44 protein-coding genes and 1 tRNA gene (2 of these 45 running past the window's edge) are annotated in these 57,671 nt (G+C 59.9%); 35 read left to right on the forward strand and 10 right to left on the reverse strand.

Going from position 1 to position 57,671, the window contains the following annotated elements; translation table 11 throughout:
- On the forward strand, positions 1 to 1,782 hold the 3' portion of the coding sequence (locus tag CQR48_RS04335; RefSeq protein ID WP_244898935.1) for a DEAD/DEAH box helicase. 642 nt of this gene lie to the left of the window's left edge; only the last 1,782 of its 2,424 coding nucleotides appear in the window; its start codon lies beyond the left edge, outside the window; its stop codon occupies positions 1,780 to 1,782.
- A 94-nt stretch (positions 1,783 to 1,876) separates the two neighbouring features.
- Here CQR48_RS04335 and CQR48_RS04340 read toward each other — a convergent pair whose 3' ends face one another.
- The 3 genes from CQR48_RS04340 to CQR48_RS04350 form a co-directional block, all read right to left on the reverse strand.
- Entirely contained in the window at positions 1,877 to 3,358 is a 1,482-nt protein-coding gene (locus CQR48_RS04340) for an ATP-binding protein (RefSeq protein WP_101452116.1), read from the reverse strand.
- A gap of 165 nt (positions 3,359 to 3,523) precedes the next feature.
- Positions 3,524 to 5,065 carry a nucleobase:cation symporter-2 family protein gene (locus CQR48_RS04345; RefSeq protein WP_425513410.1) on the reverse strand — a complete coding sequence of 514 codons (1,542 nt, stop codon included), beginning with the start codon at positions 5,063 to 5,065 and terminating at the stop codon, positions 3,524 to 3,526.
- A 53-nt stretch (positions 5,066 to 5,118) separates the two neighbouring features.
- Positions 5,119 to 5,703 (reverse strand): xanthine phosphoribosyltransferase, encoded by a 585-nt coding sequence (locus CQR48_RS04350; RefSeq protein WP_101452117.1) that lies wholly within the window; start codon positions 5,701 to 5,703, stop codon positions 5,119 to 5,121.
- Positions 5,704 to 5,938: 235 nt separating this feature from the next.
- On the opposite strand from CQR48_RS04350, the gene CQR48_RS04355 reads away from it, so the two are divergent.
- Both CQR48_RS04355 and rpsD read left to right on the forward strand, forming a co-directional pair.
- The gene (locus tag CQR48_RS04355; protein ID WP_101452118.1) at positions 5,939 to 8,647 is read left to right on the forward strand and encodes a UvrD-helicase domain-containing protein; all 2,709 of its coding nucleotides are present in this window, start codon (positions 5,939 to 5,941) and stop codon (positions 8,645 to 8,647) included.
- Positions 8,648 to 8,924: 277 nt separating this feature from the next.
- The gene (gene rpsD / locus CQR48_RS04360) at positions 8,925 to 9,551 is read left to right on the forward strand and encodes a 30S ribosomal protein S4 (RefSeq protein WP_101452119.1); all 627 of its coding nucleotides are present in this window, start codon (positions 8,925 to 8,927) and stop codon (positions 9,549 to 9,551) included.
- A 230-nt stretch (positions 9,552 to 9,781) separates the two neighbouring features.
- Here the strand turns inward: rpsD and CQR48_RS04365 are convergent, their stop codons facing one another.
- Entirely contained in the window at positions 9,782 to 10,147 is a 366-nt protein-coding gene (locus CQR48_RS04365; protein WP_101452120.1) for a phage holin family protein, read from the reverse strand.
- Between the two features lie 47 nt (positions 10,148 to 10,194).
- Positions 10,195 to 12,459, reverse strand: a complete 2,265-nt coding sequence (locus CQR48_RS04370; RefSeq protein ID WP_244898936.1) for an acyltransferase family protein — start codon at positions 12,457 to 12,459, stop codon at positions 10,195 to 10,197.
- A gap of 119 nt (positions 12,460 to 12,578) precedes the next feature.
- Here CQR48_RS04370 and CQR48_RS04375 point away from each other — a divergent pair, with 119 nt between their 5' ends.
- The 18 genes from CQR48_RS04375 to CQR48_RS04460 all read left to right on the forward strand — a co-directional run bounded on the left by CQR48_RS04375 (position 12,579) and on the right by CQR48_RS04460 (position 37,859).
- Positions 12,579 to 13,253, forward strand: coding sequence for a histidine phosphatase family protein (locus CQR48_RS04375; RefSeq protein ID WP_015450484.1), 675 nt, complete (start codon positions 12,579 to 12,581; stop codon positions 13,251 to 13,253).
- A 110-nt stretch (positions 13,254 to 13,363) separates the two neighbouring features.
- Positions 13,364 to 13,789 carry a DUF948 domain-containing protein gene (locus tag CQR48_RS04380; RefSeq protein ID WP_015450485.1) on the forward strand — a complete coding sequence of 142 codons (426 nt, stop codon included), beginning with the start codon at positions 13,364 to 13,366 and terminating at the stop codon, positions 13,787 to 13,789.
- Positions 13,790 to 13,810: 21 nt separating this feature from the next.
- Positions 13,811 to 14,047, forward strand: a complete 237-nt coding sequence (locus CQR48_RS04385) for a hypothetical protein (RefSeq protein WP_026650494.1) — start codon at positions 13,811 to 13,813, stop codon at positions 14,045 to 14,047.
- An 84-nt stretch (positions 14,048 to 14,131) separates the two neighbouring features.
- On the forward strand, positions 14,132 to 16,807 hold the full coding sequence (gene alaS, locus CQR48_RS04390; protein WP_101452122.1) for an alanine--tRNA ligase: 2,676 nt from the start codon (positions 14,132 to 14,134) through the stop codon (positions 16,805 to 16,807).
- Between the two features lie 7 nt (positions 16,808 to 16,814).
- The gene (gene ruvX / locus CQR48_RS04395; RefSeq protein WP_015450488.1) at positions 16,815 to 17,297 is read left to right on the forward strand and encodes a Holliday junction resolvase RuvX; all 483 of its coding nucleotides are present in this window, start codon (positions 16,815 to 16,817) and stop codon (positions 17,295 to 17,297) included.
- 25 nt (positions 17,298 to 17,322) lie between these two features.
- Positions 17,323 to 18,534, forward strand: coding sequence for an endolytic transglycosylase MltG (gene mltG, locus CQR48_RS04400; protein WP_015450489.1), 1,212 nt, complete (start codon positions 17,323 to 17,325; stop codon positions 18,532 to 18,534).
- A 195-nt stretch (positions 18,535 to 18,729) separates the two neighbouring features.
- Positions 18,730 to 19,917, forward strand: coding sequence for a chorismate synthase (gene aroC / locus CQR48_RS04405; protein WP_033492686.1), 1,188 nt, complete (start codon positions 18,730 to 18,732; stop codon positions 19,915 to 19,917).
- Positions 19,918 to 19,982: 65 nt separating this feature from the next.
- Entirely contained in the window at positions 19,983 to 21,695 is a 1,713-nt protein-coding gene (locus CQR48_RS04410) for a bifunctional shikimate kinase/3-dehydroquinate synthase (protein ID WP_371836379.1), read from the forward strand.
- 48 nt (positions 21,696 to 21,743) lie between these two features.
- Positions 21,744 to 22,199 carry a type II 3-dehydroquinate dehydratase gene (locus CQR48_RS04415; protein ID WP_044091998.1) on the forward strand — a complete coding sequence of 152 codons (456 nt, stop codon included), beginning with the start codon at positions 21,744 to 21,746 and terminating at the stop codon, positions 22,197 to 22,199.
- A gap of 433 nt (positions 22,200 to 22,632) precedes the next feature.
- Positions 22,633 to 27,825, forward strand: a complete 5,193-nt coding sequence (gene pulA / locus CQR48_RS04420; RefSeq protein ID WP_101452123.1) for a type I pullulanase — start codon at positions 22,633 to 22,635, stop codon at positions 27,823 to 27,825.
- A gap of 205 nt (positions 27,826 to 28,030) precedes the next feature.
- Positions 28,031 to 29,560, forward strand: coding sequence for an alpha-amylase (locus tag CQR48_RS04425; protein WP_101452124.1), 1,530 nt, complete (start codon positions 28,031 to 28,033; stop codon positions 29,558 to 29,560).
- A gap of 141 nt (positions 29,561 to 29,701) precedes the next feature.
- The gene (gene pyrG, locus CQR48_RS04430; RefSeq protein ID WP_015450495.1) at positions 29,702 to 31,369 is read left to right on the forward strand and encodes a CTP synthase; all 1,668 of its coding nucleotides are present in this window, start codon (positions 29,702 to 29,704) and stop codon (positions 31,367 to 31,369) included.
- Positions 31,370 to 31,621: 252 nt separating this feature from the next.
- On the forward strand, positions 31,622 to 33,076 hold the full coding sequence (gene sufB / locus CQR48_RS04435) for a Fe-S cluster assembly protein SufB (RefSeq protein WP_044086142.1): 1,455 nt from the start codon (positions 31,622 to 31,624) through the stop codon (positions 33,074 to 33,076).
- Between the two features lie 27 nt (positions 33,077 to 33,103).
- Positions 33,104 to 34,363: a Fe-S cluster assembly protein SufD gene (gene sufD, locus CQR48_RS04440; protein ID WP_101452219.1), complete on the forward strand. Its 1,260-nt coding sequence runs from the start codon at positions 33,104 to 33,106 to the stop codon at positions 34,361 to 34,363.
- A gap of 1 nt (position 34,364) precedes the next feature.
- Positions 34,365 to 35,144, forward strand: a complete 780-nt coding sequence (sufC, locus tag CQR48_RS04445; protein ID WP_015450498.1) for a Fe-S cluster assembly ATPase SufC — start codon at positions 34,365 to 34,367, stop codon at positions 35,142 to 35,144.
- A 24-nt stretch (positions 35,145 to 35,168) separates the two neighbouring features.
- Complete coding sequence (locus CQR48_RS04450; RefSeq protein ID WP_101452125.1) at positions 35,169 to 36,446, forward strand: cysteine desulfurase; 1,278 nt, start codon at positions 35,169 to 35,171, stop codon at positions 36,444 to 36,446.
- A gap of 179 nt (positions 36,447 to 36,625) precedes the next feature.
- Positions 36,626 to 37,225, forward strand: coding sequence for a Fe-S cluster assembly sulfur transfer protein SufU (gene sufU / locus CQR48_RS04455; protein WP_015450500.1), 600 nt, complete (start codon positions 36,626 to 36,628; stop codon positions 37,223 to 37,225).
- Positions 37,226 to 37,241: 16 nt separating this feature from the next.
- Positions 37,242 to 37,859 (forward strand): metal-sulfur cluster assembly factor, encoded by a 618-nt coding sequence (locus CQR48_RS04460; RefSeq protein WP_101452126.1) that lies wholly within the window; start codon positions 37,242 to 37,244, stop codon positions 37,857 to 37,859.
- A gap of 113 nt (positions 37,860 to 37,972) precedes the next feature.
- Here CQR48_RS04460 and CQR48_RS04465 read toward each other — a convergent pair whose 3' ends face one another.
- Together CQR48_RS04465 and CQR48_RS04470 are read right to left on the reverse strand one after the other, a co-directional pair.
- The gene (locus CQR48_RS04465; RefSeq protein ID WP_015450502.1) at positions 37,973 to 38,842 is read right to left on the reverse strand and encodes a TrmH family RNA methyltransferase; all 870 of its coding nucleotides are present in this window, start codon (positions 38,840 to 38,842) and stop codon (positions 37,973 to 37,975) included.
- Positions 38,843 to 38,973: 131 nt separating this feature from the next.
- Positions 38,974 to 39,771 carry a 16S rRNA (uracil(1498)-N(3))-methyltransferase gene (locus CQR48_RS04470; protein WP_015450503.1) on the reverse strand — a complete coding sequence of 266 codons (798 nt, stop codon included), beginning with the start codon at positions 39,769 to 39,771 and terminating at the stop codon, positions 38,974 to 38,976.
- 191 nt (positions 39,772 to 39,962) lie between these two features.
- On the opposite strand from CQR48_RS04470, the gene CQR48_RS04475 reads away from it, so the two are divergent.
- The 6 genes from CQR48_RS04475 (at position 39,963) to era (ending at position 44,878) form a co-directional block, all read left to right on the forward strand.
- Positions 39,963 to 40,050: transfer RNA gene (locus CQR48_RS04475), tRNA-Leu, on the forward strand.
- 129 nt (positions 40,051 to 40,179) lie between these two features.
- The gene (locus CQR48_RS04480; RefSeq protein WP_015450504.1) at positions 40,180 to 40,518 is read left to right on the forward strand and encodes a histidine triad nucleotide-binding protein; all 339 of its coding nucleotides are present in this window, start codon (positions 40,180 to 40,182) and stop codon (positions 40,516 to 40,518) included.
- Between the two features lie 10 nt (positions 40,519 to 40,528).
- Positions 40,529 to 41,770, forward strand: coding sequence for a PhoH family protein (locus CQR48_RS04485; RefSeq protein WP_101452127.1), 1,242 nt, complete (start codon positions 40,529 to 40,531; stop codon positions 41,768 to 41,770).
- Positions 41,767 to 42,333, forward strand: a complete 567-nt coding sequence (gene ybeY / locus CQR48_RS04490; RefSeq protein ID WP_015450506.1) for an rRNA maturation RNase YbeY — start codon at positions 41,767 to 41,769, stop codon at positions 42,331 to 42,333. The genes CQR48_RS04485 and ybeY overlap by 4 nt, the downstream gene beginning before the upstream one ends.
- Positions 42,334 to 42,407: 74 nt before the next feature.
- Positions 42,408 to 43,883, forward strand: a complete 1,476-nt coding sequence (locus CQR48_RS04495) for a hemolysin family protein (protein WP_244898937.1) — start codon at positions 42,408 to 42,410, stop codon at positions 43,881 to 43,883.
- Entirely contained in the window at positions 43,880 to 44,878 is a 999-nt protein-coding gene (gene era / locus CQR48_RS04500) for a GTPase Era (RefSeq protein WP_033505532.1), read from the forward strand. Before CQR48_RS04495 ends, era begins: the two co-directional genes overlap by 4 nt.
- 172 nt (positions 44,879 to 45,050) lie before the next feature.
- On the opposite strand, the gene CQR48_RS04505 is transcribed toward era, so the two are convergent.
- Entirely contained in the window at positions 45,051 to 47,060 is a 2,010-nt protein-coding gene (locus CQR48_RS04505) for an AMP-dependent synthetase/ligase (RefSeq protein WP_371836380.1), read from the reverse strand.
- A gap of 231 nt (positions 47,061 to 47,291) precedes the next feature.
- On the opposite strand from CQR48_RS04505, the gene CQR48_RS04510 reads away from it, so the two are divergent.
- From CQR48_RS04510 to CQR48_RS04520, 3 genes are read left to right on the forward strand one after another with little or no spacing between them, the layout of a single operon-like run.
- The gene (locus CQR48_RS04510; RefSeq protein WP_101452129.1) at positions 47,292 to 48,449 is read left to right on the forward strand and encodes an NAD(P) transhydrogenase subunit alpha; all 1,158 of its coding nucleotides are present in this window, start codon (positions 47,292 to 47,294) and stop codon (positions 48,447 to 48,449) included.
- A gap of 3 nt (positions 48,450 to 48,452) precedes the next feature.
- A complete protein-coding gene (locus CQR48_RS04515; protein WP_015450511.1) occupies positions 48,453 to 48,782 on the forward strand; it encodes an NAD(P) transhydrogenase subunit alpha part 2 in 330 nt (109 codons plus the stop codon).
- Positions 48,779 to 50,188 carry an NAD(P)(+) transhydrogenase (Re/Si-specific) subunit beta gene (locus tag CQR48_RS04520; RefSeq protein ID WP_101452130.1) on the forward strand — a complete coding sequence of 470 codons (1,410 nt, stop codon included), beginning with the start codon at positions 48,779 to 48,781 and terminating at the stop codon, positions 50,186 to 50,188. Before CQR48_RS04515 ends, CQR48_RS04520 begins: the two co-directional genes overlap by 4 nt.
- Positions 50,189 to 50,616: 428 nt before the next feature.
- Here the strand turns inward: CQR48_RS04520 and CQR48_RS04525 are convergent, their stop codons facing one another.
- Positions 50,617 to 51,633, reverse strand: coding sequence for an alpha/beta hydrolase (locus tag CQR48_RS04525; RefSeq protein WP_101452131.1), 1,017 nt, complete (start codon positions 51,631 to 51,633; stop codon positions 50,617 to 50,619).
- A gap of 321 nt (positions 51,634 to 51,954) precedes the next feature.
- Here CQR48_RS04525 and CQR48_RS04530 point away from each other — a divergent pair, with 321 nt between their 5' ends.
- From CQR48_RS04530 to CQR48_RS04540, 3 genes are all read left to right on the forward strand, one after another.
- The gene (locus CQR48_RS04530) at positions 51,955 to 52,599 is read left to right on the forward strand and encodes a 50S ribosomal protein L25/general stress protein Ctc (protein WP_033505547.1); all 645 of its coding nucleotides are present in this window, start codon (positions 51,955 to 51,957) and stop codon (positions 52,597 to 52,599) included.
- Positions 52,600 to 52,822: 223 nt separating this feature from the next.
- A complete protein-coding gene (locus CQR48_RS04535; protein ID WP_033505550.1) occupies positions 52,823 to 53,950 on the forward strand; it encodes a branched-chain amino acid aminotransferase in 1,128 nt (375 codons plus the stop codon).
- A gap of 169 nt (positions 53,951 to 54,119) precedes the next feature.
- Positions 54,120 to 54,857 (forward strand): trimeric intracellular cation channel family protein, encoded by a 738-nt coding sequence (locus tag CQR48_RS04540; protein ID WP_044098469.1) that lies wholly within the window; start codon positions 54,120 to 54,122, stop codon positions 54,855 to 54,857.
- Positions 54,858 to 55,075: 218 nt separating this feature from the next.
- On the opposite strand, the gene rpsT is transcribed toward CQR48_RS04540, so the two are convergent.
- Positions 55,076 to 55,336, reverse strand: a complete 261-nt coding sequence (gene rpsT, locus CQR48_RS04545; protein ID WP_015450517.1) for a 30S ribosomal protein S20 — start codon at positions 55,334 to 55,336, stop codon at positions 55,076 to 55,078.
- A 230-nt stretch (positions 55,337 to 55,566) separates the two neighbouring features.
- On the opposite strand from rpsT, the gene lepA reads away from it, so the two are divergent.
- Positions 55,567 to 57,447, forward strand: coding sequence for a translation elongation factor 4 (lepA, locus tag CQR48_RS04550; RefSeq protein ID WP_026650500.1), 1,881 nt, complete (start codon positions 55,567 to 55,569; stop codon positions 57,445 to 57,447).
- 101 nt (positions 57,448 to 57,548) lie between these two features.
- Positions 57,549 to 57,671: the 5' end (the start) of a radical SAM family heme chaperone HemW gene (hemW, locus tag CQR48_RS04555; protein WP_101452132.1), read on the forward strand. The gene runs 1,221 nt beyond the window's last position; only the first 123 of its 1,344 coding nucleotides appear in the window; its start codon is at positions 57,549 to 57,551; the stop codon falls past the right edge of the window.

Genomic DNA, 57,671 nt, shown 5'->3' on the forward strand with positions numbered 1-57,671 from the left:
GGCAAGGGCACGGTTGTTCCGAATATCGGCGCCAGTGGTCAGACCTGGCGGCTGTCCATGGAGCATTTCTTCAATAGCGGCCCGCAAGCTTCGCAGCGGGGACTACGCATGCCGGCATTTGCACGAAACCCGCACGCGGTTGACGGCGAAACCCGACCATTGTTGGAACAGACGGAAGCAACGCTTACCGGTGAAACCCAACTCAAATCCTCGATGGAATCCCCGTTTGAATCACCGTTTGAACGGCAAGACAAGCCACTTACCGGCCCGCTCGCCCAATCCGAACCCGCCTCGGACACCGCCCCGCAGGCCGCTGACCCTGGCATCGGCTACATCTTCGAACACACGCGTGGCCGCAAATGCCTCGTATTCTGCAATTCCCGCGAGGAAGCCGAAGCCGTGACCACCACCTTGCGCCAGTACTGCGAGGTACGGCATGAGGCGGACCGCTTCCTCATCCACCACGGCAACCTTTCGGCGCCCATCAGGCAGAGCGCTGAAGAGGAGATGAAGGACGAGAACAGCTGCATGACCACCGTCACGACGGCGACCCTCGAACTGGGCATTGATATCGGCCGGCTCGAACGCGCGTTCCAAATCGACGCGCCATTCACCGTCTCCTCGTTCCTCCAACGCATGGGACGCACCGGCAGACGCGACCAGCCGCAGGAAATGTGGTTCGTCATGCGTGAGGACCCGCCACAATCACGTGAAATGGCGCCGGATATCATCCCGTGGAAACTCATCCAAGGCATCGCGCTCATCCAGCTGTATGTGGAAAGCCGCTGGGTGGAACCACCCCGGCTTGATGGCCTGCCCTACAGTCTCCTGTACCACCAGACCATGAGCACGCTCGCGTCAGGAGGTGAGATGACGCCTGCGCAACTGGCGTCCCAAGTGCTTTCGCTCGCCGTGTTCAAACGCGTTACGCAGGACGATTACCGGATCCTCTTACGTCACCTGATCGGCATCGACCATATCGAGACCACTGAACGCGGCGGCCTGATTGTCGGCGTGGCAGGGGAGCGCATCACCAGCAACTTCAAGTTCTACGCGGTATTCCAAGAGAACGAGGAGTACAGCGTACGCAGCGAATCGCAGGAGATCGGCACGCTGGTGGCCCCGCCTCCCGCCGGCGAGAAAATCGCCATTGCCGGCCACGTGTGGGTGGTCGACGAGGTGGACCGCAAACGGCATATCGTCTACTGCACCATGGTCAAAGGCAAAGTGCCCGCATATTTCGGCGACGTGCCCGGGGACATCAACACGGTGATCCTCGAACGCATGCGACAAGTGCTTCTGGAGCCGCCGGAGGCCACCTACCCGTATCTCATGCGCAATGCCGCGGCCAGATTGCAACAGGCGCGCGTTGACGCGGCGGTTATGGGGCTTGCCGACCAGCCGTTGCGCCATCTGGGCGGCAACATGTGGGCGCTGTTCCCTTGGCTCGGCACATACGCGTTCCTCGCGCTCAAACGCCTGTTGCTTCTGCGGTGCGCTCCGGGGCTTGGGCTCAAGGGCTTGGAGGCGTGCTCGCCCTACTACATGACCTTCACCATGGACGCCAACGCGCAGGCGTTTTACGCGGCGGTCACGCAGGCAGCCCGCGAACTTGCCGATCCGCTGACGCTCATGTACCCCGACGAGATCCCGGATTTCAACAAGTACGACCGCTTCCTGCCGCCGCAACTGGTGCGCAAGGGCTTCGCATGCGGCGTGCTCGACCTTAACGGCATGCGGGTGCGCGTACGTCAGTGGGAGCGATTCGTCCGCAAGCCTTGATGCTTTGCACACGGTTGCAGTCGATGCCAAACGTGCTTACTACGCTGTCTTTCCAAGCCCGTTGCAGTCTATTCGTCAATTCGGCAATGCCTTCTCACCGCCCGCGCAGCCGGTAGCGTTTGGTCCCGTCCTCGGCCGCCGGATGCGCCTGCGCGACCTCCCCGGCGCGCACGAGCTCGCGCAACCCGGATGCCACGGCGAGCGGCGTCAGATGCAGTTCGCGGATGATTTCCTTCGCGCTCATCGCCGAATGGCGTTCCAACAGGTCCAGAATCGCCCGGGAAACCTCGGATGGCGAGTCAACGGTATGGAGCTTGCGTTTCGTGAATGTCATCGTGAACATGCCATGCTCGTTGCGTGCCGCCGCCGGTTCGATACCCGCCTCACGCAACTGGGAGAAGATCTGACGGAATCCGTCGCCTTCGGAGGCCACGACCATGCCGCCGCGCGGTGACGGCGTGAGTTCGAGCAGCGTGAACAGGAACTGGTTACGCGTGGATGTCATCGTAGGCCCGTCGTCCTGGGGACGTTTGGAAAGCACCTCCTGCGTGACGGTGCCGTACAATCCGCCGGGATTCGTGATGGTGATGCGGTCGGTGAACACGTTGACATGCACGGGCGTGCCTTGCGCGTCGGGGGAGTAGTCGCGGTGGATGAGCGCGTTCGTAATCGCCTCGCGCAGGGCGTCCGGCGGGTATTCGGGTTTGCGCGCGCCGATCCAGCGCATCAGCGATTCCGTGGTGTCCTCAATCATCACCGGAATGGAGCCGACCACATGCTGTGTCGCAATCAGCGATTCGTCGCCGCGGAACACGTCATCGGCGTTCGTGCCAGGGAACACCGCCACGGATACGCCAAGCCGCGGATAGTATTTCTGCGGGTACCGGCCGAGCGCGAGCAGACCGGCAAGCGTGGGGCGCAGCACACCGCCGACTTGGGACGCATCACTGTCGTCATGGCGAAGCGCCTGCAAATCGCACAGCACCTGTTCGTCACTGCGGCCGGCGAACACATGCGGGTGCCGTTCGCGCGCATTGCCGGTCACCGCTTGGACCAAGGCCGGATCGAGGTCATCGATAGTCGCTCGCGGAACAAGATCGAGATCATACGTGGGCTGGTTGTGCTCCTCGATAAGCCGGTCGACCTCATAGGCGGTCATATGCCGGTCCCCGTCACCTGTACGGATGAACGACCCGTCATGCGGGCCGAGCGCGGTGATGAAACACGGTTTGAGTCGCGGCTGCATCTCATCTACCCGCGCGAACACCAAGTTGGTTCCCTCGAACGGGCATGTGACGATTACCGGGCGCACCACCGGGGTGAGCCGCTCACACGCCTGGCTGAGCGCCTCCTGCATGGCGCGCGCGTTGAACCCCTCGACCGGTGTGAACCCGTTCTTCTCTGACAAGCCGAGAATGATCCAGCCGCCGGAACCGTTGGAGAACGCGGACAGCGTCTCGGTGATGGTCGAGGACATCTTGCGCTTGCATTCCTTGACCTCGCACTGCTGGGTGTCATTGCCGATGATGCGCATCAGACCGATGAGCTCGGTCATCGTGCTCGTGTAACGGTCCATAAGGCTTCCCTTCGCCGCCGGGTGTACCCAGGTACCATCATTGTCTCACAAATCCAGGTGATTCGGTATTACAGACGGGAAATACGCTAACGAAAACGGCGACACCGGGAGAGACAGTTTCTTCCGGTGTCGCCGCTTTGGAACGTCTATGAACGTCTATGAGATTCAGCGCTTTTCGTTGACTTCGCCGTTCGACGCGAGGAAATGCTCTTCGCTCGGCAGCACCGCGTTGAGGATGACCGCGACCACGAAGGCCAGCGCGATGCAGTTGCTCGCGAAAATCGACTGGAACAGTGACGGGAACTGGGAGAATATGCCCTGCACCTGCGTGAAGCCGATGCCGATGGTCAAGCTGAGAGCCGCGATGGCGATATTGCGCTGTGTGAAGCCTGCCTCGGCGATCATCTGGAAGCCGGAGAGCACGATTGTGCCGAACATCATGATGGTGCAGCCGCCCAGCACCGCCTGTGGCAATGAGTTGAACACCGCAGCGATGCCGGGGACGAAGCTTGCGAGCACCAGGATCAGGCCGCCGGAGAGAATCACCTTGCGGTTGACGACCTTGGTCATCGCCACAAGCCCGATATTCTGTGCAAACGATGTCAGCGGCAGGCAGCCGAACAGGCCGGAGACGCTGGAAATCAGGCCGTCACCGGCGATTGCGCCGGCGGTTTCACGCTCGGAAGGCGCGCGGTTGAGACCGACCTTCGCCAAGGCGGCGGTGTCGCCAAGCACTTCGACCGAGGACACCACGTACAGCAGGGCGAAGGAGATGATCGCGCCCGCGTCGAACTGCACCTTGAACGGCATGACATGCGGAGCACTGAGCACTGCCAGGTTCTGGAACCCCGAGAAATCGACCTTGCCCATGAACAAGGCCACCACGTAACCCACCACGAGGCCGAAGAGCACTGACAGCTGTTTGGCGGTGCCCTTCATCAGCAGCTGGAACGCCAGACAGGCAACCAGGGAGACCAGACCGAGGGTCAGATTCTGCCAGCTGCCGAAATCCTTGGCGCCCGAGCCGCCGCCGAATGATGTCGCGCCGACGCTGAGCAGCGAGAAACCGATCGAGGTGACCACGATTGCCGAGACGATCGGCGGGACGAAACGGCGCCAGAACCGTGCGGTCAGGCCCAGCACGAGTTCAAGCAGACCGCCGACCATCACTGCGCCGACAACCGCGCCATACCCTTTGTCGCTGACCACGGCGATGGCCGCCGCCACATAAGTGAAGGAAATACCGGTGACCATGGGCAGACGGCTGCCGATACGCCACAACGGGTACAGCTGAAGGCACGTGCCGAGGCCGGCGACCAGCAGGCCGTTCTGGATGATCATCGCGGACTGTTCCGGGCTCATCTTCGCGGCCGCCGTCACCAGGAAAATTGGGGCGAGATTCGCCACGAACATCGCCATCACGTGCTGCAGACCGAAGGGGATGCCTTTCCAGAAGGAGATTTTGCCGTCAAGCTCGGTCAGCGGGTTGGATGTTGCGGCTTTCTCCGTTTCGGCTGATGCGGCGGCGGCCGTGGTTTCCGGCGTGTTCTTCTTCGTGGCGGTGTCTTGCATGGTGTTGCCTTGTACAGGTTTGCCTTGCGTCGCGTTGTCCTGAGTTGTTGTTGCCGTTTTCTGTGCCGTCGTTGTCACGTTCTGGTCGGCTGCCGTCTTGTCATGCTCCGACGGCATTTCGATGGGGTTGCCCATATGTCTCCTGCCTGTCTTTTTCCTGGTCTCTGTGCTGTTTGCGTATTTGCCCGTCAGGCTTCGCGGAACGTGATTTCACCGGTGTCCGGATTCATCGAGTCCACAATTGCCAACGATTGCAGGTCATAGCCGGCCTCGCGCAGCTTCGCGCCGCCGTCCTGGAAGCCCTTCTCGATGGCGATGCCGATGCCTTCGACCACCACGCCGGCTTCGTGGCACAGCTCGATCAGCCCCTCCATCGCCTTGCCATTGGCGAGGAAATCATCAATGAGCAGCACATGCTCGCCGGGGTTCAGGAAGCGCTTGGACACGATGACCGGGAATTCGCGCTGCTTGGTGAACGAGTACACCTTCGTGACATACTGGTCGCCGTCAAGATTGATGGACTGCGCTTTCTTGGCGAACACGACCGGCACGTCGCCGAAATGACGCGCCACGACACAGGCGATGCCGATGCCTGAAGCCTCAATGGTCAAGATCTTGTCGATCTGCTTGCCGGCGAACAGCATCGCCCATTCTCGGCCCATCTGGTCGAACAACTTGACATCGCATTGATGGTTCAGAAATGCGTCCACTTTGAGGACGTTCCCCGGCTTGACGATACCGTCACGACGGATGCGCTCTTCGAGTTCTTTCATTGACCTGCCTCGTGTTCTCTTGTGGAGCCTTGACCCCGGCTTGTCTGGCCACCCTCGCGGCCATGCGTTTGATATGGTACGTGGGTGCATGACGACATGCGCGACGAGCCTGGCCGGGAAGGGTGTAATGGAGCGAGCATACCGCGAGCGCCGCACATCCGCCCGGCAGTAGGCGCGCGTCGTGCTGACCTGTGGCTGTGGTAGAAATTATGGGCGCCGTACAGTCGGCGATGGCATGATTCGGAGGGTGACAGTGTTCGACAATGATTCCCCAGTTCTCGCTCGTAGCGCACAGGAGCTGCTTGGCGGGCTCAATCCGCAGCAGGCGCAGGCGGTCCAGTATCAGGGGCCGGCACTGCTGATTGGCGCGGGCGCCGGTTCCGGCAAGACGCGTGTGCTTACCCGTCGTATCGCGTGGATCCTCACCCAGTTCAACGCCTGGCCGAGCCAGATCCTCGCCATCACCTTCACCAACAAGGCTGCAGCCGAAATGCGCGAGCGGCTGACCACGCTGATTGGCCCGGTCGCCCAGCGTATGTGGGTGTCCACCTTCCATTCGGCATGCGTGCGTATCCTTCGCCGTGACGGGCAGGCCATCGGATTGAACTCCGGTTTCTCCATCTACGACACCCAGGACTGCCAGCGGCTGGTCAAGCTCATCGCCACCGACTTGAACATCGACATCAAGCGCTATACCCCGCGCGCGATGCTCGCCAGGATTTCGGATTACAAGAACAATCTGCAAACGTGGCAGGGGCAGCTCAAGCAGTTCGCCCCGGATTACCGTCCCGGCCAGCGCGGCTACCAGCTGGGCCGGTACGGCAATGAGGAACAGCTGTATGCCGTGGTCTACGCGGAATATCAGCATCGTCTCGCCGCGGCGAACGCCGTCGATTTCGACGACCTGATCATGCGTACCGTCGAACTGCTGCGTACCCAGCCGGATGTCGCCGATTACTACCGGCATAAGTTCCGCTATATTCTCGTCGACGAGTACCAGGACACCAACCACGCGCAATACGTGCTGATCCGCGAGCTTGCAGGCATCGACGCCAATGAGCAGCCTGATCCCTCGACGATTGGCGCTGGCAGAGTAGGCCCGGCGTGGGTGACGGTCGTCGGCGATTCCGACCAGTCGATTTACGCGTTCCGTGGCGCGGATATCAGCAATATCCAGGATTTCGAGAAGGATTTCCCGGACGCGAAGACCATCATGCTCGAGCAGAACTACCGTTCGACGCAGACGATTCTCGACGCGGCCAACGCGGTCATCTCTCACAACGAAGGGCGCAAACCCAAGAAGCTGTGGACCGCCGCAGGCAAGGGCGCGCCGATTACAGGCTACGCGGCGGACAACGCGCAGCAGGAAGCCTTGTGGATCGCCACCGAAATCGCCCGTCTCGTCGCCGAAGACGGCTACAAGTACTCCGATGTCTCCATCATGTACCGGGCGAACGCCCAGTCGCGCTCCCTTGAAGAGGCCTTGATCAACGCGGGTATCCCGTACCAGCTCATCGGCGGCACCAAGTTCTATGAGCGCAAGGAAATCAAAGACGCCATCGCCTATCTTCAGGCGATTGTCAACCCGGCAGACAGCGTGAATATGCGGCGCATCCTCAACGTGCCCAAGCGTGGTCTCGGGGCGCGTGCCGAAGCGATTGTCGCCTCGTATGCCGATGCGCATGCCGTACCGTTCTGGCAAGGAATAGCCAATATGGAACAAATCGAGGGTCTGCCCACGCGCACCGCGAAATTGCTCGGCGCATTCCGCGACACCATGCAGCATCTTGCCGCCTTCGCGCGCGACCATGCGAACCAGCCGTCAGACATCGTCGCTGAAGTGCTTGACAAGTCCGGTCTGCTCGAGGAACTGCAACGCTCCGAAGACCCGCAGGACGCCTCCCGTGTGGAGAACCTCTCGCAGTTGCAATCGGTTGCAGCCGAATTTGAGCAGAATACGCCCGACGCGACCCTCGAAAGCTTCCTCGAAACGACCGCGCTCGTTGCGGATTCCGACCAGCTGCCAGGCGAGAACGAGGACAGTGGCAAGGTCACGCTTATGACCCTGCACACCGCCAAAGGCCTCGAGTACCCGGTTGTGTTCCTCACCGGCATGGAACAGGGCACGTTCCCGCATTCCCGCTCGCTCGAAGACACCAGCGAACTGGCAGAGGAACGCCGGCTCGCCTACGTGGGCATCACCCGCGCCAAGCAGCGCCTGTACCTGACGCGCGCCGCAGTCCGCTCGCAGTGGGGGCGTGCCGACGACATGATGCCCAGCCAGTTCCTCGACGAGATCCCCGACGCGTTGATCGACTGGAAGCGTCGTGAGGCCAGTACCGAGCGCATGGGCGGCGGCTGGAAGTCCGGTGGTCTCGATGACGATGAATTCGGCGGCTGGGGCGATGACGACGATTTCGGCTCGACCAGCTTCGGCGGCTCGACCTTCGGGTCATATGGCTCACGCAGCTCGTATGGTTCGTATGGTTCGGGACGCTCCTCATCGTCCCGGCGTTCCGGCGGCTCGGCATACGGCTCCTCCTACGGCGGGTCTTCGTATGGCGGCTCATCCTACGGATCGCGGTCCGGTTCGTCCTCGTCGCGCGGCTACGGGTCGCGTTCGGGCTCCTCGTATAGTTCCCGCGGCTCGTACGGTTATGGTTCGTCATCAGGTTCGGGGCGTTCCGGGAAAGTGACCACTCGGCACACCTCAGCCGTTTCACACAAGAAGAGCGCGGCATCCGGCACATCGCAGGTGGGCAAGGACAACGGCCTCAATATCGCCGATTTCAACGTCGGCGACAAGATCACCCACGACAAATACGGTCTCGGCACGGTCTTGGAAACCCAGGACAAGGGCCGCAACTCCGTGATCACCGTGGACTTCGGATCCGACGGCGTCAAGCGGCTCATGCTCCGCGCGGCACCGATCGAGAAACTCTGAGCGCATGCGTTGCTGATACCAACCGCCGCCTTGCACGGCGCTCCAGGCACGCCGTCACAGGGGAGTCGGGAGTGAGGTCGCAGGTGTGGTGTATGTTAGTGAATCGTGTGTGCAACCGCACGCACTATCTGGAGTCTTAGCCCGTCAGTGGGTCGGCGGCTGGCCGCGTCAAGCGGTCTTCCGTTCGTGCATGGCACGATGAAGCACTGGAGAGGCTGGCTCAGCGCGAGGGAATGTCCTTCGCGTTCCGTTCAGATAACGACAGAAAAGGAACAATATGACTAACGCTCAGCGTTCCCGCCGTCAGGTGCGTCTTTCGCGCGCCCTCGGCATTGCACTGACCCCGAAGGCCCAGCGCCTGTTCGAAAAGCGCCCGTACGCTCCTGGCGAGCACGGCCGCACTCGTCGTCGCACCGAATCCGATTACGCGGTGCGTCTGCGTGAGAAGCAGCGTCTGCGCGCCCAGTACGGCATCTCCGAGAAGCAGCTTCGCGCTGTGTACGTGAAGGGCACCCGCACCGCCGGCCAGACCGGTGCCGCTATGCTCACCGATCTCGAGTCCCGTCTCGACGCCCTCGTGCTGCGTGCCGGCTTCGCCCGCACGACCGCTCAGGCTCGTCAGTTCGTGGTGCACCGTCACATCATGGTTGACGGCAACATCGTCGATCGCCCGTCCTACCGCGTCAAGCCGGGCCAGACCATCCAGGTCAAGCCGAAGAGCCAGACCATGGTTCCGTTCCAGGCTGCGGCTGAAGGCGTTCATCGCGACGTGCTTCCTGCCGTTCCGCCGTACCTCGACGTCAACCTCGCTTCCCTGAAGGCGACCCTGACCCGCAAGCCTGTTCCGGAAGAGATCCCGGTGCAGGTGAACATCCAGTACGTCGTCGAGTTCTACGCTCGCTGACCTGGATCCATTTCATTTTTCAAGGACATACAGCACAAGGCCCCGCTTTTGGCGGGGTCTTCTGCTATCTGCAACTCGTCTCTGAACAGACGCTGCATGGAACAGACATTGCATGGGATCTGTCGCCGCAGGATTCACAAAACTTCGATATTCTTCAACGGCAACCGGAGCCTGTACGGTCCGCGGGTCAATGAAGATCCGCGGACACCTGCGGGGGGGGGGGAGTCAGCTTACTTGCCGAACACCCCTGAAACAATCGACGACACGATGGACATGATGAGCGAGCCGAGCACCGACCACCAGAACCCGTCGATGACCACGCCCACGTCGAAGAACGAGAAGGCGAGCCACGAGGCGAGCTCCATGAACAGCCAGTTGATCACCAGCGCGACGAATCCGAAACTCAGCAGCGAGAAGGGGAGTGCCAGCAGGTGCACGACCGGTTTGATCGACGCGTTAATCAAAGCCATGAACAGAGAGAACGCGGCGATACCGAGAATCGGCGGTTCGCCTTTCGCCTGCATGCCGGGCAACAACGCGACCATGACTCCGACGGCGATGGTCATAATCAGCCAGTTGATGAGAAAGCTTTTCATGCCGTCAGTCTACAGCACACGATCAGATATCAGAAGGAATCTGGGCATCACTGACCGCAGAATGCCTGGCGGAGCATGGTGGCGTACACCGGGCGGCCTTGCGGCGTCAGATGCGTGCCGTCGTCGTACAGGTATTCGCTGTGCCCTTCGCTGGTGCCGTACCAGTCGATGATGCCGACATTGCTGTGGCTTGTCGCGAAGGAACGCAGAATCGCATTGTTCTGATCCTGCCACGAGACTGGAACGCGCAAGGTGAGGAAGTACACCGGCTTGCCATCCATCGCATCGACGATGCTTTGCAATTCGGCCTCGTCGCGAATCGGTCCGTTGTCGCCGAGCGCGACCACGACCACGCTGCCGCCTTGTCCTGCCCCGGCATGTTGGGCGTAGATTCCCGGGGCTGTGGTGATCTGCCGGCTGACCTGCGCATCAATGACGGCTTTGGGCATGATCTGCTGGATGATATCCGCGGCTCCCAAAGCCACGGAATCCCCGATGATCAATGGGTCGGCGCTACACACACCGGTCGCCGCATCAAAAGTCCACGACGACAACGGAACGCCTGCCGGCACTTTTTCGGCATGTGCGTTCATTTTCGGCGTGGCGGGGGCCTTCGAAGGAGTTTGCTGGGCGTTCTTGGACGAGCCTGAAGCCGAGGGCTTGGACGATGGGGAAGCGGCGTGTCCGGCGGAATCTGGTGCCTGGGACGCTCCCGCGGACGGTGACGAACCGGTGACACCAGTGAGGGCCTTCTTCCCTGCGAGGCTGGCTTCGCCTGCGATTTCCGGCCGCAGCTCGATTGAACGCTGTTCAACGATGCCGTTCCAGTCGAACGGCAGGCACCCGACGATGATGACAGCGACCAAACCAGCCGCAGCCATCACCTTCGCCGCCGGCTGCACATCTGCTAGATATGCGCGCACGGTACATCCGGCGCCTGTCACCACCAGCCTCAGACCTGTCATGGCCTTCGGCTCCGCGTTGTTATCGTTGGGCTGACCCGCGCTACCATCGCCGCCGCCGGCAGCTGACTTCGCGCCTTTTTCTGTCGCCTCGGAAGCGGTTCCGGCCGTGGTGCCCCGATGCACCGGGACTTCGATGAATCGGTGGATGAGTTCCGCCGCGCCTGCAATCACCGCGAACTGCAACAGCCAGCCCCACCACGGCATCGTGGTCGTGCGTGTCGCCGGATTCATGATCTCCAGCAGCGGGAAATGGATGATGTACACCGCGAACGCCCGCGATCCTGCGACGACCAACGGCTGGCACCCCAGAATCGCCGCCGTGACAGACCCGCGTACTGTGCAGGCGGCGACCAGCAACGCCGCCAAGATGGCCGCCACCAGATAGCCGCCGCGGTACATCCATATGGCCTCGCCATCGACAACTGCGACGCCGGCTGCCAGGGCGAGCAGTGCGATCAACGCAAATATGTCGGACATGCCGATGGTCGCACCTCCTACGGTGGTGCGATAAGTCATGCGCTTGACCAACCGGTTCACCCACGCCCGTGCCGGAACCCGCTGTCCGGTTCCGTCGTTCGCGGAGTCGTCGGTGGCCGCACGAAGCCCTGGCTTGGTATCTTTTGACACAGGCGCCGCGGCACGGTCCGCGAGCAACAGTGCGAGCTCGGCGCCGACCAGCAACTCGGCCGCGCGCGTATCAAGACCGTAATACAGGTGCGCGGTATCGTTCCCGTTGAAGGAAAGCGCCCCCATGGCGACGGATGAACCAAGAATCAGGAACAGCACCGCCGCGTGCATCATCCAGCGGGTACGGCAGATGCGGTGCAGCAGCAGCAGGATCGCCGGCCACAGCGCAGCGAACTGCATGACAATCGCCACAAACCACAGCGGGGTCAGGGGAGAAGGCAGGCCAGCCGCGGCGAAATACGGCAGTTTGCGGAAGATATAAACCCAGTTGACCACGAATGTTGCCGCAGGCAACGCGTCCGCCCGCGCCTTGAGCAGCAGCGAAGGGGAGAACAAGTACACGAGCGGAATGGTCAATGCGATGGATGTCAAGACCATCGGCCACAGCCGTTTGAACCGTTTGAGAACGTATGAACCGTACCGGAAGCCACCGCGTCCGATCGCGCGCTCAATGCTACGGGTACTCAAGAAACCGGTGATGACAAAGAAGACTGTCACGCCGAGGAAACCGCCGGAGAGCATGGATGGACGCGTATGGAACAGCACGACTGACACAATCGCAAGGGCGCGCAACCCATCGATGCCACGGTATCGACCGCCGGCATGCACTGACATGTCTTCGTGCGACTGGTGTTCGCTGATACCGGCTTGACTTGCCATGGTTCCCTTCCTTGCGTTCGATGCGTTAGATATTTGTACAAACCGCTACAGACGTATCCAAAAACGACACGCCGGTGCGACATGCGCACCTACGGACACGCGGCTATAGCATGGGTGTCATGAAGTTGCATCTGTATCTGGTCCGCCATGGCCAGACCTATTTCAACCGCTACAACCGGCTGCAAGGCTGGTCAAATTCCCCGCTGACCGAACAGGGGCTCGCCGACGCTGAACGCGCCGCTCGCAAGCTCGAAGGAATCCAGTTCGCCGCCGCATACTGCTCTGACACCACGCGCGCGGAACAGACGGCACGAATGATCCTCGACGTGAACGAAAGCCACGGCCATAAGCGCCCGACACTGATCGCTGATATGCATTTCCGCGAACAATACTACGGGTATTTCGAAGGACAAGATATGTCCGCCTCCTGGTGGGCGGCGGGGGCTCCTCATGGCGCCGGAACCTATCAGAAGATCGTCTTGCAGTATGGACTCGCCGCGACCCGTGATTTCCTCAAACAGGCCGATCCCTTCCATGATGCTGAATCAGACGAGGAATACTGGAACCGGATCGAAGGCGGGTACCGGCTCATCGCGTCCAATCACATGCTCCATGACGGTGACCGCGTGTTGCAGATCTCTCACGGCAACACCCTGCTCAGCCTCATGCATCGTTTCGCCCCGGACGGCTATGACCTGTCCGAACGACCGGGCAACGGCAGTGTGACACAGCTTGACTTTGACACCGAAGCCCCATTCGATACGGCGCTGAGCGTAATTTCCTACAACAATTGACCTGTGCGCCCGGGGGCGATAGATTCGTCAACAAGGCGCGCGTCTCGCCCGCCTACTAGGCTTGACCCGGTATCGTAGCGCTGTACGCGCGTGAGCAGAAAGAGGTTCGCATGGGTGTTGGAGACATCGCCGGGCTGATTGCGGCAATCGCATTCGCGATTCTTGTCGGCTTCCTTATCTACCCGCTGATTCGGCTGGGCAAGCTGTTCGACCAAATCGCCATCACCGTCAAGGAGTCGGGTGACCACGCCATCCCCGCCATTGACGAGGGGGTCACCACAGTCAAGCAGGTCAACAAGTCCCTGGCTGATGTCAATCGCATCTCCGATTCCGCATCCACCACGGTAAACAACATCACCGCGCTGACTGATTTGTACGGTTCATTCCTCGGCAAGCCGGTCATCAAAGCTGCATCTACGGTGTATGCGCTCAAGTCGACGGTTCAGCAATTCTTCTCCAAGAAAACCGCACGCAAGCAGGTCGTGCCCACCAAGCCGGCTGACGCCAAGACGCGGGCGAAGGCCCCAACGAAGTAACCGGGCAGGCAGACAAGGAGCATCATGAAAAGAACGTTCTGGGTGGCAGTAGGCGTGGTCATCGGTGTGGTGGCCGTCGCCAAAGCCCAGGCTTATGTCAAGGCCAACACCCCTGATAACGCAAGGCAGTTCCTGCTCGGCCCCGATCAGGACAACGTCCTGCAACGCACGCTCGCCGGTCTCATCGAGGATTTCAACACGACCCGCAAAGCGCGCGAAGCGGAGTTAAACGCACAGTATTCAGGTATTTCAAAGTAACAGGTGCCGCACCAGTCTGGCATCAATAACGCAGGCCCACGCCGCAACCGCGAGCCGCACACAACACAAGGAGTCATCCCGCTTATGCGCACAGCAGACATCGCAAAGCGTTACCTCACGTATTTTCAGAAGCACGGCCATTTGGTCATGCCGTCGGCTTCGCTCATCTCACCGAACCCGACAACCCTGTTCACCATTGCAGGCATGGTGCCGTTCATCCCGTACCTGCTCGGTGAGCAGACGCCGCCCGCCACGCGCGTGACCTCGAACCAGAAGTGCGTGCGTACGCTCGATATCGACGAGGTCGGAAAAACCACCCGCCACGGCACCTTCTTCCAGATGCTGGGCAACTTCTCCTTCGGTGATTACTTCAAGGAGGAGGCAATCCATTACGCGTGGGAGCTGTTGACCACCCCGCAGGACCAAGGCGGCTACGGTTTCGACCCCGAAAAGCTCTGGGTTACCACCTTCACCGACGATGAGGAAGCGCGTTCGATCTGGAAGAACGAAGGCTTCGACCCCGAACATATGCAGGTGTTCGGTATGGAAGACAACTTCTGGACCACTGGCGGCCCCGGCCCCGGCGGCCCCTGCTCCGAGATTTACGTTGACCGCGGCCCGGAATACGGCCGTGATGGCGGTCCCGCGGCTGACGAAAACAGGTTCATCGAAATCTGGGATCTCGTTTTCGAAAACTACGAGGTTGACAACGTCAAGTCCAAGACCGACCTGCATATCGTCGGCGAGCTGGAACACAAGAACATCGATACCGGCGCCGGTCTGGAACGTCTCGCGTACCTCATGCAGGGCAAACAGAACATCTACGAGACCGATGAGGTCTTCCCGGTCATCGAGGCCGCGGAGAAACTCTCCGGCCGTACCTACGGTGAAGACGCTGACGCGGATGTGCGCTTCCGCGTCGTGGCCGATCATGTGCGTTCCGCCCTCATGATCATGTCCGACGGCGTGCGTCCGAGCAACGTCGGTCGTGGCTACGTGCTGCGTCGTCTGCTGCGCCGAACCGTGCGCTCCATGCGTATGCTCGGCGTGCGCGACCACGTGCTGCCCACACTCTTCCCGGTCTCTGAAGCGGCAATGGAACCGAATTATCCGGAACTCAAGGACACCTTCCATGAGGTTTCGGAATCCGCATACGGTGAGGAAGACGCCTTCCTGAGGACCCTGGAAAGCGGCACCACGATTCTTGACGTCGCGGTCGATCAGGCCAAGCGTAATCATGGTGAAGTCTCCGGTGAGGACGCCTTCAAGCTCCACGATACCTACGGCTTCCCGATTGAGCTCACCCTTGAAATGGCCCAGGAACAGGGCGTTAAGGTCGACGAGGCGAAGTTCCGCGAGCTCATGCACGAACAAAAGTCCCGTGCACGCGCCGACGCACTCAAGAAGCGCCACAACGTTGATCTGAGCGTCTACGACGATTTCAAGAAGACGCTCGCCAAGCCGATCGACTTCCTCGGATACACCGATTTTTCGAGCCGTTCCACCGTGCTCGGCATCATGCAGGAAGGCAAGGGTTCGGTGCCTGCGGTGACCGGCCCGGCGAACGTCGAGGTCATCCTCGACCGCACCCCCTTCTACGCCCAGGCTGGCGGTCAGCTCGCCGACCAGGGCGAGATTATCTCCGACGACGGCGCGGTGCTTGAAGTCGACGACGTGCAGAAGCCCATCAAGGATCTGATCGTCCATCAGTGCCGTCTGACCGAAGGCACGCTCGTGGTCGGTGCCGCGGTCAACGCGAATATCGACCTGCAGCGTCGTGGCGCCATCGCTCGCGCTCACACCGCAACACACATGGTGCATAAGGCTCTGCGCGAAGAGCTCGGCCCGCAGGCTACCCAGCGTGGCTCCGAAGATGCCCCGAACCGTCTGCGCTTCGATTTCCAGTGGTCCAAGGCCCCGAGCAAGACCGTCATGGACGCTGTGGAGGCGCGAGTCAACGACCGTCTGCGCGACAACCTTGTCGTCACCACCAAGGAAATGAAGTTCGACGACGCTATTGCGCTCGGCGCGATGCATCTGTTCGGTGAGAAGTACGGCGATATCGTGCGTGTCGTGTCCATCGGCGAGGACGGCTGGAGCCGCGAGCTGTGCGGTGGTACCCACGTCGACCATGTCGGCAAGATCGGCCAGATCAGCATCATGTCCGAAGCCTCCATCGGCTCCGGTGTTCGCCGCGTGGATGCTGTTGTCGGCCAAGGCGCCTATGAATTCAACGCCCGTGAGCATGCGTTGGTCTCGCAGTTGTCCGACAAGCTCAACGCCCGTCCGGACGAGCTCGCCGATCGTGTCAATACGCTGCTTGCCAAGCTCAAGGAATCCGATCGTCGCCTGTCCTCTATGTACGAGGCCCAGCTTGCAGCTGCCGTCCCTGAGCTTGTGAAGAAAGCCCAGGCTTCGAACGCGCCTGTTACGGTCGCCTCGAAGAATGTCGGTCATTTCGGCTCGTTCGACGCGCTGCGCAAGACCGTCCTCGACATCCGTGGCCGTCTTGGTGACGATAAGCCGGTTGTAGTTGCCCTTGCCGGCATCAGCAGCGATGACAAGCCGATGGTTGCCGTGGCGACCAATGAATCCGCACGCAAGCTCGGCATCAAGGCGGGTGACCTCGTGCGCGGTGCGTCCAAGATGCTCGGCGGCGGTGGCGGCGGCAAGCCTGATTTCGCCCAGGGCGGCGGCGCTGACGCGAGCAAGATCGATGCCGCGTTGAGCTCTCTTGCCGACGAGGCGATGAGAGGCTGACCACACGATGGTGTGGCTTGGTGTCGATCTCGGTGAAGCCCGGGTCGGACTCGCATTGTCCGACCCCGAGCTCACCTTCGCACACCCGATAGGCAATATCAAAGTCCACGGCAATGCCATGGACGCCATCGAGGATGTCATCGACATCATCGAACGAGAGCAGGTGGAACGCATCATCGTGGGCGTTCCCCTGCTGCTCAGTGGCAAACAGGGAGAAAGCGCGCGCAAAGCGCAAGGCTGGACGCGCGAACTCATGTCGCGGCTGCTGGAGTACCGTAACACCGGGCAAATCCAGCTCAACGACGTGCCGATTGTAGAGCTGCAAGACGAACGGCTGACTACCGTCGCAGCCCACCGCCAGCTGAGCGATAACCAGATTTCAACACGTGACCACCGTCCGATGGTCGATCAGCAATCGGCGGTGCTGATCCTTCAATCAGCGTTGGACGCCCGTCATGCCGATGCCATACCCAGCAACGAGGCTGCGTAGGCCGGCGAAAGGAAGAGAAGAGACCATGCCAGATGATTTCCGCGAGTTCTTCGAGGAACGCACGCAGTGGACCGATACCGATGGCTCTGGAGACCATACGCATCCCCACGGTACCGCCGACCTTAGCGATGCCAACGATGAAGTGCCTCTGTCACGGCGCCAATTGCGCAAATCGCACGAGAAGCGTCGTAACCAGCAGATCATTCGTATCGTGGCGATTGTGGTCGTCGTGGCCATGGTTGTCGGACTGCTGGTATTCGGCTATACAAAACTCAAGTCTTGGCGTAATGCCCGTGAACGCGCATCGCAGGCGTTGACCGCCGATTATCCCGGACCGGGTACCGGCAAAGTGGAATTCACGGTGGAAAGCGGCGAAGGGCCGGCGGAAATCGGGAATAATCTGGTCAAGGCCGATGTCGTAAAATCGCAGGCCGCATTCACCAGCGCCGTGGCCGCCAACAACAGCACGTTGTATCCCGGCACGTACGAACTGAAGAAGCACATGGCCTGCGCCGACGTCATCGCGATTCTTTCCGACCAGTCCAAGGCCACCGGATTCCTGCAGGTCAAGGCAGGAGAACGGGTTTCGCAGGTCATCGCCGACGCCGCCCAGCTGTCGGGCATCAGTGCCGACGACTTTAATGCGGTCATCAACGGCGGCGGTGCCGGAATCCTTCCCGCGGAAGCTGGCGGCAAATTCGAAGGTTGGTTCGAGCCGGGCACCTACAACGTGAAAAACCGCAATTCAGCTAACGACATCATTAAAGAGATGGTTGACAAGCGCGTTGAAAAGCTGGATTCGCTGGGGGCGCCCACAGGGGCGGACCGCGAGAAGATGCTGATCATCGCTTCAATCGCCGAATCTGAAGTCAATGCTGACGAATACTACGGCAAAGTGGTGCGCGTCATCCTCAACCGGCAGGCCAAGAACATGCCGCTCGGCATGGACTCCACCGTCGCCTACGGTTTGGGAACCACCGCCGACAAACTCACCGACGCCATGCTTCAGGATGCGTCAAACCCGTATAACACGCGTGTCAATACTGGCTTGCCGCCTACGCCGATCAGCAATCCGGGCGAATCGGCAATCAAAGCCGCCATGAATCCTCCCGAGGGGGATTGGCTGTACTTCGTCACCGTGAATCTCACCACCGGTGAGACGAAATTCGCCACCACCGAGGATGAGTTCTGGAAGCTGCGTGACGAATACAAGAGTTCGAACAGCAACGCGAACTGAGCAGGCGGCACGTGTGCATCCGCGTCTTTCGTGTCCATATAGAAGACGCAGATGCACACGTGGGGCGGGTTGACGCTATTATTCGAGAAGCTGCGCCAGCTGCAGGGCACGAGCGGAATCATGCATTCATGCCATGCGGCAGACGGACATACCGAAAAACGACAGACAAGCCGGCATTTGAGCAAAGGAGACGACATGTTGCGTTGGCAGACCGCAGGGGAGTCACATGGTGAAGCGCTCGTCGCGATGATGGAAGGGCTGCCTGCCGGCGTGCGGGTCTGCACGAAGGATATCTCTGCGGCTCTTGCCCGGCGTCGTCTCGGCTACGGGCGTGGCGCGCGAATGAAATTCGAACAGGATCAGGTGCGCCTGCTGACCGGTGTTCGCCACGGCTCCACCTTGGGCTCGCCGATCTCCATCGAAATCGGCAACACCGAATGGCCTAAATGGACCGAAGTCATGAGCGCCGACCCGCTTGACCACGAATTGCCTGACACCGGCCGAAATGCGCCGCTGAGCCGTCCCCGACCTGGACACGCGGACCTGACCGGCATGCGCAAATACGGTTTTACCGACGCCCGCCCGATTTTGGAACGGTCCAGCGCTCGTGAAACAGCATCCCGCGTGGCTTTGGGCGCGGTGGCCGCGAATTTCCTCGAACAGGCGCTGTCCATTCGCACGGTTGCGCACGTCATCTCCATAGGCGGTGTCGGTATTGACGAGGATGCTCCGCTGCCGGTCCCGGATGACCTCGACGCACTCGATGCGTCACCGGTCAGAACCCTGGATAAAGACGCCGAAAAGCGCATGATGGAACGCATCGACGAGGCGAAAGCGTCTGCCGATACACTTGGCGGTGTCATCGAGGTCATCGCGTACGGCGTTCCCGCAGGACTGGGTACGTACGTCGAATCAGACCGCCGTCTCGATGCGGCACTGGCCGGCGCCCTGATGGGCATCCAGGCGATTAAGGGCGTCGAAATCGGCGATGGATTCAAGGAAGCAGACCGTCCCGGCTCCCTCGCCCATGATGAGATTGTGGTGAATGATGACGGCCGTATCAGTCGTCTGAGCAATCGTGCTGGCGGTATCGAAGGTGGTATGTCCAACGGCGAGCCCATCCGCGTGAGGGCTGCAATGAAGCCGATCCCGTCGATTCCGAAGGCCTTGCGCACCATCGACGTGCTGACGGGCGAGCCGGCACAGGCCATCAATCAGCGGTCCGACAACACGGCAGTCCCGGCGGCGTCGGTCGTCGCCGAAGCGATGGTGCGGCTGACCTTGGCGCAGTTCGTCCTTGAGAAATTCGGCGGTGACAATATCGCCGAAACGCGTAGAAACGCCGAGAACTATCTCGCCTCCTGGCCCGAGCATCTGCGCTGAGCGTCGCCCAGTGGCAAGTTCGCATACATCGGTAGGGATTTCACTGATTACAGAGTGAGGATGGTATGACTGAGCATCGTCATGGCGGCCACGGCAATCGCCATCATGGTCAACCTCGTCGGTCAGGCAAATCACGGAACACGCCTCGTATAGCTGAGCCGCCGGTGGCAGTGCTCATCGGCATGCCTGGAGCTGGAAAAACACGTGTGGGCGGCGAAGTCGCACAGATGCTGGGAGTTCGGTTCACTGATTCGGACGAGGTGATCGAGCAGCGTGCTGGCATGCGTATCACCGAGTATTTCAGCGAGTACGGCGAGCCGAAGTTCCGTGAGCTGGAATCGCAGGTCATCGCCGATTTGTTGCGCACGGCCGGTGGTATCGTCTCGCTCGGCGGGGGAGCGCCCATGACCGAGTCCGTCCGCCGCAATCTGCAGAAGTATATCTCGCAAGGCGGCAAAGTCGTCTATTTGCAAGCCGATCCGCAGGAAGCGATGGAGCGGGCGCGCCGGGGCGGCAACAGGCCGATGCTCGCCGGTGATGCCGCCGCCCGTTGGCGTGCCTTGTACGAGGAACGCGACCCAGTATTCGACGCTGTCGCGAATGTGCATGTGCATACCCGCGGATCATCGCCGCAACATGCGGCAAGGAAGGTGATGGATATGGTCATGGAACATGACGTACATGTCACAGGCGCGTCAATCACGCCGTACGATGTGCGCATCGGCGTCGGGACATCGAATCATCTCGCCGAAGTGCTGGGCGACCGGCCGGTGAGAATTGCCCTGATCCATACGGCGCCCGTACAGCGGCATTCTGATCGTGCGCGCGCTCTGTTGCGCCAGGCCGGGTACGAGGTCAGTGACGTGCTGATTCCGGACGCCGAGGCCGGCAAGACCATCGAAGTCGCCAACGGCATCTGGCAGCGGCTCGGCAACGAGGGGTTCACCCGTTCGGACGCCGTGGTCGGCTTGGGCGGCGGCGCGGCGACCGATCTTGCCGGATTCGTCGCGGCGACTTGGATGCGCGGCATCCGCTACGTGAACTGCCCGACATCCCTGCTGGCGATGGTGGATGCTTCAACCGGCGGGAAAACCGGTATCAACACGCCGCAAGGCAAGAATCTCGTCGGCTCGTTCTACACGCCTGCGGGTGTGCTCGCCGATATGCGAACCCTGGAGACTCTGCCCAACGATATCTTCATCGAAGGCCTGGGCGAAGTCGCGAAATCCGGATTCATACGCGATCCTGAGATTCTCAGCATTCTGGAGGATCATGCCCAGGAATTGCGCGAGTTCGACGGTTCCACCTTCCTCGGCTCTCCGCTCGAGGATGTTGTCGCAGAACTGATTGAGCGTACGGTGAAGGTCAAAGCCTATCACGTGTCCAACGACCTGTGCGAAGCCGGGCTACGTGAATTCCTCAACTATGGGCACACGCTCGGTCACGCTATCGAACAGATCGAGCATTTCAAGTGGCGGCATGGCAATGCGGTTGCTGTCGGATGCGTGTTCGCGGCGGAACTGTCCAGTATCCTCGGGTATATCGATCAGGATCTCGTCGACTATCATCGTCAGCTGCTCGGTTCGCTCGGCCTGCCGATTTCATGGTCGGGCGGCGATTGGGACAGCGTGCTCACACTCATGCACCGCGACAAGAAGGCGCGCGGCAACACCCTGCGTTTCGTGGTGCTCGAAGGTGTCGGCCACCCGATCCATCTGGACGATCCGCCTATCGAGGCAGTGCATGAGGCGTTCGAGCGGATCCGTTCTGCGCACTGAACGCCTCCTGCGATTGCCAAGGATTCGGTAACAAGCGAAAGGACAGCAATGGCACGACATGTTCTTGTGGTCAATGGACCCAATCTCGGGCGTCTTGGCGTCCGCCAGCCCGATGTGTACGGGCATCAGGACCTTGAAACGCTGCGCAAGGATTGCACGCAGTGGGGGCAAGAACTTGGTCTGGATGTGGAAGTTCGGCAGACCGATGACGAGGCGGAGATGATCCACTGGATGCATGAGGCCGCGGATGGCGCCATTCCGGTCGTCATGAACCCGGCGGCGTTCACGCATTACAGCTACGGCCTCGCCGACGCGGCGCATATGGTTGGTGATGCCGGCGTGCCACTGATGGAGGTGCATATTTCGAATCCCGCGGCACGCGACGAGTTCCGCAAGCGTAGTGTCATTTCACCGGTGGCTACGGGAACCATCACAGGCATGGGATTCTTCGGGTATCGTCTCGCCCTCGAGGCGGTGGCCCACATCATCGGCCAAGAAGCCTGAATTCCACCCCGGATCTATTAGCTTAGCCCCGACGATTGTTGAATCGTCGGGGCTTGTTGTTTTTCATGCGCGTAGCAGCAGAGGATTGCGCGCGTGTGAGTCGCCACGAACCGGCACGGCAACGGGTTGACAACCGGCATGACAACGTTTTGTGTGAAGCGATTCAGAAAACACTGACCGTCGTCTCATGAAACAATGTCAAACAGTGTTGAAGAATGGCGGTCTTTCAACAATCGCACCGTTGCATTGGTGTTGCGGAACAATCCCGATATCATGAAAATACCTGATACAAACGTATGCAATCCGATGACGGACCTCCCCAGGTGGTCGTGGTCACACGGCCGGAGGGCATGCGATACAGCCACAGCAGGCTACGCGCAATCCGGCGCGATTTCCTGTACGGGCATCTCACAGTTGAGAATTGGAAGGATATATGGCCATTCAACGATTCAAAACAGCGGCATGCAAGACGCTTGGCGTCGCCGTGTGCACTGCGATGGTCCTTGGTGCCGGGGCGTTGACACTTCCTGTCAACGCGCAGGCAGAGGATCAAACCTCGACGAGCTCCGGCTCGTCCACGTCCAGTGTCACCGCCTCAACCGCGGCAAGCTGGGTCAACAGCGATGTCCAGGTCATTGCGTTCCAGCAGACCTGGAACACCATCGCCAAGGAATGCAAGGACACCTACGGCCCCGAAGACGTAGGCTACGTCGAAGTGTCCCCGCCCCAGGAATCCATCAAGGGAAGCTCCTGGTGGACTTCATACCAGCCGGTGAGTTACAAGCTTGATTCAAAGCTGGGCACCGAAGCTGAATTCAAGAACATGATCACCGTCTGCAAGGCGCAAGGTGTCGGCATCATCGCCGATGTGGTCATGAACAACACCGCCGCTCCCGACAATAAAGGCACCTTCACCGGCACGAACGGCAGCCAGTACACGCCCGATGCCGGCTCATTCCCCGGATTCGCGACATCCACGTATCCTGACGGTTTGACTGCTGCGGACTTCCACACGTGCACCAAGGAGGTTGCGGATTATAAGAATCAGGAGGAGGTCCAGCAATGCCGTCTGAACGGCATGCTTGATTTCGATTCCGAATCCGATAAGGTGCAGGACATCGAAGCCGACTATATGGCCCGCATGTACAACTACGGTGTAATCGGCTTCCGTATCGACGCCGCCAAGCACATCAACACCGACAGCCTCCACGCGCTGAAAGCCAAACTTGCGCAGAAGATCGGCAAGAACGCATCCGATATCTACTGGATCCAGGAGGTCATCGGCAATGGCTCCGAAGCCGCCGGCATCCAGCCGCCGCATTATACACAGAACGGTACGGTGACCGAATTCGGATTCAAGAGCGAAATGAGCCAAGCGTTCAACAACAACGTCACTTCGCTCAAGGACTTGGCCAAGCGACTGAGCGGCGACCTATCAAGCAACGATGCGAACGTATTCGTCACCAACTGGGACACCGAGCGCGACAACGGCACCATCACGTACAAGGACAGCGGCAAGTACCAGCTCGCCAACGCGTTCATGCTGGCCTACGGCTACGGCACACCGCGCCTGATGTCAGGATACAAGTTCGACAACAGGGATGCCGGTGCGCCAGGAGCCACCGACACGACGGTCCCGGATGTTGACATGAACAAGGCCTGCTCCACCAACACGGGCGACTGGAACTGCGAGCAGCGCTGGACCTCCACGCGCGGCATGATTGCCTTCCACAAATACGTCGGCGATACCGCGACCTCACCGGTCAAAGACTGGCAGTCCAACGGCAACGACAGCATCGCCTTCTCGCGCGGCACCAAGGGCTTCCTGGCGCTCAACAACGGCACCAAGGCGCTTGACGTCACTTACGACACGACGCTTCCGGACGGCGAATACTGCAATGTGTTCTCCACCCAGGATTGCTCCCAGACCGTGACCGTCTCCGGCGGCAAGGTCAAGACCACCATCCCGGCCCGTTCGGCAATCGCCCTGTACGGCGGCGCCACCAAGGCCAGCCATCCGGCGGCCTCGGCGACCACCGACCCGTCCGACCCGAAGGTCGAAATCAAGGACGAGGCCGTCAAGCCCACGGACACCACGCTCACCGTGTACTACAAGAACGACAACGGATACAAGCAGCCGTACATCCACTACGGTGTCGGCGAAACCTGGACCGACGTTCCCGGCAAGGCGATGACCTACGACAAGACGAGCGGCTACTGGAAGTACACCATCGAAACCGGCGGCAATACCGTGCAATACGTGTTCAACGACGGCAGCAACAGCTGGGACAATCCGAACGGCGGTGGCAATTACGAAGCCGCCAAGGGCATCGTCCAGCAGACCGTCACCGATCATGCCAGCACGGTCGGTTCGCCGAAAACATACCACCAGAACGGCAAGACTCGTTTGGTCGTCCATTACAAGGCGCCTGCGGGTGACAAGGCACGCGCCCTGTGGGTGTGGGGATCGAATTCCAACACCTCAGCGAAACTTGACGGACAGCAGATCGAGTTCTCCGGCACCGATTGCTGGGGCGAAGTCGCCACTGTCACCTTCGACGGTACGTACACCGATTTCGGTGTCATTATCAAGGGCAAGGATGACTGGAAAAAGGTCGGCCAGAATGACCGTAATGTGAAGGTCGCAGCGGACGGCACCGCAGAGATCTGGGTGGACGGCACCGCCTCGGATCTCGAGCAGACGCTCACCGTTGCCCCGGCCGACTACGTCAGCTCCTGCAAAGGGTATGACGTGAACATTACGGTGCACTACTACCGAGACGACGGCCTGTATTTCAACGCCGGCGACACGACGAACAAGACTCCGCAGTGGGACCTGTGGACATGGTCAGGTGCCGGCAGCGTTAATTCGCAGCAGAGCCTCACCAGTCATGATGACTGGGGTGAAATCAGCACGTGGACGCTGAAAAACTACAAGTATCCCACCGACACGTCATCTGGAGCCAGTGACATCGGCTTGCTGCGCCGCTACGGTGGCGATGCCTGGATCAAGGAACCTGATGGCGAAAACCACTTCATCCCGGCCGACTCCCTGGTGTTCGACTCCGCCACCAAGACCGGCAAGGCTGAGGTCTGGCTGGTCGCCGGCGACCCAACCGTCTACACCGCACAACCGTCCCTGACCGTTTCGGTGCGCAGCGCGGAAATCGCCGATGCCAAGAAGATCGCCGTCAAACTCAGCGGCGAGCCTTCCGGCGACGTGACCGCGACCGTCACAGACGAAAACCGCAAAACCGTTGACGTTGCCGACGTGAAAGCCGACAAGGCGACTGTGACCGTCACCACGAAGGACGCTCTCGCCGTCGATGGCGCGTACACCGTGACCATCAGCAACGACAAGGGCGACAAGATCGGTTCCGCCACTGCGGTTGCTGGTGCCATCGTGCGCACCGACGACTTCGACAAGACCTACGCCTACGACGGTGATGATCTTGGAGCCACGTGGACCAAGAGCAAGACCACCTTCAAGGTGTGGGCCCCGACCGCCAAGGGCGTGGACTTGGTCGTCTACAAGTCCGACACGAGCGCGGACGCCGAACAGGCCTATACCTCGCCGATGACCAAGGGCGACAAGGGCGTGTGGAGCGTCGCGGTGGACGGGGACCTGAAGGATACCGCCTACCAGTATCGCCTCACCTTCGCCGACGGCACGGTCAACTACTCGGCCGATCCTTATGCGACCGCTGCCGTGGTCAATGGCAAGCGTTCCGTCGTCCTGTCTGACGAGGAGAAGTCCATCAAGGACTTCGAGCGCATGCCGTCCTTCGGCTCGTCGTCCAACGCGGTGATCGCCGAGACCCACATCCGCGATCTGACCAAGAACGCCAACTCCGGTGTGTCAGAAGCCAATCGCGGCAAGTACCTCGGTGTTGTCGAAGCGGGTACCAAGAATTCTCAAGGCAAGGCGACCGGTCTTGACTACCTCAAGCAGCTGGGCATTACCCACGTGCAGATCCAGCCGATGTTCGACTATGCGAGCGTCGACGAGACCAAGGCACTGGATGATTCCAACTACAACTGGGGGTACGACCCGGAGAACTACAACGTGCCGGAAGGCTCGTACTCGTCGAACGCGAGTGATCCCGCCGCGCGAATCGTCGAAGCCAAGGAAATGGTCAACGGGCTGCACAACAACGGCCTGCGCGTCATCATGGATGTGGTCTACAACCATGTCGCCGACGCCTCGACGAACCCGTTCAACCTCACTGTCCCGGGATACTACTTCCGGTACAATGCGGACGGCTCCATGGTCAACAACTCCGGCTGCGGCAACGACACTGCCTCCGAACGGGCGATGATGCGCAAGTACATCGTCGATTCGGTCACGTATTGGGCGAAGAATTATAATATCGACGGCTTCCGCTTCGACCTCATGGGCCTCGAGGATCTCGAAACCATGAAGGCGGTGCGCGCGGCCCTCGACAAAATCGATCCGGGCATCATCATTGTCGGCGAAGGCTGGGATATGAATTCCACGATGGACAAGTCCAAGATGTCCATCCAGCCCAACGCCTACGAGCTGGACAACACCGGATTCAACGGCACCAAGACCGGTTCGACCGTCTCGTTCTTCAACGATTCGATCCGTGACGGTCTTAAGGGCTCCGTGTTCTCCGACACCGACACCGGCTTCGTTTCCGGCAAGGCCGACCAGGAGAAGCTGATTCTGCACAATATGCTCGGCTGCCCGTACGATTCAACCGAAGGCGCCACCACCTGCTGGAACGGCAATGCGCAGGACCACTACCAGACCGCCTCCCAGGTGGTCCAGTACGCGGAAATCCACGACAATCTGACCTTGTACGACAAGCTCGTCAAGTCGGTGCCGAACGATGACGAGGCGACACGCACCAAGCGCGCCGAACTCGCCGATTCCGCGCTGTTCCTGTCGCAGGGCATCTCTGAGATCCAGCTCGGACAGGAGTTCCTGCGCACCAAGAACGGTGACGGCAACAGCTACAAGTCCGGCGACTCGGTCAACGCCATTGATTGGGATCGTCTTAACGATGCCAACTATGGCGCGAACGCCGAGTATGTCAAGGGCCTGATCGCCCTGCGCAAGAAGATCGCGGCGTTCCGTATGTCAAGTTACGACCAGATTGCGCAGAACACCAAGGTCCTTGAGGCCAAGGACGGTGTGGTCGCCTACCAGGTCAAGGACGACGATGGCACGTACGTGGTTGTGCTCAACGCCAATGACACGGATGCCACAGTATCCGGCCTGACTGCCGGCGACTACAAGCTGCTGGTTTCCGATGGCGCGGTCACGGCTGATCCGTCCGAGGCGAAGACCGCCACGGTCTCCGATGCCGGATACACGGTCCCGGCCCTGTCCGCCGCGGTGCTCGCCTTCGCGCCGAAGGGAGCGACGGATACGCCCGGCGACAACACTGGTGACAAGGCGGCCCAACAGCCTACGCAGAAGCCGGCACAGAAACCCCAGGACAGCAAGTCCGCCGCACAGGCCGCAAACAAGCCTGCGGACCTTGCAAAGACCGGCGCTTCCGTCGCAGGTGCCATCCTCGTGTGCATGGCACTGGCTCTGGCCGGTGTGATGTCGCTGGCTGGGGAGCGCAAGGCAAGGAACGGCTCACATCGTGACTAGCCTGCTGCCTCACAACGCCTAGTCTGACTTCATGTCAGGCTGGCCCATCAACGGGTGACGAACGTATAACAGCGTTCGTCACCCGTTGTCATTGTTTGCGCTGGTTTGTGTCCTAATATGCTTGAGCGTCCACCACCCTCTGCGAACGTTTGCATGGCGAAGCTGCCCGTCATAGAATGCTGTCAGCCCATCCAACGGAGGAACCATGAAACAACGCATCAGAACCATTGTGGTCGCCGTGCTGTGCATCGCCGTCAGCGCAGGCCTTACCGTAGCGACATTCCGCACACCGACCGGTGTCCCCGCTGATTTCGATCCGGCAAGCTACCGCAGCGATGTCATCGTGACTATGTTCCAAGCCAACTGGAAGTCAGTCGCCAAGGAATGTACGGATACCCTCGGACCTGAAGGTGTGGCGTACGTTCAGGTCTCTCCGCCGCAGGAATCCATCAAAGGCACTCAATGGTGGACGTCCTATCAGCCGGTGAGCTACAACTTGAACTCCAAGGAAGGAACCGAACAGGAGTTCAAATCCATGGTCGCCACCTGCAAGGCCGCAGGGGTCGGCGTCATCACCGACGCCGTTATCAACCACACAACCGGCGTCGACCAGGGTAGCGGCACCGGTACCGGCGGCAGCTCCTTCGACGCGAAGGGCGATTTCCCCGCCATCGGATACACCGCGAAGGATTTCCACACCTGCGACACGGATGTCATCAACTACATCGACCAGGAGAACGTGCAGGATTGCCGTGTCTCCGGATTGCAGGACCTTGACACATCATCCGCCCATGTGCGTGACACGCTCGCTTCGTATTTCGCCAAACTCTTGAAATACGGCGTCGCCGGCTTCAGGGTGGACGCGGTCAAACACATCTCCAATACTGATGTCCTCGCCATCAAGAAACTCGTGGCGCAGAAGACCGGACGTTCCCTGAGCGACATCTGGTGGATGCAGGAGGTCATCGGCAATGTCAGCGAGGCCGCAGCCATCCAGCCGAAGAACTACACGCGTTCCGGGCAGGTGTCCGAATTCCAATACGCCTACCAGCTCAAGACCTTCTTCTCGAATTCGCTGGTCGGTGGCACCAAATCAATCAAAGACATCACGAGCAATCTGGTGCCCAGCGGTGACGCGGCGATATTCGTCACCAATTGGGATACCGAACGCAACGGCATGACCCTGACATACCGAGACGAAAACTCCTATCTGCTGGCCAACGCCTTCATGCTCGCCTACCCGTACAGCACGCCGAACATCTTCTCCGGCTACGAATACGAGAAATCTGACGACGGAGCCCCAGGGGCGACCAAGACATCCGTTCCCGACACCACATGCGGCACAGGCTCGGATTGGACGTGCACGCAGCGGTGGACGGCGATTCGCGGCATGATCGGCTGGCACAATGTCGCCGGGTCCGCACGTATGACCGACTGGCATGACGACGGCGATAACGTGATCGGCTTCGGCCGTGGCGCCCGGGCCTACATCGTGATCAACAACGGCGAGAACGACGCCACCGTGTCGTATTCCACGTCGATGCCCGCAGGCGACTACTGCAATGTCTACGCCAGCGGCGACTGCTCGTCGAAAGCGCATATCGGCATCGACGGCAAACTCAACGCGACCGTGCCCGCCGGTTCGGCAATCGCCATCCACGTGGCCGCCACGCCCTCCACCTGGCACGGCACCGCCGCCCGCGACGCCTCCGACCCAGATTGGTACGGAAACTGATATGTTCGCTCAACCCGCGTTGTCCCGTAATCAACGGCGGTAATCGGGGAGGAGTCGATTTCGTTGCGCACAGCCCGCTACCTGTCGTGCCGTGCGCAACGAAACACGCCGGGTCATGGCGAGATGATAGATTGGAGTTCCATGGCAAGAAGACAACATGGCAATGCATCGGAACACGTCACCAAGCATATTTTCGTCACCGGAGGCGTGGTTTCCTCCCTCGGTAAGGGGCTGACCGCCTCATCCCTCGGACGCCTGCTGCGTAGCCGCGGCATCCGCGTCCTTCAGCAGAAACTCGATCCTTACATCAACGTCGATCCTGGCACAATGAACCCGTTCCAGCACGGTGAGGTCTATGTCACCGAGGACGGCGCCGAAACCGATCTCGACATCGGCCACTATGAGCGTTTCCTCGATGTCTTCCTCAGCCAGAAGGCGAACGTCACCACTGGTCAGATCTACCAATCCGTGCTGCGCAAGGAGCGCGCCGGCGAGTATCTCGGCCAGTGCGTGCAGGTGATTCCGCATATCACCAACGAAATCAAGAGCCGTATGCGCGCCCAAGCCGCGGACGACGTCGACGTGATCATCACCGAAATCGGCGGCACGGTCGGTGACATCGAATCCCAGCCGTTCCTCGAGGCCGCACGCCAGGTGCGCCGCGAACTCGGCCCGGAGAACTGCATGTTCGTGCACGTCTCTCTGGTGCCGTACATCTCCGCCGCGCATGAACTGAAAACCAAGCCGACCCAGCATTCCGTGATGATGCTGCGCCAGCTGGGCATCACCCCGGACGCGCTCGTGCTGCGTTCCGACCGCACGCTCAACCAGTCCATCAAGGACAAGATTTCGCTTATGTGCGATGTCGACCCTGAAGGCGTGGTCAACTGCGTGGACGCCCCGAGCATCTACGACGTGCCGAAGATTCTGTTCGACGAGGGACTGGACGCCTACGTCGTGCGCGAACTCGGCCTGCCGTTCCACGATGTGGATTGGGCCGAGTGGGAGGATCTGCTCGAGCGCGTGCACCACCCCAAGCATGAGGTGAACGTCGCCATCGTCGGCAAGTACATCGATCTGCCGGACGCCTACCTGTCCGTCACCGAGGCAATCAAGGCCGGCGGTTTTGCCAACTACGCCAAGGTCAACGTCAAGTGGGTCGCGGCCGACCTGTGCGAGACCTGGGAAGGTGCGAAGGCGGCGCTCAACAACGTCGACGGCATCGTGATTCCTGGCGGTTTCGGTATCCGCGGCATCGAAGGCAAGATCGGCGCGCTGAAGTTCGCCCGCGAGACTGGCCTTCCGGCGCTCGGCCTGTGCCTTGGACTCCAGTCCATGGTCATCGAGTATGCGCGCGACGTGCTCGGCCTTGAGGATGCGAACTCCACTGAATTCGAGCCTGATTGCAAGAACCCGGTCATCGCCACAATGGAAGAGCAGAAGGACATCGTCGCCGGCCACGGCGATATGGGCCACACGATGCGTTTGGGCTCCTACCCGGCGAACCTCGAGGAGGATTCCTTGGTCGCCCAGCTCTATGGCAGCACCCACGTGACCGAGCGTCATCGTCACCGTTACGAAGTCAACGTCAACTACAAGCAGCAGCTGCGTGACGGCGGCCTGCGGATTTCCGGCGAAAGCCCGGACGGTGAACTCACCGAGTTCGTGGAGCTTCCGCAGGATGTCCACCCGTTCTACGTGGGCACCCAGGCTCACCCGGAGTTCAAGTCCCGCCCGACCCGTCCGCATCCGCTGTTCGCGGGTCTGGTCAAGGCGGCCCTGGATCATCAGGCTGCCGACCAAGACTAACTGTGACTGACGTGCGAAACAGCCGGCATCATTGACCGGAACCACGAATGCGCCTGCACATCCCAAGTTGTGCAGGCGCATTCATTTCGACACGCCTACACGTGTCACCATCCGATTTCGCATGAGGCGTAGTTCGGACAACCCCTAGTGTTTTCCGCCCCGGTCTGTTAGGTTAGCGATGGAACAACGAATGAATGGAGGCAGCGTACGGTGGCGAGCGAACACACACCAAACGCCGCGGAAGACGTGGAAATGAGCCAGTATGTGGCTGACCGTTCCCGCGTCAACGAGGACAAGATCAAGCAGGATGACGAGATCATCAGCCAGTTCGGTGACTACAACTACGGCTGGCATGATTCCGACGCAGCCGGCGAAGCGGCGAAGAAAGGCATTGACGAGAACGTCGTAAGGGCCATCTCCGCCGACAAGCACGAGCCGCAATGGATGCTTGACATGCGTCTGCGCGGCTACAAGGCTTTCGTCGACAAGCCGATGCCCTCGTGGGGCGTTGATTTGAGCGGCTTCAACGCCGACGATTTCAAGTACTATGTCAAGCCGATCAAGGAGCAGGCGAAGCGTTGGGAGGATCTTCCCGACGATATCCGCAATACCTACGACAAGCTCGGCATCCCGGAAGCGGAGAAGAAGCGTCTGGTCTCCGGCGTCGCGGCGCAGTACGAATCCGAGGTCATCTACAATTCGATTCGCGATGATCTGAAGAAACAGGGCGTGATCTTCGTTGACACCGATACCGCGGTCCGCGAATACCCTGATTTGGTCCGCAAGTATTTCGGCAAGGTCGTGCCGCCGGAAGACAACAAGTTCGGCGCACTGAACACCGCGGCATGGTCGGGCGGTTCCTTCGTCTACGTGCCAAAGGGCGTACACGTCGATATTCCACTCCAGGCCTATTTCCGCATCAACACGCCGAATATGGGTCAGTTCGAGCGCACGCTCATCATCGCTGACGAAGGCTCCTACGTGCATTACGTCGAAGGGTGCACCGCGCCGATATACTCAACGGACTCGCTGCACGCCGCCATCGTCGAAATAGTCGTCGAAAAGCATGCCCGCGTACGCTACACGACAGTGCAGAACTGGTCGAACAATGTGTACAACCTCGTCACTCAGCGCGCATACGTGCGTGAAGGCGGCACAATGGAATGGGTCGATGGCAACATCGGATCCAAGGCAACCATGAAGTACCCGGCATGCATACTCGCCGAGCCGTATGCCAAGGCATCCACCATGTCCCTCGGTTTCGCCGGCAAGGGGCAGTATCAGGATACGGGCGCGAAGATGATTCATCTCGCACCCCACACCAGCTCCACGATCGTGGCGAAGTCCATTTCACGCGGCGGCGGTCGTTCTGCTTATCGTGGACTCGTGAAAATCGTCGACGGAGCTGAAGGCTCGAGTTCGTCGGTCGTGTGCGATGCCCTGCTGGTTGATGATTTCTCTCGCTCCGACACGTATCCGCATGTCGATGTGCGCGAGGATGACGTATCCATGGCCCATGAGGCGACTGTTTCCAAGGTTTCCGAAGACCAGCTGTTCTATCTCATGAGCCGTGGTCTCGAAGAGAAGGAGGCCATGGGCATGATCGTCCGCGGCTTCGTCGAGCCGATTAGCCGCGAGCTGCCGATGGAATACGCGCTTGAGCTCAACAGGCTCGTCGAATTGCAGATGGAAGGATCGGTAGGCTGATCCATGGCAGAACAAGAGCAGAACACAATGCAGAACGTACAGGACGTACAATCGCAAACCCAGCCGAAGGATACGGAGATCAAGATCCCGCAAGCCGACCCGCATGACCCGTATGCGTTCCCCGCGGCCATGCCGTCGAGTGCGGACCGTGAACCACGTTCCTTCGAGGTGGGCGACTTCAAGCAGCCGACCCGAAAACAAGAGGATTGGCGATACACGCCGATTGAACGCATCGAGGAATTCTTCGACGTGTTCGAGCCGAGCGGCAAAACAAGCATCTCGGTCACCGACACCGAGGGACGTCCTGTCGATGCCGGGCATGTTGACGTGACACAGGTCGCGATGGGGGAGCAGCCCTCAGGAACCGTGATGATGCCGAACGACCGGGTTTCCGCGGTCGAATGGGCCAGCGGCAAGACGGCTACCGTAATACGCTTGCGCGGCGAAATCGACACGCCGGTGCTCGTGCATATCCACGGCGGCGGCAATGACCTTGATGCAGTCCATCTGGTCATCGTCGCGGAGGATCATGCGCATGGCGATGTTATCGTCGAACATGACGGTCTCGCCCGTATCGCTGAAGGCGTGGAAATCTCCACGGGCGCGGATTCTCATATCTCCACGACCTTCGTGCAAGAATGGGACAAGGGCTCCAAACATGTGGGCAACCACCGCATCCGTGTCGGGGCGGGAGCCTCGTTGCGGCATTCCGTGGTGACGCTCGGCGGTGACGTCGTGCGTATCCGCATGGACCAGGATTTCGGCGGCGCCCAAGGCGATCTCAACATGCTCGGCATCTATTTCGCCGACCCGGGTGAGCATATCGAGCATCGGACGATGGTCGTGCACAACTACCCTGAGTGCAAGTCCCGCGTCGTGTACAAGGGTGCGTTGAGCGGCAAGGGTGCGCATTCCACATGGGTTGGCAACGCGCTGATTGAGCCGACCGCCCCGGGCACGGACTCCTACGAGCTCAACAGGAATCTGGTGCTTACTCCGGGCGCCATCGCAGATTCCGAACCGAACCTGGAAATCGAGAACGGCAATATCGTCGGTGCAGGCCATGCCAGCTCGGTGGGCCGTTTCGACGACGAGGAACTGTTCTATCTCGAATCCAGGGGCATCAGCGAAACCGAGGCGCGCAAACTGGTGGTCCAAGGATTCTTCGCGGAACTCGTCGAGGAAATCGGCGTTCCCGCCATCGCACAGCACCTGATGAATGTGATCGACCGTCGCCTGGCACGAGGCGAGAACGCGGCCATGCAAGCCGTATTGGAGGAAAAGTAACATGCAGCATACTCTCGAAATCAAGGACCTCTACGCCTCTGTGGAAACCAAGGAGGGACGCAAGCAGATCCTCAAGGGGGTCAATCTGACCGTCCATTCGGGGGAGACCCATGCGATCATGGGCCCCAACGGCTCCGGCAAGTCCACCCTCGCCTACACGCTGGCGGGTCACCCGAAGTACGAGGTCGATTCCGGCCAGGCGTTGCTCGACGGCGTGGACATCCTTAAGCAGACGCCGGATGAGCGAGCCAAGGAAGGCCTGTTCCTCGCCATGCAGTACCCGGTCGAGGTGCCCGGCGTATCCATGACCAACTTCCTGCGCACTGCGAAGACTGAGGTTGATGGCAAGGCTCCCTCGATCCGCACGTGGACCAAGGAGCTCAACGAGGCGATGAAGCGGCTGCGCATGGATCCGAAGTTTGCGATGCGCTCCGTCAACGAAGGATTCTCCGGCGGCGAGAAGAAGCGCGCTGAGGTGTTGCAGCTCGAACTGCTCAAGCCGAAGTTCGCCATCCTCGACGAAACCGATTCTGGCCTCGACGTCGACGCTCTGCGTATTGTGTCCGAAGGCGTCAACCGCGCCAAGGAGAACACCGATCTGGGCATCCTCATGGTCACCCACTACACGCGTATCCTCAAGTACATCAAGCCTGACATCGTCCATGTCTTCGCCGATGGTCATTTCGTCAAGACCGGAGGCCCGGAGCTTGCCGACGAGCTGGAGGAGAACGGCTACGACGAATATCTGCCGGAAGGCAGCACGGAATCGGCGTTGGCCTGAACAATCTGAAAGACAAGGATCACAATGGCAGATGTTGATTTCGTTGCAATCAGGCAGCAGTTCCCGATTCTTGACCAAGAGATCCACGGTCATCCTCTGGTCTATCTGGACTCCGCCGCGACCTCGCAGAAGCCGCAGTGCGTGATTGACGCCGAAAGCGAGTTCTACCGCACCATCAACGCAGGTGTCCACCGCGGTGCCCACGAGTTGGCTGCCCGCAGCACGATGGCATTCGAAGAGGCGCGTGCCAAGGTCGCACGCCTGGTCGGCGCCAACAGCGAGGAAGGCGAGGAGGAAATCGTCGTCACCGCAGGTGCGACCGCGGGATTGAACCTACTGGCGACCGCGTTCGGCAATGTGAGCCTCGGCCGCGGCGGCAAGGCGGCCCAACGATTCGCTTTGAAGCCCGGCGATGAGATTGTGGTCTCCAAAGCAGAACACCATTCGGTGCTGCTGCCGTTCCAGGAGCTCGCCTACCGTACCGGAGCAACCCTCAAATGGTTCGATTTGACCGAGGACGGACGCATCCGTTCCGATACCGCCGACGAGGTCATCACCGAACGCACGAAGGTCGTCGCAATCACCCATGTGGGCAACACCACGGGCGCCATTACGGATATCGCGCCGATTGTCCGCCGCGCCCATGAAGTGGGGGCGGTCTTCATCCTCGACGCCTGCCAGTCCGTACCGCACCTGAAGGTTGATTTCCATGCGATGGATGTTGATTTCGCCGCGTGGAGCGCCCACAAGATGTACGGTCCGACCGGCGTAGGCTTCCTATATGGCAAGCGTGAGTTGCTGGAGGCCCTGCCGCCTGCCAATTTTGGTGGATCCATGGTCGAATTGGCGTGGATGGACAAGCCGGCAGAATATATGGCCCCGCCTGCACGTTTTGAAGCCGGGACCCAGCCCGTCGCCCAAGTGGTGGCAGCCGGCGTTGCCGCCGACTGGATGCGTGCTATTGGCATGGAGAACATCGAAGCGCATGAGAAGGCCATCGCCGGCGAACTGCTGAAACTCGGCGATATTGATGGAGTCCGGATCTTGGGACCGCGTGAAAATGTCGATCGTATCGGTACCGTGGCATTTGATGTCCAGGGCGTCCACCCGCATGATGTCGGCCAGTTCATCGATTCGCTGGGTATCGCAATCCGCGTCGGCCATCATTGTGCCCAGCCAGTGCACCGTCACTTCGGGCTGTATGCCTCCAATCGTGCATCCACCGGCGTGTATAACAGCGTTGAGGATGCGCAGGCCCTAGTCGAAGCGGTTTCTAAGGTCAGGCCATTCTTCAAGGTCTGATGCCAAGGCTGGTGGGCATTCGAAGCATGTTACATGCTTGCCCGACCGGTCTGACGGATACGCCCAATTCGCAGTCGATGAATGCGCTTTGGGCGTATCCCTTATCAGGTATGGTGGTAACGCTTCTGCGGGGGTATGATATGCCCCCGCAAGCATGTAAGCGAGAGTAGGGAACAGGCATGAGTGATGATTTCGGCATGAGCGGCGATGACCTGGAGCAGATGTATCAGGAGGTCATTCTCGAAGCGGCTCGCGATCCGCACGGGAAAGCGCATTTCGCGCCGGATCTGACCCAAGAGAACGACACCGCGACCGGCCAATCCTCGCTTGACCAAGGTGAGGCGAGCGTACGCCAGAACCACGAATACTGCGAAACCGGTCAATCACATCAATTCAACCCGACGTGCGGGGACGAGGCGACCATCCGTGTCGAAGTCTCGCAAGACGAGCCACATCGCATCGAACAGCTCGAGTGGGATGGCCACGGCTGTTCGATTTCCCAGGCGAGCCTGTCGGTGATGACCGATCTGGTCGAAGGTAAAACCGTCGATGAGGCCATGAACCTGGGCGCCACATTCCACAAACTCATGGAATCCCGAGGCAAGGGGCTTGCCGATGACGCCGAGAACGAACAGCTTGAGGATGCTGTGGTGTTCCAAGGCGTTTCGAAGTATCCTATGCGTATCAAATGTGCGTTGCTCGGCTGGGAAGGCATGAAAGATGCAGTCGCCAAGGCCTTGGCCTCGCAAGACAAGACACCCGCCGGCGAAGCCGACTGAGCCGATAAGGAGCAAGATGACAGATCAGGGCAATCTGGTCCCCGAACCACAATCCACGATTTTCGATACCGTTTCCCAAGCTTTGGGCAATGACAACGCTGCGCGCAAGGTCATGGCCAATCCGCAGCTGCTGGGCGCGTTGGGTGCCCAGGACGACAGCACGTCCGATACCAAGCCGGGGGAGGAGAACACCGCATCCGAAAGCGGCCGTTGCGCGTGCGGCAAGCACAGCAAGCAGGAATGCAAGCACGGGGACGAGACGGACAACGAGGATGATATCCCGCTGGTCGCTGTGGACGATATTGGCCGTGCAACCGCCGCGGACGTGAAAGAAGCACTGCACCAAGTCATTGATCCTGAACTCGGCATTGATGTCATCGACCTCGGCTTGGTGTACGGCATCGAAATCGATAATCTTGGACGCGCAATCATCACGATGACCCTTACCACGCCGGCGTGCCCGCTGACGGAACTCATCGAGGACGAATGCGCGAGCACGCTCGCAGGGCTCGTCGAGGAATTCCGCATCGACTGGACCTGGCAGCCGCGCTGGACCGTGGACAAAATCACCCCCGAGGGGCGTGAACAGCTTGCGGCCATCGGGTTCAATCTCGATGCCATGCCGCAATATTGATCGTCACAAAGCGCACGCCGTATACAAACCCGGTGCTGATATGCTTCCTGCCGCCTTTCATCAGGCAGCGGGAAGCATTACTGTTTGCAGCGCTGTATTCTGTATCGCGTACGTCAGTGCTTGACACGTGTCGCATAGAACGCGACCGCGCTGGAAGCTGCCACATTGAGGCTGTCCACGCCGTGGCTCATCGGGATTTTCACGGTGAGATCCGCGTCAGAAATCGTGCGATGGGATAACCCGTCGCCTTCTGTGCCGAAGATCAAGGCGAGTTTGTCGATATGGTCGGGGGACGCTGGATCATTGTCGAGCCGACGGACAAGCTCGTCAAGACTGATGGAATCGTCATCCAATGCCATGGCCGCTGTGGCGAACCCCAGCTCATGGAGCTGGGCGAGACCTTGGACCGGCCAGAAATGCGTGTCATCGCCGCCGATGCGCGTCCACGGCACCTGGAACACCGTGCCCATGGACACGCGGGCCGCCCTGCGGTAGAGCGGATCGCCGCACGAGGGCGTCACGAGCACCGCATCCACGTCAAGCGCAGCGGCTGAACGCATCAGAGCCCCGACATTGGTGTGATCGACGATGTTTTCCATGACGGCGATGCGGCGAGCGCCACGGCAGACCTCTTCGACGCTCGGCAGTGGCCAACGTTTCATCGCCGACAGCGCACCGCGGTGCAGACGGTATCCGGTCAGCCGTTTGAGTTGCTCGGGGCTGGCTACATACACGGGGATATCCGGCCCCCAATGCTGGTCGATGTATTCGAACTCGTCGCTCATGCCAGCGATCCATGGCTCTTCCACCAGCAGGGAGATTGGTTCACGGCCTGCGGCGAGCGCACGGTCGATGACTTTGGGGGATTCGGCGATGAACAGCCCCTTTGCGGGTTCAAGGCGGTTGCGGAGCTGGAGTTCGGTGAGATTGGTGTAGGCGGCGATGCGCTCGTCGTCGATGTTGTCCACATGAATCAGCCGCATGAAAACAGGATCTCCCTTGTCTCGATAGTGATGGCGTGCCGGTTCGCCTGTGTATCGTGGTGTGTTCCGAAGGCGTGGCGCGTCGGTTCCTTTATTGCATCATAGTATGCGGGCGCCTTGGCCGTGCGATGTCAGGCGTATCGTCCCATGGCCCGTGACAGCAGCGACAACGCGACCGGCCCTGCGGTGGACGCGCGCAGGATATTATGCCCGAGCAACGTGCACATGGCCCCTGCATCTGCGAATTGACGCGCTTCCTGCTCGCTGATTCCACCTTCTGGCCCGACGACGACATTTACCGTGCGGGTACGACCGTCTTCGAGGCAGCGTTGTTCCATATGCGCGACCGCCTGTTCAATCTGCTCCCAGTTGGCGGTCGCATCCTGGTGCAGGACGATGACGATATCGCCGAATACCATCGCCCGGCGGCAAACGGCCACGAGCTGCTTGCTGGAGATGCAATCGTCAAGCTGCGGCCGCCATGCCCGGCGTGACTGTTCTGTTGCGGCGTCGATGGTCTGTGACCATTTGCGATCGCTCCGTCCGCGTTTCCATTTGGCGATGGAGCGGTCCGCCTGCCAAGGGATAACCGTATCGACCCCGATCTGGGTGGCCATGTCGATTGCCTGCTCGTCATGGCCGGTTTTTGCGAGCGCCTGAATGAGCGCAAGTCGGGTGACAGGCGGTTCCTCTTTGCTGAACGCGCTGACTTGCGCTTGTCCCTGTTCGGCGTCGACCAGCGTGGTGTGGATGCGCAGGCCGTGGCCGTCAGACAGCTGGAGCGTGTCGCCGTCGTGCAGGCGCATGGCCTGGATGGCATGGCGTCTGATGGACCTGGGTAGCGTGATGTTCCATCCTTCACGAAGCGAGTCGGTGTTCACCGGCGCGTCGTCGGATTCGGGGTGCAGCAAAAACAGCGGATCAGTCATGGTTGCAAGGCTATCACCGGGTCAGGTTCCGCGGCTTGAGTGCGGTGTTGCCGTGCAGGTCATCCCTTTGGATTGTGCAATTACGGCAGGGCGCATCGCCGCCGCCCAGGAAAACGACACGCCCAAGAGGGGTCTGATTTGCGTCAGGCACGCGTCGTGCTATAGTTTCTTTCTGTTGCTTCAAGGCACATGTCCGGGTGGCGGAATGGTAGACGCGCTAGCTTGAGGTGCTAGTGCCTATTTTAAACGGGCGTGCGGGTTCAAGTCCCGCTCCGGACACAAGCAAGGCTTCCGAAGGGAAGCCTTTTTTGTTATCGGCGTGAATGTCATCGCTTATCCGAACGGTTCAATAGTATGGGAGCTGACGGTGTACAGCATGTACAACGACCCATTCGGTAAGGAGTGTGTATGAGCCAGTCCGATGATTGCCTGTTCTGCAAGATCATTGCGGGGGAAATTCCGAGCACCAAGGTGTACGAGGACGACACGGTGTACGCGTTCAAGGACATCGCGCCGAAAGCCAAGGTGCATGTTCTGATCGTGCCGCGCAAGCATTACGCGAATGCCGCTGAACTTGCCAAGGCTGACCCCAAGACACTCGCCCATATTGTCGAAGTCGCCCAGCATATTGCCGATGACGCCTTCCATGGCGCCTATCGCCTGGTGTTCAATACCGGCGAGGACGCAGGCCAAACGGTCTTCCACGTCCATGCCCATGTTCTGACCGGTCAGAAGTTCGAGGAGTAGGTTTCGGCAAGTGGCTACCACTACCCGCGTTGTTACGGTTCCCCCCGAGCTTGATCCCGTCGCCGTGTTCGGCCCGATTGACGAGGTCATTCGCGTAGTTGAGCAGGCGTTTCCGGAGCTGACCATTCTCGTGCGCGGCAATCGGGTCGCAATCGTATCCAGGTCAAAGCAGACCGAAGCCCAGGCCGCACAAGCCGAAGAGGTCATGCACACCTTGATCGACGAGGCGTATACCGCGCCGATGGATGCTGACACGGTTCGCCGTCTGCTTGACCGCCGCGTGCTACGCAATGGAGCACGATCGCAGCGTATGGATGATGTCCGTAAATTCGGAGCCGCTGCCGCGGTGCCTCGGAATGCCATGGTCGAGTCGGGTAGCCGAATCGACCAGGACCGCCGCCGTGCCCATGTGCCGGGTGTCATCACTTTCGCCGCCGGTGTTCCGGTCCGTCCCAAAACCCCGGGGCAGATCGCCTATGTCAATACGATTGAATCCAATACGATCACCTTCGCCATCGGCCCTGCCGGCACTGGAAAGACCTATCTCGCCGTGGCGAAGGCAGTTCGTGCATTCCAAGACGGTGAAGTCCGTCGAATCATCCTCACGCGTCCTGCGGTGGAGGCGGGGGAGAATCTCGGCTTCCTGCCCGGCACGTTGAGCGAGAAGGTCGATCCTTACCTGCGGCCGTTGTATGATGCGCTCTCCGATATGCTCGGCGCAGAACAGTTGCACCGGCTTATGGATGACGGCACTATCGAGGTGGCCCCGCTTGCATATATGCGCGGCCGTACGCTCAACGACGCTTTCGTCATCCTCGACGAGGCTCAGAACACGACCGAACAGCAGATGAAGATGTTCCTGACACGTCTGGGATTCAACACCAAGATGATCATTACGGGCGATATCACGCAGGTCGATTTGACCGTGCCACGTTCCGGCCTCGCAACAATCGAAGACATTCTGCATGGCATCAACGGTATCGCCTTCGCACACTTGGCTTCTGAAGACGTGGTGCGTCACGCGCTCGTCGGAAAAATCGTCCAAGCGTATGATCGGCATGCCGCCATCGCCGGGGACCATGGCAGACGCGGGCATCGCAGGAACGATACGCCGCACGGCCCGGCCGGACGTACGGAAGAGCACAACGGTGAAGCCGCCGGGCAGAACGCCCAAGGCGGCGATGAGAACCTCGGCGCAGCTGACAGCAATACCCACAACCTTTCCGATTATGAGGAGCATAACAACGTATGAGCGTTGATGTAACCAATGAAACTGTATGGAACATCGACCCGGAGGTCTTCTCCCAGCTCGGCGTGTGGGTGATGAGCCAGATGCGAGTAAGCATCCAATCGGATCTGACGATCCTGTTCGTCGATCCCGACCCCATCGCACAGTTGCATGAGCGCTGGATGAATCTGCAAGGTCCGACTGATGTGATGAGCTTCCCGATGGACGAATTACGTCCGGGCGACGGATCAACCGAAATGGAGGGCGTGCTCGGCGACATCGTCATCTGCCCTTGGGTAGCGAGGCAACAGGCCCTTGCCGCCGGCCATAGCACCATGCAGGAAATGATGCTGCTGACTATCCACGGCATCCTCCACCTTCTTGGATACGACCATGTAACCCCTGAACAGGAACGTCAGATGTTCGGTTTGCAGCGCCAATTGCTGCTCACCTATATGGCTGTTCGCCAAGTGGACGTCCCGTCGGCGACCCTGCCTTCCGGGGCGCGCGACATGCTTGTGGAATATGACGCCGGACATGCTCGGCCTGGGGCTGCAGGCGGAGCGGATGATGCGCATCATCAGTGACTGCGTAGCTGATATGTATTACAGTAAGACTGTTGGCGTGACGCCGATGGCCAGCTTGGTTCAGGGGGAATGAAATGCCTGATATGACTACGATTGTCTTGATTGCGTTGCTGGCCGTGGTAGCGGCGCTTCTGGTATGGCTGTCTTTGTCGATGGCGGCGGCGGAAGGCGCGGTGTCACGCGTCACCCGAGCCAGTCTGAACAATCGGATTTTGGAAGTCCAGACCGACCAGGAACTCACACAGTTCTCACGCATGAAGAAAATCGACAAGATTCACAAGGTGCAGAGGCTTATCGCCGACCGGTTCGCCACATCTGGATCATGTGCTTTCTTCCGTATCGTGTGCAACGTGTTCGACGGCGTGCTGGTGGCGAGCATCGTGTCCCTGTGCGGCGGTGTGTTGTGGGTGCAGCTGGTCAGCGGCATCGTGGCGGGCGTGTTTATCGGCGTGGTCTCCATCCTTGTCCGTCCTCGTTCCGCGGGTGCCGTCAAACCGGTCGATATCATGCTCAGGCACGTGCGTGTCGTGGGATTGGCTGTGGCGTTGACCCCGTTTGCCAAGGTCGGCGGCGACAAAGTCAATAAACGGCATCATCATGAGCAATCCGAGCTGTCCGACGACGAGGAACTGGAGAAGTTGCAGCTCGAACAGGGGCGCGCAACCATCGATCGGCTGGTCGAAGCCAATGATTTCGACCCGGAGGTCTCCGAGATGCTGCGCAATGTACTGACCTTGTCTGAGACGCTGACCCGCGAAATCATGGTGCCGCGCACCGATATGATCTGCATCGAACGCGGGCAAAATCTTCAGGATTTCCTGCAATTGTGTTCCAGATCCGGGTTCTCCCGGGTCCCGGTCATCGGCGACGACGTTGACGATCTGGTCGGTATGGCCTACCTCAAGGATGCCGTACGCGCCACGGCCTTTAATCCTGATGCGATGACCCGCGATGTGGAAAGCATCATCCGCAATCCTATGCTTGTTCCGGAATCTAAGCCGGTTGATGACCTGTTCCACGAAATGCAACGTACCCGGCAGCATGTCGCAATCGTGGTGGACGAATACGGCGGCATCGCCGGCATGGTCACCATCGAGGACACCATCGAGCAGATCGTCGGCGAACTTGAGGATGAGCACGACCGCACCCAGCACAGCGAACCTGAGCAAATCGGCGAACATATCTGGCGTATGCCCGCGAGGACGCCAATCGCCGATCTGGAGGATATTTTCGAGGTCGATATCGACGAGGACGATGTCGATACGGTCTACGGGTTGCTCACCAAACTGCTTGGCCGTGTCCCGATTGTCGGCGCTTCGGCGGTCACCCGTGGACTGCGTCTGACCGCAGTGGATTCGGCTGGCAGGCGCAAAAAGGTCTCAACAATCGTCGTCGAACCGGCACACGTCGAGCCCGGCGAGGACACTGGTAAACAACAGCAAATCGGCGGTCAGCACGTCAATGACCGACATGACACGGCGCAGGACGGCCATCCATCCCAGGACGGACAGGACAACACCGCCAACCGCCACGAGCAAGGAGCAGCATGAGCGAAAGCGATACCAGTACCGGACACGAACCGGCCCAACACGAGCCCGTCAAGGGTCACGACGTCTACCGGTCGGGATTCGTCGCGGTCGTGGGACGGCCGAATGTCGGCAAATCCACGTTGATGAACGCTTTGGTCGGCACACAGATTGCCATTGCCTCATCAAGGCCGGAAACGACCCGAAAAGCAATACGCGGCATCGTCACAACCGATAACGCCCAGCTGGTGTTGGTCGATACGCCTGGTATCCACCGCCCGCGGACTTTGCTCGGTCAGCGGCTCAATGATGTCGTTGAGGAATCCCTCGCCGATGTCGACGAAATCGCGTTCCTGCTTCCCGCCGACCAGGAAATCGGTCCGGGTGACAAACGTATTCTCAGCCGGTTGCGCTCTCAATTCGCCAAGAAACGCGATGACGGCAGCTTCGCATGGAAGATTCCGCTGATTGCGATCGTCACGAAAATCGATGAGCTCAATCGTCAGGAGCTGATTGAGAAACTCATCCAGGTTAATGAATTCGCCGATTTTACGGATATCGTCCCCGTCAGCGCCCTTGAGCACGACAACGTGTCTGAAGTGCGGGACGTCTTGATCGAGAACATGCCCGAAGGCCCGCAAATGTACCCGGCGGAACAGCTGACCGAGGAAAAGCCCGAATCAACCATCGCCGAACTTGTGCGTTGGGCTTTCCTTGAGGAGCTTGACGACGAACTGCCCCATTCGCTCGCGGTCGTCGTGGACAGCATCGAGTACCCCGACCCCGATGACCCCGAGAGCGACGGCAAAGCCCATGTTCTGGTTTCGATTTATGTCGAACGCGACTCGCAGAAGCCGATAATCATCGGTCACAAGGCCGAGCATCTGGTCAAGGTGCGCAAGAAACTGCGTACGCCGGTCAATCGTATCGTCGGGCAGAAGGCGAAACTCGACCTGCATGTCAAGGTCGCCAAGGACTGGCAGTCCGACCCGAAGAAGCTTGAACGACTTGGATTCTGATCCGAACTCCCAGTCGAGTCCCGGATCCGCCTGCACGTGCTCACGGCAAGAGGTCTTAAAGATCCTGCCGTGAGCGCGAAGTCAAGCGCCGAACGCGTATAACAACGATGATGGCCCGGCCCCCATAGTGGGGACCGGGCCATCATCATAACCGTCTTAAGGCTGCTCTTACTTACTGCTGCTTGCGCTTAGTGTACATCTGCGTGTTGAGCAGGGTCGCATACCGCTTGATGACCTTCGGGCGGATCACCTTCATCGAAGCGGTGAGCAGGCCGTTCTCCTGGGTGAATTCCTCGGGCAGGATAATGAACTTGCGTACGGATTCAGCGCGGGAGACGCCTTCGTTGGCCAGATCGACATATTTCTGAACTTCGGCGCGGACCACAGCGTTTCCGGCCGCCTCCTGCATCGACATATCGGCGTTGAGCCCCTTGGATTTGAGCCAAGGACGCAGGGAATCCTCGTCAAGCGTGATAAGCGCCGAAATGAACGGACGCTTGTCGCCGAGCACCAGGGCCTGCGAAACAAATTCGCACCGCTGGATGGTTTCCTCAATCGGGCCGGGAGAGACGTTCTTGCCGCCGGCGGTGATAATCAGGTCCTTCTTGCGGCCGATGATGTACAGGAATCCATTGTCGTCGAGATGACCCAAATCGCCGGTCGCATACCAACCATCCTGGGTGAAGGACGTTTCCGTCGCTTCCTCGTTCTTGTGATAGGCGTGGAACACCGATGCGCCCTTGACCTGAATCTCATTGTCGTCAGCGAGACGAATTGAGAAGCCCGGGAACGGGATACCAACGGAACCTTCATGGAACGGAACACCCAACGGATTGAATGCGCAGGGGGCGGTGGTTTCGGTCAGACCATAGCCTTCATACACGGGGATGCCGGCGCCGCGGAAGAAGGCGAGCAAATCCGGATCCAGCGGGGCGCCGCCGGTGACAATCCACTTGGCGCGGCCGCCGAGCACCTCTCGCAAGGACTTGTACACCAGCGGGTCGTAGGCAGCGCGCTCCACGCGCGTGAGCGTCGAAGCCTTGCCTTGATCGCTGATCTCCTTCATGAACTTCTGGGCGGTGACCACCGAAGCGGCGAACATGACACCCTTAGCGCCATGACCAGCCTTCTGCGAAGCGGCGTTGTAAATCTTCTCGAGGACACGCGGCACCACGATCATCACCGACGGACGGGAAACCTGCAAATCGCCGATCATGGTCTTGATGCCTTCGGCGATGTAGATATGCAGCTGGCTCGCCACGCAGATGTAGTTGATTGCACGGGCGAAGGAATGCGCCTGCGGAAGGAACAACAGAATCGTGTTCTTTTCGTCGTGCAACAGGTCAGGCATGTAGTCCGGCAGGTTGAGCGCGGTCGCGCAATAATCCTCATGCGTCATCTCCACGCCCTTCGGCGCGGCGGTCGAACCGGACGTATACACGATTGAGCACAGATCGGTTTTCTTCACCGAATCGATGCGGGCGTCAAGCTCCTCGTCACTGACCGCGTCCGCATACGCCTGCAGCTCGTACAGGCCGCCGGTTTCGAAGCAGAAGACCTGCTCGAGCGTGGGGCATTCCTCCATCGCGCCGTCAGCCTTGTCTCGCATGTCAGTGGTCTGTACGACCAAGAAGCGTGCATCGGAATTATCCACGATATTGCGGATCTGCTCCGCAGAATCAGTGTCATAGATGGTGGCCAACACGCCGCCGCACGCCATCACTGCCGCGTCGAACACATCCCACTCATAAGAGGTGCGGCACATGAACGCGACGCCGTCGCCCTTCTTCAGCCCATAATGCATGAGGCCCTTGGCCGTCACACGCACCTCGTGAAGGAATTCGTTGGCGGTTTTCGTCGTCCATTCGCCGTTGACCTTGAATGTGTACAGCGGCTTGTCGCCCATGCGCTTGGCGCGGTCGGCGTAGATGTCGTAGATGCTCCAACCGTCGTCCAGCGGGGGATTGCCGGCGGTGGAGGCTGTCAGGCAACCCGTCTTCTGATCGATGAACGTGGTTGTGGGATACCCTGGCCCCCATTCTGCGCTATTGGGCAGATTGACCGGCATATCCGCGACTTCGATGTCCTGCGGATCGATGTAGTCAGGATCGCCCGGCTGGTCGTCGCTGACCGGATGGGTGAAATCCCCGCCAAGGCGCAGCGCCTTACGGGTGACTCTCATCGTTTGGTCCTTGATGGAATTGAGTAGGGACACGTCTCGCTCCTTGGCATTCACTTCAGCTATCAACCTTGTCATGATAGTCGAAAAAATCCCCTCCGTCACCTTACGGTCGCGTAGCTGAGGCGGTCGCGGGACCGGCAGACGGAAGGCCGGGCATCGACACCGGAGAAATAGGGTAGACTGTGCCCGTACCCCACGTACGCAATAGTAATGAAGCTAGAAAGGGCTGCTATGGCTGAACAACCAGAAGCCGGCGTGCAGTTCGGTGTCTTCAACGAGACGACCGAGCATGAACGGCGTGTGGCACTGACGCCTGACATTGTCGCAAGGCTGCGCAAAAAAGGCGTCGGATGTCTGATCGAACAGGGAGCGGGACTTGCCGCGCAATATACGGATGCCGATTACGAACGTGCCGGCGCTCGCGTGTGCGATCGGCAAACGGTGCTTGCCACGTGTGACGCCTTCGGATTCGTATCCCGGCCGGATGCCACGCTGGTTACCGCGATGCGTCCGGGGCAATGGGTTATCGGTATGCTCGGATCCTTCACCGATGACGCGTATATCGCGTCTCTTGCGCAGGCCGGACTGACCGCCGTCGCCATCGAACGCCTGCCCAGGCAGCTGAGTGCGGCGCAATCCATGGATGAGATGACCTCGCAGAATTCTGTCATGGGCTACAAGGCGGCACTCGTCGCGGCGAACGCTTACCAGGCCTTCCTTCCCATGATGACCACTGCGGCGGGCACCATCCGTCCTGCGAAGGTGCTGGTGTTGGGTGCTGGAATCGCCGGACTCCAGGCGATTGGCACCGCCCGTCGACTCGGCGCGGTCGTCACTGCGTATGATGTCCGTCCGGCATCGAAAGGCGAAGTCGAGTCCTTGGGCGCGAAATTCCTCGATCTCGGTCTTGATTTCTCGGCCGGTCAAGGGCAGGGCGGCTACGCACGTCAGCTCACCAAGGAGGAACAGGCGGCGCAGCAGGCTGCGGTTGATGAGAAGGCCGCCCAGTTCGATATCGTGATCACCACCGCGAAGGTTCCCGGCCGCAAGCCGCCGATGCTGCTCACGGCGGCCGGCGTCAAGGCGTTGCATCGTGGAGCGGTTATCGTCGATTGCGCTGCGAGCGACCTCGGCGGCAATGTCGAAGGCTCTGTGGTCGGCACGCAAGTCACCGAAGGCGGTGTCACCATCATCGGAGCACCGTATCTGGCATCTGATGTCTCCAACACAGCTTCGAACCTGCTGTCGCGCAATGTTGCTGACGTGCTGTCCCACTTCGTGCGCGACGGCCGTCTGAGAACCGTCGCCGGGGACGAGTTGGACGACGCCCTTGTGGTCGCCGGGCTCGAAGCATCCGCAACCGAAGAATCCGGAAAGAAAGGGGAGTGACTCATGGATCCACTTGTTGTATCCATTACGTTGTTCGTCCTGGCGTTGCTCATCGGCGTCGAAGTCATCGGCAAAGTACCGGCGACGCTGCACACGCCGCTGATGTCAGGCGCCAATTCGATTCATGGCATCGTGATTGTAGGCGTGGTCATCGTCGCTGCGCAGGCGAATTCGCCGCTTGCATACGTGTTCGTGTTCCTCGCCGCGGTGCTGGGCACGATGAACGTCGTCGGCGGATATGTGGTCACCGATCGCATGCTTGAGATGTTCAAGAGCTCCAAACCCGCGAAATCCGCGGATGATTCCGACGCTGACGAGGAGGCCGGCAAGTGAACGCCATCGATACCGTAGCCTGGTTCGTATATCTGCTCTCGGCCGTAATGTTCGTCATCGGCCTGCACTTCATGAATTCACCGAAAACCGCCCGTCGCGGCAACCAGATCTCCGCCGTCGGCATGGTGATCGCCATAATCATGGCTTTCGTACACTTGTTCGTCACCGGATACCGTTCTAATATCGCGATCATCCTGTTGCTGCTGGGCATTGCAATCGGCGCGGTCGCCGGTGTCGTCAGCGCGAAAAAGGTGAAAATGACCGACATGCCGCAGCTGGTGTCCATTTTCAACACCGTCGGTGGCGGAGCAGCCGCACTGGTCGCGCTCAACGACATTCTCACCCCCGCCAAGGCGCCCGGGCTGGTGGTGCTGATCACCGCCGGGCTTGGCGTGGTCATCGGCTCGGTCACCTTCACCGGTTCGTTGGTCGCGGCAGGCAAGTTGCAAGGCGTGAAGTTCCTGCGCAAGCTGACATTGCCCGGCAAAGGCTTCCTCAACGTGCTGTTCATCGTGCTGACCATCGCGTCCTTCGTGATGCTGTGCGTGCAGCCCGGGCAGCGCCTGCTGTGGGCGGTGCTCACCACGGTGTTCGCACTGGTGTACGGTCTGGTCTTCGTCATCCCGATCGGCGGAGCGGACATGCCGGTGGTCATTTCCGTGCTCAACGCATGCACGGGTACTGCAGTGGCGATGAGCGGCTTGGCGATTGACAATGTCGCGCTGATTGTTGCCGGCGCCCTTGTCGGTGCTGCCGGTGTGACGTTGTCGATCCTGATGGCCCAGGCGATGAACAGGCCGTTGCACAGCGTGCTCGCCGGCGGATTCGGAGGCGCTTCGAACGCCTCCGCCAACGACGACGGCCCCGAAGGCACCATGAAAGAGACCACGGCAGACGATGTCGCCGTCCAGCTCGTGTATGCGCAGAAGGTCATTTTCGTCCCCGGCTTCGGTCTCGCTCAGGCGCAAGCCCAGCGTGAGCTCGCCGACCTCGGCGAACTGCTCAAGGAGCATGGCGTGGAAGTGTCCTACGCGATTCACCCGGTCGCCGGCCGTATGCCGGGACATATGAACGTGCTGCTCGCCGAGGCGAACGTCCCGTATGACGAACTGGTGGACCTTGATGACATCAATCCGCAGTTCCCATCCGCCAATGTGGCTCTGGTCGTCGGCGCGAACGACGTGACCAATCCTGCGGCCCGCCGCCCTGGGACACCGGTTTCGGGCATGCCGATCCTCGACGTTGACCAGGCACAGCATGTGGTGGTCATGAAGCGCGGACGAGGACGCGGGTACGCTGGCATAGAGAACGAGCTGTATTTCGAAGACAACACGCAGATGCTGTTCGGCGATGCGAAAGCCGGACTGCAAGCCGTGATCGCGGCCGTTAAGGAGCTGTTGGCCTGATGTGTGTCCGCGCCTTGGAACACTGACAGGGAAAACTCCAGTGGACGGGGTTGCGCGTGTACCGCGACTCGGAAAACGGGCTTGGATACGCCTGCTCATAGCGGTGTATCCAAGCCCGTTTGCTTTCCGCATCGGACGAGTGTCCAAAATCGCAACCATGATGTGGACATTCTGAATAGTGGTTTCTCGCCGGTTGGTAACATCTCAATTACAACATCAAGGTTATCGTCCGCTGCGGGAAAGCCCTCCGGTTCTTGGGCTTCCGGGTAGGTTTCATGCCCAGCTCGACAGCGTGACGGCGCACCAGAACACTGCTGGCCAAAAGCCGGTTCGTGTGTGTGATTTGGCGGCGTCGGCAGGTCCGTTCAAACGGCGGGCATGACGCGCCGCCTTTTCTTTTTTGCGGCCTGGTTCAACACCGCAGACGGTCAGGCTATCCGCAACCCTTCTTCGACGATGGACTGCACCATACGCCAGTAGGTGTCCGGGTCTTTCACCGACGACAACGTGTGTCCGGCGCCCGTTACGCTGAGCGTGAGACAATGCCGCCCGCGGTAGGCGCTGACGATCCTGTCCATGAATTCATGCGGCACCAATTGGTCGGCTGTCCCGTGCACGCACAGCATCGGCACGTGGATACGCGACGTTGCACGCACGCAGTCGCCGTCAGTCAGCCCAAATCCCGCATGAATACGGCAGATGACGCTCATGGCGCCAAGCATGGGTAGCCCGACAATCCGCGGCAACCTGAGCATCGACTTGGTCACATACCGCATCTGGGAGCTGACGCTTGGATACCCGCTGTCCTCGATCACCGCCTTCACCTGCGCAGGAAAATCAGGCTCGCCCGCGGCGAGCATCACCGCCGCGGCACCCATCGAGTTGCCATGCAGGATGATTTGCGCGTCCGGATCGCCTCTGACCACAAGATTAATCCAACGCATCACATCACGCCGGTCAAGATACCCCATGCCGACGTATCTGCCTTGACTGCGCTCATGCGCCCGCAAAGCGGGCAACAGCACCGTGCACCCCATACGCGCGTACCGCAACGCGTATCTCGCCATTTCCTGCGGTTCCCCGCAAAAACCATGGCAGCATATCGCGTACAGATGCGGCTTCGGATCAAGCCTGTCGGGATCCAACACCCATGCGTGCAGACGCAATCCGTCTTCGCTGTAAGTAGTCAGGGACTGACGGGTCGCCTGGAACCACTGAACCGCGTCACGCTGTTCATCATTGTCCTGCTGCTTGAGCTGCTCGCCAATCTCTTCAATCGCGCGCTTGTTGCTTTTGATGAACAAAGGCGAACGCACATCGCAAGCGGTGCGGAACGCCGCATCGCCAAGCGCGAACATCCCAGCGCCTATGGCCGCCGACGTGGCAGCGGCACCGATGCCGATATGCTTGATTGCTGACTTGTGAGTCTTCTCAGTCGCGGACATGTCCACTCCGTTCCTTGCCGATGTACTGTCTTCTATTCTAATGATGGTGACGGTCTGGAATCGATATATGCGAACCGCGGGTCAATCATCCATGGCGCGTCGCATCGTGGCCGAACACGTCCATACCCATGTGTATATAAGAAGAGTTGCTTTGGCGGACTTGTTCGCCACGCTTTGGCGAGGGAGGCGCACGTCTCCGTTATCGACTCGGCTGATGGCACGGCATCTTTCGGTGTCCGGGAATCGGCGCGTCGGCGCGCCGAAACAACACCGGACTTGGAACAATCCTTGCTCCGGAAGATCACTATGAAGGAGAGCCATATGGCAACCAATACCATCACCCTCGAAGGCGAAGTCCGCGACCAGTTCGGCAAGGGCGTCGCCCGCCGTCTGCGTGTGGCCAACAAGATCCCGGCCACCATCTATGCCGGTGGCAACCAGCCGGTGTTCGTCACCCTCCCGATGAAGGAGACCACCCTGGCGCTGCGTCACACTAACGCGCTGTTCACCATCAACTATGGCGGCGAATCCAAGATCGCAGTCGTCAAGGACGTGCAGCGCAACCCTGTCAAGCGCATCGTCGAGCATGTCGATTTCTACGAGGTCAAGGCCGGCGAGAAGATCGACGTCGAGGTCCCAGTCTTCGTCGAAGGCACCCCGAAGGGCGCTGCCGTCGCATTCGTCGACATCCAGGAGCTCAAGGTTCGCGCCGATGTGTCCAACCTGCCTGAGCGTATCGTCATTGACGTTGACGGCATGACCGACGGCACCAAGGTGTTCGCCAAGGACGTCAAGCTGCCGGAAGGCGCCGAGCTCGACATCGACGATCCGGAAGAGTCCGTGGTCACCGTCGAGGTGCCTGAGGATGCCACCGAGTCCACCGCCGAGACTGCTGACACCACTGCGGCCGCTCCTGCCGCTGACGCCGCAGCCCCTGCTGACGACGCCGCAGCAGACAACAAGTGATTGAACCCGTCGGGGCTTTCGGTTCATATGCTAGGCCCGCGACGGTACCGTCCAAGGACCCCGCCTTCATGGCGGGGTTCCGCATTTTCCGGCTCTTTCATAATGTGAACCTCTTCACACATTCGTCCCAGACCTGTGCGAGAGTAATCTCAGAGCCGGTGCCACAAGTACCAGCGCAACATACGCAATACCGTGATAACGGTTGATTCAAGAAGAAGTTATTATGACTGAACAATCACATCATGATCCCGCGCAACTCAACAAGCTCGCCGACGAATTCACCGTCCTGCCGAACGATCACCCGGCTTCGGACGCCAAGCGTCAGGAGCTGATCGACAAGCCGGCTTTCGGTCAGATTTTCTCTGACAACATGGCTCATATGACGTGGACCGACGGCGAAGGCTGGTCCGATCGCCGTATCGAACCGTACGGCCCGCTCAAGATGGATCCGGGCGCTTCCGTGCTGCACTATGCCCAGGAATGCTTCGAAGGCCTCAAGGCGTATCATCACGCCGACGGCTCGATCTGGCTGTTCCGTCCGGATGCGAACGCCGAGCGTTTCCAGAACTCCGCCAAGCGTCTGTATCTGCCTGAGCTGCCGATTGACGATTTCCTCGGCTCCGTGGCCGCGCTGGTCCGTCGTGATGCCAAATGGGTGCCTACCCGCCGTGAGTACACTCTGTACATGCGTCCGTTCATGTTCGCCTCCGAGCCGTTCCTTGGCGTGCGTGCTCCGAAGGAAGTCGATTATTGCGTGATTGCCTCCCCGTCCGGCCCGTACTTCCCGGGCGGTGTGAAGCCGGTCAGCATCTGGATCGAAGACAAGTGGTTCCGCGTCGGCCCCGGCGGCACCGGTTTCGCCAAGTGCGGCGGCAACTATGCCGCCTCGTTGCTCGGCGAATATACGGGTATTAAGAACGGTTGCGAGCAGGTGTGCTTCGTGGATGCCGCGACCAAGACCTACCTTGAGGAGCTCGGTGGCATGAACATGTTCATCGTGCACAAGGACGGCCATCTCGAGACCCCGTCGCTCACCGGCAACATTCTGCCGGGTGTGACCCGTCGTTCGATCATCCAGCTCGCGCAGGATGACGGCCACGATGTGGTTGAGGGCATGATCAAGTTCGATCAGCTGGTCGAGGACATCAAGTCCGGCGAAGTCACCGAGGTGTTCGCATGCGGTACCGCGGCGATTATCACGCCAATCGGACGCTTCAAGTCCAACGACATCGACGTGACCGTCGCCGACGGCGGTTCCGGCGAACTGACCATGAAGCTGCGCAACCAGCTGCTGGGCATTCAGCTTGGCGAGATTGAAGATCCGCACAACTGGATGTGGAAGGTCTGCTGAGACCAAACACATTGGCCGAAACCCATACCGCTTCGGCAGTCTAGCAACAGGGCGATTCCCTTCGGGGGGAGTCGCCCTGTTGCGGTATATAGAAAGAAACCCGTGCTTGTTAGCACCCGCGAATCACCCAGTGTCCCACCGCTGCGACAACACCGTGCAACCAGGAGGCATGACCATGACCGTCACCGTCACGCTTGAAAGCAACGGCTTCTTCCTCGGTATCGAATATGTCGCCGTGTTCTGTTGCGGGCTGCTGGGCGGGCTGGCCGCAGTTCGCAAACATTACGACCTATTCGCCATCGTGCTGACGACATGGTTGACAGCGTTGGGCGGGGGATTGGTGCGCGATGTGGTGCTGGGAGCGCTTCCCCCGGTCGGCATCTCGGATAAGGGCATGGTACTCACCACGCTTGCCGCGGGGCTGATTGTCGCCGTTATCCATCCAGAGGTGGACCGGCTCAAATGGCTGATGCTGGTCCTTGACGCGTTGGCTTTGGGGCTCTTCGCCGTCAACGGTACGCAAAAGGCGCTGATGTACGGTACAAGCGGGATGACAGCGGTATTCCTTGGCATGTTCACTGCTTTGGCCGGCGGACTGATTCGTGACACGCTGCTCAATGAAGTGCCGATGGTCGTCCGCGACCGCCACTGGTATGCCTTCCCCTCGTTGGTGGGATGCCTGTTGACGGTGTTGTCATATCGTCTAGAAATGCATGCGATTATCACCTACGGCGGTGAGATTGCGTTCGATGTGGCCATTGTCGTGTTGGTCGTGCTCATGCGTGTCTTGTCCGTGAAGTTCGATATCAAGCTTCCGGGTGCCGTACCCAGGGAACACCCGGTCTCCATACCCGAAGCGATGCGTCACCCGTATCACCATCATGGCGATGACGCGCAGCAGCAATAACAGACTCAACACAGCGAATATCAGCCGCGCAACAAAAAAGTAGTTTCTATGCGGAGACATCGCCGTTGCATAGTTCCAGTCGCATGATGATACCCTGATGGCTGCTGATGAGAAAGAAAACATGAGGGGTGCCCCGCGATCGATGCGGGACACCCCTCAGTTCGGAATCCGTGTTTCGGAAACCTCATCAGCGCTCACAAGATGCAAGCGCTTGAAGGTCACAGTGCGTTGATGGCGCGAGCGAGACCGGACTTGCGGTTCGCGGCCTGGTTCTTGTGAATCACGCCTGCGCCGGCAGCCTTGTCGAGCTTCTGAGCTGCGAGCTTGTACGCTTCTTCAGCCTGAGCCTTGTCGCCAGCGGCGATGGCTTCACGGGTGCGACGAACGACGGTCTTCAGGCCGGACTTCACCGACACGTTGCGCTTGTGCGCCTTCTCATTAGTCAGGACGCGCTTCTTCTGCGACTTGATGTTTGCCAATGTAACTCCAAACGACGGTTGCTATAAGGACATACAGGCGTTTATGATACCACGGGACCGGGATAACGCGCCGACAATGACGCGCGATAGCGCAACGCGGCGGAATCTTTTGCCGTGTGGAGCCGGTAGACTAGAACAATTGGAATGTCCCCGACATGCGGAGACGGGCGGCAACCGCCCACGACCGACAACCAACCGGCGCACAACGTACGGGAAAAGGAGAACGCTCAGTGATTGAACCGAAGAACAAACCCGGCTATACCGATCAGTCGCTGATCCGCAACTTCTGCATCATCGCGCATATCGACCACGGCAAATCCACCGTCGCCGACCGAATCCTCCAACTGTCCGGCATCGTCCCGCAACGTGAAATGCACGACCGTTTCCTCGACCGTATGGATATCGAGCAGGAACGCGGCATTACCATCAAGTCGCAGGCCGTCCGCGTGCCGTGGACCGTCGACGGCACGGAATACACCCTCGGCATGATCGACACACCCGGCCACGTGGATTTCACCTATGAGGTTTCGCGCGCCCTGGCGGCTTGTGAGGGCGCGGTGCTGCTGGTGGATGCCACGCAGGGCATTGAAGCGCAGACCTTGTCCAACCTTTATATGGCGATTGACCACGACTTGACCATCATCCCCGTACTCAACAAGATTGACTTGCCCAGCGCGGAACCCGACAAACACGCCGAGGAAATCGCTGGCCTCATCGGGTGCAAGCCCCAGGATGTGCTCAGGGTGTCCGGCAAGACCGGCGAAGGCGTCGCCGATCTGCTCGACACCATCGTCATGGACGTGCCCGCACCACATGGCGACCCCAAGGCGCCAGCCCGCGCACTCATCTTCGATTCCGTCTACGACTCCTACCGCGGCATCGTCACGTACATCCGTATGGTGGACGGCGAGCTGAAATCGCGCGAGAAGCTTCACATGATGGGCATCGGTATGACACACGACCCCATCGAAATCGGCGTCATCAGCCCAGACATGACGCCCACCAAGGCGCTGGGGGCAGGCGAGGTCGGATACGTCATCACCGGAGCCAAGGACGTCAGCCAATCGAAGGTCGGCGACACAATTACGTCCGCTCTCAAACCGGCGAGCGAACCATTGCCAGGCTACCGGGACCCCAAGCCGATGGTGTACGCCGGCCTGTTCCCAATCGACAACGCGCAATTCCCGGAATTGCGTGACGCACTTGACAAACTGAAACTCAACGACGCCGCGCTCGTTTATGAGCCCGAGACCTCGGTCGCCTTGGGATTCGGCTTCCGTTGCGGGTTCCTCGGCCTGCTGCATATGGAAATCGTCTGCGAGCGCTTGGAACGTGAATTCGGGCTCGACCTGATCTCCACCGCGCCGAGCGTACCGTACGAGGTCACGGCGGAGGACGGCACCGTGCATCATGTCACTAATCCGAGCGAATTCCCCGAAGGCAAGATCAAGAAGATCGTCGAGCCGATGGTTGCCGCAGATATCATCACGCCGAAGGAGTTCATCGGGTCGGTGATGGACTTGTGCCAAGAGCATCGCGGCGAAATGGGCGATATGGAATATCTGAGTCCTGAGCGTGTCGAGATGCATTATCGTATTCCGCTCGCGGAGATTGTGTTCGATTTCTTCGACCAGCTCAAGAGTCGGACCAAAGGGTACGCTTCGCTCGATTATCACGAGGATGGCGAGCAGGCTGCCGATTTGGTGAAGGTCGATATCCTGATCCAAGGTGAGAAGGTGGATGCCTTCAGCGCAATCGTGCACCGTGACAAGGCGTATTCCTATGGCGTAATGATGACCAAGAAACTGCGCGAGCTCATACCTCGGCAACAGTTCGAAATCCCGATCCAGGCGGCTATCGGCTCTAGGATTATTGCACGCGAGAATATCCGCGCCCTGCGTAAGGATGTGCTCGCCAAATGCTATGGCGGCGATATCACGCGTAAACGCAAGCTGCTTGAGAAGCAGAAGGCCGGCAAGAAGCGCATGAAGATGCTCGGCCATGTCGAGGTGCCGCAGGAGGCGTTCATCGCGGCGCTTTCCACCGGTGAGGCTGGCAATGACCGCGATACGAAAGACAAGATCCGCGCTGCGCAGAAGGCGGATAACTGAGTAGACGGCAGGCCCGCAGACACGGCGGGCCTGGGGGAGCGCCGTCTGATTCGCCGTATGAGACGAATCGATCGACGGCATGATGTGGATTGTGGTATGGCATGACGTTCGAGGTGTACATCCACGTGCCTTTTTGTATGAGGCGCTGCGGGTACTGCGATTTCAACACCTATACGGCTCGTGATTTGGGCGAGGGGGCGTCTCGCGGCAATTACGCGCGGATG

Origin of the sequence: Bifidobacterium thermophilum, from assembly GCF_002846655.1 — a bacterium.
In the GTDB taxonomy this organism is placed as follows: domain Bacteria; phylum Actinomycetota; class Actinomycetes; order Actinomycetales; family Bifidobacteriaceae; genus Bifidobacterium; species Bifidobacterium thermophilum.

Coding starts and splice junctions, on each gene's coding strand:
- CQR48_RS04495 (WP_244898937.1), top strand. CDS start 42,408: ATGCCTGATATGACTACGATTGTCTTGATTGCGTTGCTGGCCGTGGTA.
- CQR48_RS04415 (WP_044091998.1), top strand. CDS start 21,744: ATGGCACGACATGTTCTTGTGGTCAATGGACCCAATCTCGGGCGTCTT.
- CQR48_RS04465 (WP_015450502.1), bottom strand. CDS start 38,842: ATGCGGCTGATTCATGTGGACAACATCGACGACGAGCGCATCGCCGCC.
- era (WP_033505532.1), top strand. CDS start 43,880: ATGAGCGAAAGCGATACCAGTACCGGACACGAACCGGCCCAACACGAG.
- rpsD (WP_101452119.1), top strand. CDS start 8,925: ATGACTAACGCTCAGCGTTCCCGCCGTCAGGTGCGTCTTTCGCGCGCC.
- CQR48_RS04345 (WP_425513410.1), bottom strand. CDS start 5,065: ATGGGCAACCCCATCGAAATGCCGTCGGAGCATGACAAGACGGCAGCC.
- CQR48_RS04450 (WP_101452125.1), top strand. CDS start 35,169: ATGGCAGATGTTGATTTCGTTGCAATCAGGCAGCAGTTCCCGATTCTT.
- CQR48_RS04365 (WP_101452120.1), bottom strand. CDS start 10,147: ATGAAAAGCTTTCTCATCAACTGGCTGATTATGACCATCGCCGTCGGA.
- CQR48_RS04535 (WP_033505550.1), top strand. CDS start 52,823: ATGACTGAACAATCACATCATGATCCCGCGCAACTCAACAAGCTCGCC.
- CQR48_RS04370 (WP_244898936.1), bottom strand. CDS start 12,459: ATGGCAAGTCAAGCCGGTATCAGCGAACACCAGTCGCACGAAGACATG.
- CQR48_RS04410 (WP_371836379.1), top strand. CDS start 19,983: ATGACTGAGCATCGTCATGGCGGCCACGGCAATCGCCATCATGGTCAA.
- CQR48_RS04470 (WP_015450503.1), bottom strand. CDS start 39,771: ATGACTGATCCGCTGTTTTTGCTGCACCCCGAATCCGACGACGCGCCG.
- CQR48_RS04530 (WP_033505547.1), top strand. CDS start 51,955: ATGGCAACCAATACCATCACCCTCGAAGGCGAAGTCCGCGACCAGTTC.
- sufU (WP_015450500.1), top strand. CDS start 36,626: ATGAGTGATGATTTCGGCATGAGCGGCGATGACCTGGAGCAGATGTAT.
- CQR48_RS04340 (WP_101452116.1), bottom strand. CDS start 3,358: ATGGACCGTTACACGAGCACGATGACCGAGCTCATCGGTCTGATGCGC.
- CQR48_RS04355 (WP_101452118.1), top strand. CDS start 5,939: ATGATTCGGAGGGTGACAGTGTTCGACAATGATTCCCCAGTTCTCGCT.
- CQR48_RS04540 (WP_044098469.1), top strand. CDS start 54,120: ATGACCATGACCGTCACCGTCACGCTTGAAAGCAACGGCTTCTTCCTC.
- alaS (WP_101452122.1), top strand. CDS start 14,132: ATGCGCACAGCAGACATCGCAAAGCGTTACCTCACGTATTTTCAGAAG.
- CQR48_RS04380 (WP_015450485.1), top strand. CDS start 13,364: ATGGGTGTTGGAGACATCGCCGGGCTGATTGCGGCAATCGCATTCGCG.
- mltG (WP_015450489.1), top strand. CDS start 17,323: ATGCCAGATGATTTCCGCGAGTTCTTCGAGGAACGCACGCAGTGGACC.
- aroC (WP_033492686.1), top strand. CDS start 18,730: ATGTTGCGTTGGCAGACCGCAGGGGAGTCACATGGTGAAGCGCTCGTC.
- ruvX (WP_015450488.1), top strand. CDS start 16,815: ATGGTGTGGCTTGGTGTCGATCTCGGTGAAGCCCGGGTCGGACTCGCA.
- sufB (WP_044086142.1), top strand. CDS start 31,622: ATGAGCCAGTATGTGGCTGACCGTTCCCGCGTCAACGAGGACAAGATC.
- CQR48_RS04375 (WP_015450484.1), top strand. CDS start 12,579: ATGAAGTTGCATCTGTATCTGGTCCGCCATGGCCAGACCTATTTCAAC.
- CQR48_RS04515 (WP_015450511.1), top strand. CDS start 48,453: ATGGATCCACTTGTTGTATCCATTACGTTGTTCGTCCTGGCGTTGCTC.
- CQR48_RS04425 (WP_101452124.1), top strand. CDS start 28,031: ATGAAACAACGCATCAGAACCATTGTGGTCGCCGTGCTGTGCATCGCC.
- CQR48_RS04350 (WP_101452117.1), bottom strand. CDS start 5,703: ATGAAAGAACTCGAAGAGCGCATCCGTCGTGACGGTATCGTCAAGCCG.
- ybeY (WP_015450506.1), top strand. CDS start 41,767: ATGAGCGTTGATGTAACCAATGAAACTGTATGGAACATCGACCCGGAG.
- CQR48_RS04460 (WP_101452126.1), top strand. CDS start 37,242: ATGACAGATCAGGGCAATCTGGTCCCCGAACCACAATCCACGATTTTC.
- pyrG (WP_015450495.1), top strand. CDS start 29,702: ATGGCAAGAAGACAACATGGCAATGCATCGGAACACGTCACCAAGCAT.
- CQR48_RS04525 (WP_101452131.1), bottom strand. CDS start 51,633: ATGTCCGCGACTGAGAAGACTCACAAGTCAGCAATCAAGCATATCGGC.
- CQR48_RS04480 (WP_015450504.1), top strand. CDS start 40,180: ATGAGCCAGTCCGATGATTGCCTGTTCTGCAAGATCATTGCGGGGGAA.
- CQR48_RS04505 (WP_371836380.1), bottom strand. CDS start 47,060: ATGAGAGTCACCCGTAAGGCGCTGCGCCTTGGCGGGGATTTCACCCAT.
- pulA (WP_101452123.1), top strand. CDS start 22,633: ATGGCCATTCAACGATTCAAAACAGCGGCATGCAAGACGCTTGGCGTC.
- CQR48_RS04510 (WP_101452129.1), top strand. CDS start 47,292: ATGGCTGAACAACCAGAAGCCGGCGTGCAGTTCGGTGTCTTCAACGAG.
- sufC (WP_015450498.1), top strand. CDS start 34,365: ATGCAGCATACTCTCGAAATCAAGGACCTCTACGCCTCTGTGGAAACC.
- sufD (WP_101452219.1), top strand. CDS start 33,104: ATGCAGAACGTACAGGACGTACAATCGCAAACCCAGCCGAAGGATACG.